Raw genomic sequence first — 57,671 nt, forward strand, 5'->3', positions numbered from 1 at the left:
CTCCTACCACAGCAGGGAATTGTTCTCCAGGGGATGCAGGGGGAGGATTGGGAGGTGGGGATGAATCTGAAACTGTTTCTGCGTTACTTTCCCTTGATTCTACCTCCTTTGAGGATTCTTCGGCACTGATAGCCCCAAAAATCACTTCTAAATGATCTTGTTGTGCTAGGGAATGACACCAAAGCGATTTTAAAAGTTTTTTCAGCGCATTTGCATCTTGAGTTCCCCACCCGCCTTGAATAGCTTTTAGCGTGACTAAATATTCACTGACACCCAAAGCAAATCCATCCCGCCGTAAGCGGTAAAAGAGGCGATTCAAGAGAGGATGGGGGTTAAAGTCACTCATGATGAGGCATATTTGGAGTTTGTCCAGTCTTGCCGTAGTTTAAAGATTAAGTCTCGATAGGGAATTGTATTTTCTTCCTTGAGTCGCTCGACAGGATAGGGTGTTAGGGTAAAGTGGTCTAAGGCAGCCAGCCAGTCAAGAAATTCGCTTGTACCAGGGAGCTTAAACAGGCTTTTATCCTGACGGATATTTAAAAATTTGACGATCGCTTCCTGGACTAAATCTGCTTTAGGTATAGTAATTTTCTCTATTTTCTGTTTCTGTGCATAATGAGCATTGACAATTTTTTGCAATTCTTCTGGTTGATTAGGAAATCTTACATAGTGATATAAACAGCGTCGTAAAAATGGAGTGGGTAAGCTGCCTTTTTCTTTATTACTTGTAATAATAATAATTGGTAATTTGTCTGGATTAGCCTTGATTTCTTCTCCAGTTTCTCGAATAAAGAATTTCCAAGGCTTCTCTAAAATTGACAGTAAATCATTAGGAAAATCTACATCAGCTTTATCAATTTCATCAATTAACAAAACGGCTGGGCATTCATGGGATTGAAATGCTTTACCCAGAGAACCTAATTCCCGGTAATCTTTGGGATCTTGAGGCTTTCTCGGTTCTCCAGTTTGGGGATTAATTGATGGGGTTAAATTTTGAGTTTGGACATCATGGAGACGCAAAATTGCATCATATTCATATAATCCCTCTTGAACTTTCGTAGTTGAGCGAATATCCCAGCGATAAAAGGGTAATCCTAATTCATAAGCGATTGCGACTGCTAATCGAGTTTTACCACATCCAGCTTCCCCTTCAATTAAAAGTGGTCTTTGTAGAAAGATTGCCAAATTGACAGCTTCAATTAATCCGCTATCAGCAATATATGGTTCTAATTCTGTGGGAGAATCAGGATGATGATTTTGCGGTCGCGCTTCAGGTTTGCACTCGAAGGTGTATTTAGGAAGATTCATAAATTATACCTTTAGTAAATTATGTAAATGTTTTTCTAAATTTGAACAAACTGTAATGGGAATACCAGGATTAGATAATTTATAAATTTTTTTGGCTATTCCTTGACTTTTACTTTTAGATAATCCATATATTTCTTGTAGCCAATCATCAATATCACCTTCGTCCCAGTTTTTTAAGGGTAATTCTATGATTTTTAACCCATCAAAATTTTGATGATCGCAACAATAATCCAGATGACAATCAGATTCAGGAAGTAGTGAACTTATAGAAATAAACAAAATGAATCTTACCCAAGAATACTCTTTATAAATTTCTGGCTGCTTTTCCTTTAAAAGATGCCAAAAATGCTGAATAAACCAAGATAAAATTTGGTCATCATTTTCTAGAATAAGATCCCAGTTTGTAAAATCAAAAAAAACAATGCTTCTTCCCTGGAGACTAGCACTTATTTTATCAATAATATTCCGAGCGTATTGTTGATCGTTAGGATGGGATTCAACTGGTTGAAAATACTCTGCGATCGCATCTAGCAAACTTCGCTTATCGGAAATATCAGGTCTTAATAAGGGATCGATAGGACAATACTTAAACCTACCATAGCTATTACTACTAAGAAAGTATTGAATATCTGCTACGCATAAATCTCCTCGCATTGAAGAGGTATTTCTCAGTAAAAATGAAGCCGTTCCTCCTTGTTCACCCAAATATTTTTCTAGGATATGATTGACGATTTTTTTGGGTTCACGGAAATTAATTTTAGATAAATTGTGAGAAATAGTATGTTGTTGACTTGGACTAACAGATAAATTCCTATTACTTTCTAATAACTCAATTTCGTTCTCGACTTTTTCTAGGAGTTTAAAATATTCATCAGATTGCCTCTTTAAATCTTGATATTTAGTAAGGCTTGACAGGGAAAAACTCATTTCCTTACCAATTGTTTCAAGATTTGCAGTAATTGTATTTTTTTGTTCTCTTAAAAGTTTTAGTTTAAGTTCAATAGAATTGACCATCTTTAATTTATATATTTATCTAAAAATCAGACAGTTCTCGTTCAATATTTTCAAGTTCTTCAAAATAGAAAGTAATTTGTCTTTCCAAATTCAGATAGTTAGATAAATTTGACTCAAAACTCATTTGTTTGCTTACTGCTTCAATATTTTCTTCAAACTGTTGCTTCCGTTGTTCCAGAAACTTTTTTTTAGCTGGTAATAAAGCTGGCTTACCTGGCTTTTCTATTGGCTTACTTTCGATAACAACTGACTCCAAATATTGCCAAGCCTTAACTAAAATTTGATTGGGAATCATAAATGCGGCTTTTGCAACTTCTCGCCTGCTATCTGCTGCAACTACCATCCCAACGACTCCCTGCAATTGTTCATCCCAAACCGGAGAACCACTAAATCCTTTGGCAATGGCATATCCAGTCACCTTAGTATCTTCCAGTTGTACCCATTGTTTAGCATTTTGCTCTGATAATACCCCAGTTGCCCAAACTCCAAAAGAAACTCCCTGGGGACAACCAAACACTTTAAATGGATGCTTTGAGATATTGTCTGATAAAATCAGACGAGTTGGTTGGGCATGAGAAGGTAAGTGTTCCAGTTTTAAAACAGCAATATCTTCAATTACTACATCCGAGTTTAAGTCAGATGTCGGATACCAATAAACAACCGTCGCCTTGATTTTTTCAGTTGAATTGGCTAAGGGAAAATCAACCTGAATTTTTCCATCGGGAATGTTTGATATTGAGCTATTATTTAATAATAATGCCTCTGTCACGACATGAGCGCAAGTCAAAGCATATTTTTCTGCCACTAGAAAGCCAATACCGACGACATCTTCCTGATAAAATATCCGAATAATTGAATTTTTATGACTGTTAAAATCAATGGCATTCATTAACTATTGTCCTGTCCTTTATTACTCCATTTCAAAGTAATTTCATAGCTGACTTCGCTCCCAACAGACGCAAAAATCGCCCCAGCATCCGCCGTTAACTTCAGTCCAAATTTAACCTCCACCTCATCGGCAGGCTGGTTGAGGTCGCGTAATTTGGAGACAATAGTAGAAGCGACGGGTTTGATTTTATCTAGGGCTTCTTCAAATGTCTGCTGCGCCTTGAGGACTTGTCTTCCTGATGGGAGAGCAACTCGCTCAATTGCACGACCTTCTGGTTCATCAACTTCCACCAGAAATTTAGTTCCATCTGCTAGGGAAAACTCAGCTATTTTTTTTTCTTTCATCATTTATGTACTAATGTGCATAATGGTCAGTCTAAGTAGTGTCTATATAAAGCTACAAATGTACAGAACGCGATTCCAGACTGACTATAGCAGTCTCAGTAGATTTACGATAGAGTTTGCTCAAGCAAATTTAAGCTTTTGTACCAAATACTCGTTTTGTCCCCTATTCAGACTGAATTTGAGCGTTTAAAAACAATTTATCCCTTGAATTTATTTGCTGATTAGTCACAGTCTCATCACAATCGCACCCTCGTTAAGCAAGCCTTGGAGAAAACTATTGATTTGCGATCGCTAGCCCAGGAACCGCCCAAAGAAAACGCCCAGGAATGTCTGCGACTTATGGGCATGGCTTTGAAAAACTTAGCCAGTGCCATGAACAATACTCAGGCGCTCGAAGCTGCGGCGATAATTCTGGGCAGTGAGCCGACACCAACTGTGATCGCATATCGAGCCGAGCAATTGGAAATGTTGCCCCAAGCAGTCAGTGATATTCGGCAGGTGCTAGCTAAACCAGGGTGTAAGTGGCAGGACTACTGCGATGTTGCCCAAGAGTATGAGGTGATCAAACAGGACTACTGGGCGGAATTGACCAGTGAGGAGACAAATTTAATTACTGCTCTCCAAAAAGCATCTTCTCAACCAGACACCATAGGCATCGGTTCTATAGTTGCTCACGCTGACCCATACCGTACTTTGTATGTGGAAAGGGGTGAGGTGGTAGAAGAATTAGGAGACGAGGTGATAGTTGCCTGGGATCACTGGAAGGAGCAATCGAAAAAAACTGATAGGTATTTTCGAGACGAGTTGCGATTCTGGCAACCGGAAAAAGAGTAGGTGAAGTTGTTGATTAGAGCGATTGCTTAGTTAAAAACTGTGCAATCACCCTATGAAAAGTGTCTCCGCCGCAAACGGTAGACAACAACACGATTATAACAATGTAGCTAGTTGTACTGCCAAATGTACTGATAACTTTTAAGACCGATAAATAGCAAACCAAACCCTGCATCACAGTGGGGGAAATTTCCGTGCGTCAATATAAATAGGAGATTATACGATGACTGCAACTATCACAAGACCCAAGTCCAAAAAGGCTGTTGCCAATAAACAGCAATCCCCATACAAGCGGCTCCATGTGATTATTCCCATAGAGGATATGTTATGGGCTTCGCAGCAAAAGCCATCAGTTACGCAGTTGTGGCAAGAGTGCTGGACGGCTGACCCATACGGTTCTCGATGGATGCCTTTGACTTCTGCTTTGGGGTACAGTACTTTTATCTCTGCGAAGAAAATTCTATCTGAAAGCGGGTTGTTTATTTTCAAACCGGACAAGTCTATTCAAGACGGCCGAGAAACGGCTAGCTGGATGGTGAAAAATTTACACGGCAGCAGAATGAAGGAGTTTTGGGAGAAAGCTAATGCTGAAAATCAGCAACCAAATTCTGAAAAACGAGAATTAAATGCTGGGGATTCAGAGATAGATGCTGGCTCTGAAGAAATGGGTGCTTTAAATCAAGCATCTATTTTAGGTCAAAGTCAGTCAGAGCAAGGATTCCAGGAAACCTCACGAACTACTCAGGAACAGTTCACGAACTCTTCAAAAGAGTTCGTGAACTGTGTCTCTGACATGCTTACAGGAAATTCGCGTGAGGAGGAGACGGCTTACGCGCCCTTGGGGGGCGCTTCGCCTCAGGCTGTTGAAAGCGTGTCAGAGAAGGAGGAAGAGTTACCTGCGGTAACGGACTGTACGACGCTGGCGCTCGTGGATGCAGCACAGAGTAATCCCGCTTCGTTGTTTGAAAACCAGGATTGTGGCATTGAGGCGGCAGTCTCTCATGAAGGTGCTTGTTCCGCCGCGCCCGTCGCCCAAAATGAAAAATCTCTAAATTCTGCGATCGCAGATCAACCACAGGGGCAAGCAGAACAAAGTAATCCCACTTTGTTGTTAGTTGAAAATTCAATTTCGGGTGTAGAAGTCAAAGCAGTTGATGAGGGTGAAGGTTCCGCCGTGTCCGTACCAAATCCTGAAAAATGGTCGCGTGAGGCGATTGTAGCAAGGGCAAATATGCGACCGGAGCGGATGCAGAAATTCAAGGTTGCGGCGAATTCGGGGCAGAATCCGGGGTTTGAATTTTTGCAAGAGTGTTGGGAGGATGACCCTGCCTTGCAGATTGTCATTAAGAAACTATTGGTGAAGTTTCCGCAATGGGGGGTTGGTTGCGTGGATGGTATGCTAATTGAGTGGAATGAGTAGCGATCGCACTTTTTGAGTTCATCTAACAAAATCGCATTGCTCCCATTTAAAGTGTGATCATAGTTGATATTTCAATCTTCTTTTACTCCTGCTGACAGCAGAAGTTGAACAATATCTGTATGTCCTGCTAGTTTTCCAAGGCTTAAAGCTGTATCTCCCCTATTATCCTTGGCATCAATATTTGCGCCATATTCAATTAATGATTGAACGGCGTTTATACTACCAGCATTAGCAGCTGCCATGAGTGCATTTCTGCCTTCATTTGTTTTTGCATTAACATCTGCACCCACTTCAAGTAAAAGTTTAATTACAGTAATCTGATTTTCATCTGTTGTAACTGAGGTAAATTTTGCATATCGTGCAAGGCTCGTTCCTTCCGCTGCTGCAATTAATGGGGTTTTTTGCTCATCTTCTGTTTTGCAGTTTATATTCGCTCCATACTTCAGCAATAACTTAACTACAGGTATATGACCCCAGAAAGCCGATGAAACAAGGGCTGGAGTTCCATCACTACCAATAGCGTTGACATTTACTCCTTCCTTGATCGCAGCCTGAACTGCATTGCTATCTCCTATTGCAGCAGCTGCTATAAAATCTTCTGTAAAATTATCATCTGCTCTTTGACGATACACCAAACCTTTAGGCAGTATCTCTTGAGCTTCCTGTCTTAAGTCTAGGGAAGTTAGAGGTGCAAGATAATCAAAAATTTCCTGTAGTCCCCAGTAAGCAGCTTTCCATAAAGCCGAAAATCCACTGTTATCTTGAGCGTTAACATCTGCTCCAGCTTCAACAAGGATATGAACAACATTAATATCTCCTGCCCGTACTGCTTCCATGAGAGAAGTTTGCTCGTCATCAAGTCGGATATTAATGTTAATTCCATTTTGAATTAATTGTGTTAAAGCACTTGTATCACCTTTTTTAAGTGCAGTTTCAAGTGCCTCTTCAAGCAAAATTTTTTGCTTAATATTTGATGTATTCTGCATATGTTTATATCTTTCAGAAGATATAGTTAATCAACAAGATTGGCAATCAGTAGTATAACACCTTGGCTGAAAGCACTCTTTGAAGCTTTTGCGATTGCTACGGCTAATTCACTATCAGAAAGCTTCTGATCATTACCAAAGCGTTTAAAGGTTATGTAGAGAGCTATACGTGTTGCTTCATATTTACTTGCATAAGCTCGAATTGCTGTCCATTGCTCAGAAGGGTTATTTTTCTTAGTTCCTACTCCAGTTATGTCTCCTAAAGCTTTGTTTAAAGTAAGTTTTACATCACCAATTAAGAAAGCATTTGTATCATTAGATTTGTAATTAGTGGGGCTGCCTTCTTTAAATATAAAATCTGGTCTTTTTGAAGCTTTAGGAACTTGTGTAAATTTAAATTCATTACGTTCTGTATCATTGAATAATCCTTTACAGTTTAAACCTGGAGCTGTTGGTTGACCATTAATAGCGACACCAGGCTCTAGCCAAAGACGATCAAAAAAAGGCCCTCCTACAGCATTAAAAATTCCACAAATTTGACCTTTAAGAAAGTTTTCAAGTTTGGTTCCATCTTTAAATTTAGTAGGAAGGTTGTCAAAGTCAACATCACCAAAAGGTAAAAGTTTTTTAACCAATCCAGTGAAAGCATTACCTAGAGCTTCACTAACTTTTCCTTTAAAGTAATCTTTAATTTCATTGGAAGCATAGGTTCTCATTGCATTAAGGGCATTCTCAATGCTAAAAGATGCATTGAGTTCAATCATCGTAAACATCCCAGTGGGATCACTGTAAATGTATGGATTATTGTACACAAACTGATACGGATTGAAACTCTCCGGTGCAGTTGCAATAATATCCACTGGGTCACGGCTCAAGAATAATCCCGTTGTAGGGTCATAATCCCTTGCTCTAAAATGATACAACCCGCTCTCAGACTCTAACCACTGCCCTTGGAACCTAAAATCACCACCCGCTTCAGCATCTGCACCACCTACCTGGGACAAAATATTGCCGAACGCATCATAGAGAAACTTGCCTGAACTTGTACCACTACCATCAGCCAATCCAATCACAGTACCCATAGCATCGGTCAGGTAGTATACAGCATTCCCGTCAGCATCCAATCGCATGAAGGGACTGCTACCACCACCATAAATATAGTTACTAATCAAATTACCACTACCATCAGTAATCAAGTCGGTTGATTCCAATCCACCACCCATCGCAGGTGCTACTAAGATGCGCCGTTCTTGATTTCCTTGAATTTCCTTAACTCTGTTACCAGCACCATCGTAAATATACTGTGTTGTTTCACCAGTCGTCTCATTCTCGACTTGAGTTAAACGGTCATAAGCATCATGATCCAAATCAAGCGTCTCACCATCACGCTGAATTAGCGTCAACCGACCGTTTTGGTCATAATCGTAGTTTTCGGTTTCACCCGCTTCAGTAACAGTATCTAATTGATAACCAGTAGTGTAATTGAAAGTGCGCGACCCACCACTAGTTGACTGCACCTGACGCTTACCAGAAGCATCATAAGTATAACTGCTTTCATTCAACAGTTGCCCAGCAGTATTGTAATACGATTCTTTCTCTACTCGCAATGCCGAATCATACTTTAATAGTACATACGAACCATCCTCACGGGTTATCTTGCTAGGTTCGCCAACTCCTTGACGTTCATAAGTTACAGATGCTAACACTTGACCTTGAGCATTAGTATGAACAATCGACTTCACTCTATCTAAATCGTCATAATCATAAGTCGTTTTCACACCATTAGGCAATATTCGTTCTTGCAAACGGTTCACCACATCGTACTTCATTCTGGTAATCCCACCAGCAGGGTCTTTCACCCAACTAAGATTGCCAAACGCATCATAATCATACTCAGTCGTATATGCTACAGCGTTAGCAGAACCTTTCTCCGTTAATGTCTTAATCCGCCCTACAATATCGTAGGTGTAGCTAATACTGCTACCATTGGCATAATCCATGCCTTCAAGACGGTTGCTGCTGTCGTAGCGGTAAGTTGTTGTACCCGTAGAGTCAGTCATTGTCTTGACTGCACCTTCTTCAGTATAGGTAAAGCTAACAGCACCAGTGGTGGAAGAAGTTTGCGAGGTCACTTGTCCCGCATCATTATATTGATAGGTAATTGTTTCTCCAGATGGCAGCGTCACCGTTTCCAAACGATTATCGGTGGTACTGTAAGTCATTTGCTTGAAAGTACTATCACCATAAGTGACTTTGGCTAAATTACCCAAATCATCGTAGCCATACTGAAGTGTTTCACCTGTAGGACTGGTAATTTTCCCAAGCCCATCATCACCGTAATCGTAAGTATACTTGCCATTCCCCAAATCGCTTGCTGTTTTAAGACGACCCAAATCATCGTATTCAAATACGCGATCATTACCACCAATATCAAGAATTTTGGTTGGATAATCCTTCGCTTCTTGCAGGTTATTAGCGTACAGATAGCTGATTTTCTCTTTTTGGCCAGTGGTATAAATTGTCTCGCTTGGCAGATAGTAATCATTCATTACCGAGGTGGTTCTACGATTTAGCGGGTCAATTACTGTTGTTTGCAACCCATTATATTCATAGCGATATACCTGCTTTTGTACTGTTGGGTCTTCCACTAACTGCCCGGAAGCATCTTTAATGTACTTCCCACGTTCCGTACTCGTCAACTTCCCAGATTTGGGATCATAGAAGTAGCGAGTGAAAACATTTAGTACATCGATTTCTTCAGTGGTACGTCCGCCTGCATCATATTTCTTCGTGGTTGTCGCACCCGTCCGCAAGTCTTTTACTGTAGTTAAACGTCCGGCTGCATCATAACCGTATTCAGTGACGTCATTACCGTTGGTATCAGTCTCTCTCCACAAACGCCCAACTAGGTCGTACTTGAATGTCGGTGTACCACCATCAGCAGTTACCCAACCTGCCAACTTGCCATCAGCAGTCAACTTCCGCTCAATTTTACCAATAGTGGGTGCTTCTAACTTAGTCCAGTCACCACCTGCACCTTCATAATCGTATTTAACCCAGATACCATCCCCGTAATCAGCAAACTTCTCCCGTCCCAGTTTGTCATATTCAAAGGTGGAAACCTCATCGTCACTGGTGTCATTAGGTGTACCGTTATCCTCCACCATCCGCTTGAGCTTACCGTCAGTGTAATACTCCATTATTGTTACGCCGCCATCTGCATCAATGGTTTTAATGACATTACCAAAGTCGTCGTAAAAATAAGTTGTTGTCCCTGTGGAATCAGTCTCAGTTTTTACTTGTCCAAAAGCATCATAAGTGAAGGACTGGATGACATTGCCTAAGCCATCTTTCATCGCTAACATATTGCCAAAGCGGTCATAGTCCATCGTCATTGATGCACCAGTTGGCGTTACCAGTGATGTCATATTGCCGTACTTGTCGTATGTGTAGTATGAAGTTCCCGGCACAACGGTGGGACAACCGCAGTACTCCTCTGTGCGTGACTTCAGGTTGCCTTTGTCGTCATACTCATACTTAGTGACGAGATTATTTGCATCTGTTACTTGCAACAGATTATTCTCATCATCATATTTCATCTGAGTTTGATGACCAAGGGCATCAACTACACGTATTACATTGCCTCTGGTGTCATATTCATAGGTAGTAGGATTACCTAATGCATCCTTGACGGTTTGCAGCGAGTTTGCAGGGTCGTAATCAATTTCTACAGAATTACCTGTGGCATTGAGTGTTTTCTTTAATCTGCCGTCATCGCCATATTCAACTTTTGCACCTGCTCTGTTTAATGGATCAATAATTTCTTTTAGATAATGCGATCGCTCTTGGTCATAAACAAACTGAGTTTTGAATTTTTCTTGGTCGGTTACACTAACTAAGTCCCCTTTCGCATTATATTCATACCGCACCAGTTCACCCATCGGGTCTTTGACACTGGCAATCCGACCTTGTGCATCGCGCTCAAAGGTAATCTGCTTGCCAGTCGAACTGTAAATCCCCTCTTCTGTGTAAGTTAGCTTGTTACCATTGTTATCCGTAACAGTCAACAAGTCACCCGTCGCAGCATCAATCTGGTAAACAATCCCCTCTTTCGTAGTCAGCGTATAAACACCACCATAATAGGTATCAGCCGGGTTATAAGCACTGCCAGCTAGACCGTAGTACTGATTAGTACCAGCGCCATGAATAATGCGGGTGTTTTGCACCGTGAGGGTATCGGTTACGCCAGCATCACCCACAAACGAGGGACGATATATATTCGGGTCAGAATCAACACCACCAGCGCCCCTTAAATACTGAGAAAGTGGGTCTAACTGGGGCTTAAAAGTAAACCCTTCCCGTTTTCCGCCAGGCAAAGTAATGTATACTTTTGTACCATCTTTGAACGGATTTTGCCCCCCAAGTTCCGCAACTTCTCCAGTGGGTTTGCCAACAGAAGTCCGCAAATCCGTGTCCCTAAACTCCATGCGCCAGCCGTAGCCAAAGTCATCTGTGCTACCCGATGTCAAAGAATCATAGGTGCGAGTTAACGTGATGGGTATCCCTGTTACAGGAATCGACAAATCAGTGAATGACAACCGGAAATTACCGAGTTTCAATTCGCCAGACACATTAACCGTGTCTTCAACAAAGCTGACATTCCCGCCCTTATCATGAGCTTCCAGTCGCAGCGTGTAGCTGTCATTTTCCAGCAGTGATGGATCGAATTTACCTAGTACATCATTATTAACAGTGCTTGTGCCTCGGAAAATCTCTTTGAAATCGGTACTACCAATGGGCGCAACCAGCAGGCGGTAGTAGTCCAGGTTATCATCGCTGACCGTGCCTTTAATATCATTGTAAGCACCGTAGATATCTGTTGCTTGAACGCTAACTGTGGTATCGCCGATTTGATTAGCCGTTGGTTGCCAAACAATTGTCCCAGTTTGTGAGTCAATCACCATAGCTTCCCACTTGGTGGATTTATCAATGTTGGGTTAATGTTGGGTTTTGCTTTGCTCCACCCAACCTACGAGGAATTGCGATTCCACTTCTTCGAGCGAAAAGTTTACCCCAATGGCTACCAAGGCTCGTTCATATTGCTTGAATATCTCGTACTTAACTGAGTCTTGTTCCCAAAACCACACAGTTAACGCACCTCCCAAATAATCAGCAATTACAGATGGTCAAATTCTAGTAAGCCACTTGGTAAGCCCAACAGTTCCTTATGAATGAACGTTTTCCGCCGCGCCCGTGCAAGATCCAGAAAAATGGTCGAATGAGGCTATTGCCGAGCGGTCAAAAGCGCGACCCTGGAGGATGGAGAAGCTGAATATGGCTGAGATTATACGAAAAAATAAACAGATTTTTAGAAAAAATTAAACAAGACTACGCTGTGATATAAGCAAGGATATAGTTTTCTATCCTCGCAGCTTTTTGGAAAAAATCCACTATTTTTGAGTAGTAACTTGTAATTGAGATGACAACCTTACTCTGATCTTCTATCAACCAAGTATCTGGGGGTACTTGATGTTCAATCAGTGATGCTACATTATATTGGGCAATTAACATTTCTGGCGAGATTTTAACAATAAGCTCTGAGATTTCTCGAACTTCATCTGGCTCCAGATAGCGTATTGGTCCAAAGTCGAACCAAATATCATCGGCATCTAAAGGGGTTCCACCAAAGACTAATTTTTTGAGTGGATTGCTTTTATTAGCTCCTGGCCCAACAAGTAAAAAGTCAATTGCTCCCCACCATATACCAATACATAGGCAATCCCCATACGGTGATTCTGTTGAATCACTGTAGATTAAATTCTCCTGAATTATACGGCTTTCTTTAATTTTCTTGAATTCAGTAAAATTCATCTGTCTATAGTAAGCTAACATCATTACGTTTGTACCTCCTTAAGATTTCAATAAAAAATACCAGACGTTGAATTGTTAAAATATAAATCCTCTCTGAAGTGCTGCTTGCCCTTGAACCTCGCCAGCAAGCGTACCTATCTGCAAATTATTTATTTGAGAAATTGTGTAAATAGATGCAACGAACACGGTTATAGCTGTACCTATTTCATTAATTGAGGGAGTATATAAAATTTCCCCCGGTGCTGCAAGCCCATAGGTTACTCTTACACCAACAACTGGCTCATTTTCAATTTTGCCGGAAAAATTGTACGTTCCACGTGTAGCAGTTATTCCCAGTTGTGTAAGACCTTGTATATATCTTGTTAGCTGAGGTCCCGCAGGATCACCACCTGCGGGCTTAATCTCATATACCTCATAAGTTCCAGATGGCAGCACTTTGATAACATCAGCTCTTCCGTTTTCTCCATCATTTTTTCCTGCCCCTTGAATCGTAAATTCTCCACGAATTTGCACATCAGGATGTTGTGTCTTGATATCTCGTCTAATAGCTGCACCCACTTTACTGCCAAAATACGACCATCGCTGAAATAACTCGTAGCCTGAGTAAAAATTCTTAAGTACAGTATTGCCATACTTATAGAAGAACTCACTAAGCGGACTTAAGCCTGAAGGATCTGTTAAATTAGGAGGATTATTATAAGCATATACATATTTGTGCAACGTCACTGGTTCACTGAGTTTACCCTCCCAACTATCATTTTTAGTGAATCTACCAGTTTCAGTCTCGTAGTAACGCTGTCTAAGATAGTAATCTTCCAATGTTTGATCGTACTGTTCCCCAGTAAACATATATTTATTACTTGTACTGCCAGTTGAGTTCAACAATACTCCAAAAGCATCATAGTTATAAGTGTTTACAACATTGCTAGCTATATCAGAAAGCAATCGTGTACTCCCCAAACCATCATAGTTATAGAAAGTTCTAGTATTACTTTGTTTCTCTGAAATTAAGCGATTCCCATAAATATAAGACACCTGTATTATGCCATTGCTAGAATACTCCTCTAACACCTCGGCATAGAGTCGATTTGCATCAATCAAGTACCGTGTTTCTTGTCCATCCAAAATTTTAGCAACCCGTATGCCATCTGAATCATACTGATACTCAGTATGATGGGTGCTGTTAGCAGTATTAATATCAGCCGCAATTAGACGATTTTCATAGTTCCAAATATAGACTGTTTTATCTGTGACTGTTTGTCCCGTGGTTTGGGAGCGCGTCTTTGTATTGCCATTATTGTCGTAAGTGTAGGCAGTAATAGAATTAACATCTGTCTCATTTAACAAACGGTTATTGTCATCGTATGTATAAATAGTTACTCTATTGAGCAAATCAGCCTTGGTTTTGCGATTGCCGACCTTATCGTAGGTGTAGTCAGTCGTTTGATTTCCATTTATAGAATCAGTAATCTTCTCTTCAGTCAAGCGATACAGATTGTCATAAGTGTAATCTACTTGTCGTCCGGTATCTTCCACCACCTTTTTACGATTACCTACCGCATCTAAAGTGTAGGTATAACTGGAGATAATGTCACCATTTGCCTTTTTGTTTTCCAGATACTTCAAGCGATCAAGATCATCATACTGGCGGTTTTCTATAGTCCCATTTTGCAATACGGTTTGGACAAGATTATTGACTGTATTATATGTATACTGCGTAATGCCAGAATCAGGGTCAGTTACCGTAGCCAGACGATTTCGTTCATCAAAGGTGTAGTAAGTTGTACCAGAAGCTGTAGTCACAGAAGTGCGATTGCTAGTGGCATCATAAGTGTAACTGATACTACTGTTATCGGGGTCAATGCGCTGAATGAGGCGATCGCGCTCGTCATAATCATAAATTGTCGTTCCCCGTGCATCAGTGACGGTTTTTCGCTGTCCGGTGGGAGTGTAAGTAAAAGTTGTAGCAGTTTGGTCAGGAAAATCTTTTTCTGTTAAACGATTTTGTGCGTCATACTGATAAGTAATAGTGTTGCGGTTGAAGTCTGTATAAGTCTTGAGATTACCCACAGCATCATAGGTCATATCCGATCGCTGGGCCAGTGGTAAAATCGTCGCAGTCCGACTACCTATGCCATCATATTCAAAACTGGTTGTATGCTGGTTAGCATCTGTTTGTGAGATGAGATTTCCAACTTGGTTGTAACTGTAAGTTGTCCAATCACCCACAGCATTCTTCACCCCGGTTAGGCGACCTAGTGAATCGTAGCCATACTCTGTTCTCTGGCGGTTTTGATCCGTTGTGGCAATGCGCCGACCTAAATTATCGTATTCATTGGTAGTGTAAGTCCCGTTAGCAAAATCTGTTTCTTTAATGCGTCCCAAATCATCATATTTATACGAAGTGGTGTGGCTAAGAGCATCGGTTTGAGAAATTTGTTCCCCAACTTGGTTATATTTATAAGTCGTTCGGGGATTATCATCCAGCGTGTTAGGTGTTTTATCTGCATAAATTTCTTCAATTTGCTGACCATCAGCATCGTAACGAAACTCTGTGCGATTTCCTCGTTCGTCAATCTCAGCTTTTACCAACCCATCGGTGTAGTACTCAGTTTTGCTACGTGGATTGTCGTCATCTGTATTAGGCGTATTATCTGCGTAAATAGTCTCAATTAGCCGATCTACTTGGTCGTACTTGTATTGTGTAACTCGTCCCGCTTGGTCAGTCTCTTGAGTTCTGTTACCAGCAGCATCGTATTCAACTTTGGTTCTGGAATTGTCGTCTGGGTTGTCGGGTGTATCATCTGCATAGATTGTTTCTACCAACTGACCTTTATCATCGTATTTATACTCAGTTTTGTGCTGAAGTGCATCAATAACCGCAGTTTGATGACCTAATTTATCATATTCATAAGTCGTTGTATGATTTTCGGCATCGGTCATCGTTTTCATTCGACCGTTGTCATCATACGTCCACGTTGTCAACAATTCTCGTACCTGACCATTGGCAAGAGTCATTTGACGGGTTTCGCTCAGTTTGTCCCCGTTGGTGTTATAAGTATAAGCCGTAACATTGCCCAACGCATCTGTAACACTGGTGACATTGCCATTGTCATCATAATCGAATCCTGTAACATTCCCGTCAGCATCTTTGACAGACCGAAGTTGACCTCTGAGATCGTAGTCATAACTAGTGGTGTGACCAAGAGCATCAGTAGTTGAACGAAGATTACCACTTCTACTGTAGACATTAGTTGTCGTGCGACCCAAGGCATCAGTCTCAGTCATTAGGCGGCTCTTATCGCCATAAGTGTAAATTGTGACATTATGTAGTGGATCTTCTTCCGTTAGCTTATTGCCTTGACTGTCGTAGGTGTACTTAGTGGTAAAACCATTTGGTCCAGAACGGTCTGAAATTACTGTTTCTTCCAAAACATAGTTGTTATCATCGTACTTACGTTTCGTTATTTGCCCTTCTGCGTCAATCTCAGTGAGAATATTACCCCTAGCATCATATTCGTAAACTGTGGCATGACCAAGTTGGTCTAGTACATTGACATTCCCCATGCTTTAGAGATGAGGGTTCCTGCTTCACAGGGATTCCAATGAATTTACCCTCAGCAAGCTTCTTGACCGTATGCCCTACGGCTGCAAGCCCTCTTTGAAGAACTACTTGTGCGGCAGCGATATCTCTATCTGCTGTATAGCTACAATTCGAGCAAAAATGAGTACGTTCTGAAAGCTCTTTCTTGCCTGTCTCGAATCCGCAACTAGGGCAAATCTGGCTGGTTTTGTGACTGTTTACTTTCTGAAAATAGACACCACGCTTAAAACAGACTTGCTCCAAGATGTTGAAGAATTGACCGAATCCAGCATCTAAACAATGTTTGCCTAAGATTCCACGGGACAAACCAACTAAATTTAAATCTTCAACAAACACCATCCCAACATCATTGCAAATTTGATGAGACAGTTTAAAATGCCAATCTCTACGGCAATTAGCAATATACTCATGAAATTTTGCTACTTTCTTTTGGGCTTTATGCCAATTGTTTGAGCCAATACGTTTTTTGGTGACGCGCTTTTGCAGCAATTTCAGCTTACGTTGGGCATCTACAAAAAACCTTGGACGCTTGAGCATTAACCCATTAGAGGTAGCAATAAAACTTATTAATCCTACATCTATTCCTAGTGCTTCACCGTGAGGTATTGGTTGTGGTACATCTACATTCCACTGCACAATTAGCAGCACATACCATCCAGAAGCACGTTTAACAATATGAGCTTGTTTTACTGTACCACTATCAGGTATTTCTCGTGATTGCCGAAATTTCACCCAGCCAATTTTAGGAAGTTTAATTCGTTCTCGCCCAATTAGATTAACCCCCAGTTGTGAAAACACAAAAGAGCGCATTCTTCCGGGTTTTTTGAATCTCGGAAATCCAAGTTTCCGTTCCCACATTGCAACAAAAGCTTGTTCAAGCCGTTTCAATGTTCGCTGTAAAACGTGTACTTCAACTGCTCTAAGTTCTGGATATTTTGCCCTAGCTTTAGTTAAACTTTTGCATTGATTAACGTAAGTTGGACGTGGTGTATCAGCAGGAATGATGTATTCAGAATGTAACGAACAAGCATTGATCCGACAGCTACGAGATTTAATCCAGTCTTTACGCTCTGCCAAAGCATAGTTATAGACACGGCGACATTGTTCTAACCAGTCTTCAAATATTGCAATTTGGGCGCGAGTAGGTTTCAGTTTAAATTCGTAGGTCAGATGAAACACTTGAACTATCTCCTAATCCTTTTTTGATTACCCTACCAAATACCTAATAATTTGCGGATCTATAGCTGCAATCCGCTTTTTAATAGATTGTGGGGGATTCTTGAAAAACCGTTTTAAATCCCGACTTTTAACTAAGAAATTTCTAGTAGAACGTCGCATGGCTTTAAGCCAACCTAGTTTTACCCATCTCGCAACGGTAGAAGAGTTCAACGAAAGGGCTTGAGCAATTTGGTTGCAACTATAATTGTCCAAAGTAGGACGTGCCGAATAACCCAAGGAGTACAGTTTTTTATGAACAGCTAGCGTTGTGCGGTGATAGCCTCGGATTCTGAGCCTATAAGCTATCTGTTTAGGTATATATGCTTCAGACATTTCTTCGAGTATTTCTAATTCTTCAGGAGTCCATTTTCTTTTCATTTCTTATTCCTCTTATGACTAAATAAGCTGAAGAGATATTATTTATTGGTGTTTTTCTAGCCGCTTGTATTCGTCCCAATTTCTGGGGTTGTGAGGTGATGACGTTGATTCTTCAAACTCCCAGTTTTGAGAAGTAATATCAAATAACTCAATTGCTGCATCAAAACCGCATTGCAAAAATCTGGTGTATGATTCTTCAGACCAAAGAATAGACTCGACAATTGCAGTTAAAAGTTTGAGATTGGTTTGGGTTGCTGCTCCCTCGGATTGGAGCCATTCAATTGTTTCAAGGAGTTCTTTTTTGCTCCAGGCCGCAGTAGATGGTGGTAGTGCTGCGATCGGCATAGAACCTGTTAGTTGTTTCATAAATCCTCTAATTCCCCAACACCCTCATCAGTTACCACCTTCTTTTGGGATTTGGCTTTACTGATTTGAAATTCGTTAGCTTTAATCACGGGCATTGCTGCACTTTTTACGGCTGCTTTGGCTTGGTGATAAAGGAATTGAACTACGCCGTCCGCATCTTCTTCATCTTCCACTTGCGCCCAGAGAGAGCAGCCTACTTCGATTGATTCGTAGTTCCCTAAATTGAACTTTCTGGAATAATTAATAGAGACAGTACCGATTTTCATTGACTAATTTTGCTGCTAATTTATGTAGTGGCGACTCAAAGGTGAATCGCCTTTCTAATGCCTAATTACCGCTTCAAACCCTGTGGTAAAACTGCTTGATTCTGAGCTTGCAATGATGCCCTGGCTTCTGTTTCTGAAACTGGAGGTAATGCAGGTGCAGTCACAGCATTACTAGCCCAACGTTCATAAGTATCGTTACCCGGATTTCTCACGAGGGAGAAAAAAACACCTGGATTAGCCAGATTTAGGATAAATTAATTGACACATTGTTGAATTCACCGCCGATTAAAAATATTTAGCAGTAAAAACCGAAGTAAAAAAGATATATAAAATACCTTTGACACAAAATATACTTAAGCACAAAAAATAGTGATAAAAATTGATATGACAAATTGTTAGGTTAAATTAATCAAAATCACCCCGAAAATAGTTATTTAAAACCAGAATTAGCCATTACTTATAAAACCAATTTTCTCATTATCCAGGGCAAGGAAGTCGAGATAAAAGCTCATAAATTGTCGCCAAAATTTCCTTGTAAGGACAAGCACGACTAATTTCGATTAAAACTCGTCTTTTGCTAATCGCAATAACAGCCCCTAGCTTTAATATTTTTGTGCGTATAGTTCCAATCGTTGCATTCTTGAATTCTGTATTGACTAAACATTTCTCTCGCATGAAATTCATTAAAATGTAGGCAATAGCTGTAAACCATAAACGTAATTGATTTCCAGCAAATGTATGTGTACTTGTTCTATCACTTTGTAAATCTAACTTTTGTTCTTTAAGGCAATTTTCCATGTTGCCTCGTGGGCAGTATTTTTGAGTATAAAGTTGTCCTGGAGGAATCTTCTTAACAGGGAGCGAAGTCACAACAAAGCGAGTCTTGACTTCTTCATTGCCATAATCTACCTTGGCTACAACACGACGGCTACGGCTCCAACTATCTAATGTTTGATAGTCCAGAGAACAATACCACACTGAGTTATCAACAAATTCTGCTGCATCTTTTTTTAAATCAGGTGTTCCAGGAAATAAGCTTTCAAAAAACTCGACTATAGGTTGAATTTTTCTCCAATATTCTTGGGATGCACGATACTTTATTGATTGCGATAGTTGGAGTAAACGAGGGTTTTCCGGAACTCCCAACACATAATCTATATCACTCTCAGACTCACACCAAGCCATTATCTCTTCTCTGCAATAAGCACTATCTCCACGAATAATAATTTTGACATTTTTCCATCGTGAACGTATTATTTTTATTACTCTTTGTAATTCTTCTAACCCCCATGCTGCTGGGTCTAAGTTCGATGCACGAAGCTTTGCTGCTAGTATTTGTTTACCGCAGAAAAGATAAAGTGGAGCATAACAATATCCCCTGTAATAGGGATTAAAGAATGTTTCTTCTTGATCGCCATGTACTAAATCATCCGTCACATCTAAATCTATTATTATCTGTCGCGGTGGCTTCTTATAAGATTCTAAAAATAGCTCAACTAAAAGTGTTTCTATCGCCAGAGCGTCATACTCAATACGGTGATACCGACTATTTTCTCTCGAATATACATTTTCTGGACAATGTTCGAGACGATTTAGGGTACTTTTTCCTGCCAAAGTGGTTAATTCTTGTTCTGAGTTAATAACGTTTCCTACCGCGAGTGCGAATATTGGGTCGTGACGTAGGGTTTCATGGTCATTTATATCCTCATACCCCATGATTAAGCCATATATCCTTTGTGCTATTAAGTTATGAACTGGATGTAAAACTTTATTTGAGTCTCTGTAATCTTTGAAACATCCTGCCAATCGTGATGTTATTTTTCTTTTTCTGTCTAGTTCCGCAATTAATGCTAATCCTGCATCCGATGTTACAGGCTCACCCTTGAAATTAACTACTACTGGACATGACTTTGCTTGTCCAAATATGAACTGTTCCGGTATAGAATGATTTTTACTTGGGGTCATGCTTTAAGCTGCTGGAATTCTTTTGCAACATACATTTTGGCAGTTTTTGACCCTCTTCTTTCAATCTTGGTGAGAAATCCGGGAATAGTGGCTAATCAAGGACGGGTTATATTAGCGATTGATGGAATGCAGCCAGAAATTGGACATGAGGTATTATGGGTAATTCGAGATTGCATTGGCTCGAATTACGCTCTCAACTGCAAAAACACCACAAAGCCAGAGTTGAACAGTATCGATTTCGCAGAGACCCCAAGGCTTACTTGGCTAATCTAGAGAGTCGTTTTCTCTAGTGAATTTTACCACACTAGATAATATCTGGCTCTGAGATAATCCAAGCCAGTATTATCTCTCTGCTCACCCGCAAACTGAATAGGGCAAAGGTTGCCAACGCCCTACCCAAAGACACATGAAAAGTCTGCACTTTCCATTTCCTGGAAGTCCCTTGCTCAATCGGTACAAAGCGTCATCATTTCCTCCTGGTGCCCGCCAAGCACAATTCCTCACCTGACCCGTCTTCTAGTTTATTCATACCACTTTGTCAAAATTTAGATGCATTTGCCTTGGCGTTTGCTCTGGTTAATCTTTTGCATCAAGTTCTTCTTGCATAATCTCTTTCACTCTTTTCCAAACATTCTTTCGTGATAAAAATAGTTTTATATGAACATGTTGCTTGCTAACTGGACAATACACTCCTGGAGCCATATGATGCTTTGAAGCCATATCTCCATCAGGAATTATTAGAAGTTCAGACATGCATACGGGGCAGAGAATCTTGACTCCTTGAGAGTGCATATCAACTACCTCTGAGATATTGCTTCCACGTACATATACAAAAGACTTATCCATGACTATAAACCTTAGAATCGATTAAATGGATCTGTTCCTTCATCTAAATCCTTGTACTCAGATTCATTTTTAATATACTTCCATAAAGCTTTTCTCTCTGCTAAAGAAGGTCTCCTTGCAAAGTATGTATCACCACTATTATTAAACAAGGCTTCACGTCTGAATGCTAAATATTCTTCATATTGAGAGCTTTTATAGCCTGCTGAAGTTCTTTCCATATGTGTACCTTCATGAACTAAAGTTGATAAAGCCTCCTGTAATGAAGGGTTGTTTTGGTCAAATATGCTCACTGTTTTACTATTATGATCGATTAATCCATCATACCGACTGGGTGATGCATCAATCTCTATTGTGTAAGAGTTGATACCTATAACTTCAATAGCTCTTCTTGAAATAGGATTCTCTAGTGCAGCTTTCCCAAAAATTTCAAGAGTATATAATGGTTCACTACCACCAGAGAAATTCACCCTTCGTACAGCATATTGTACATCTGAAGGAGAACCTTCAAACAGTTGAATTTTTATATTATTTTTAGCTAAAATATTCGAGATTTGGTTAAATGGGTTTTCGCTGAAATCTTTACCTTCTTTAAAAAGGAAAGGAGATATGGAAGCAGCAATATCAAAAGCACCAGTTAATCCATGCCCAGCATTAATTTCCTCAATACCAGTCTTGATACCATTCACAGCAAACACTACACCCGCAGCAGGAAATGCAGTAAACAAAGGGCCTAAAATAGCACCTTGATAAGTACTTTGTAAAACTTCATCGAATGAGAGTTCATCTCTAGTACCCTCAATAATTTCAAGGTCTTGGTGAACCACACTAAAAGCTGCTCCAAACAAAGCCCCTGTTATTACTGTTTGACTAAGACTACTGAGGAAACTATTAATCGATTCAGCAGCAGAGAGTTCTCCCAAAGATTCATATCCAGAGGGGTCAGTAAAATTAACAGGATTAGCATTGGCATAGACATAAGCATTTTCACTAATCGGACTAGCCAAATGTCCAGCAAAAGCATCCTTTGAGATAAACCTGCCTAAATCCGAGTTATAATATCTAGCTCTGAGATAATCCAACCCAGTACTATCTCTCTGCTCACCCGCAAATTGATAAGCATTACCCGAACCCCCAGCATGAGCGATTAACCGCCCAAAAGCATCGTAGACATATCTATCTGTAACCTGACCAGTTCCATCAGTCAACAACCGAGTGGAACCCAAACCATCAGAATGATAGAATCTCTCATCACTGCCACTCTCAGACTTAATTAAACCCAAACCATAGAAATACTTCGTCAGAATTTGTCCATTGGCATCATACTCTTGCAGAACCTTAGAATAACCTCTAGGATCGACGAGATAATTCTTCCTTACGCCATCCGTAATACTTGCTACTCTATTACCGCTAGCATCATAGAAATATTTACTTTGAGAAGAATCACTAGCATTAGTTGTAGTTACCCCAATTAATCGATTTTCGCCATCATTAATCCATTGGTAAACAACAGAGTTAGTTCCATCATCAGAAGTTAACATGGAACCATTATTGTCATAGGTATATTGAGTGACCTTAGTTCCAGATGTCTCCGAAATCAGTCGATTATTCTTGTCATAAACATAGGTCGTTAATCCACTGCTGGGATCAGAATCATTACGCTTTAAGCGATTTCCCACCAGATCGTAATCATAGCCAATAGTTCGATTCCCCAGAGTTGGATCGGTAATAGACTCCAGCTTTAATTGATTGACTTCATCGTAAGTGTAGTTAACAGTTCTACCAGTATCCTCTATTACTTGAGTGCGATTGCCCACCCCATCAAGGGTATAAGCATAACTAGATAAAACCCTGCCGAAAGCGTCACGAGTTTCAATTGACTTGAGTCTATTACTCGCGTCATACTGCTGGGTTTGGGTTGTACCATCGGCTAAAGAAGTACTAATTAGATTCCCTACCGCATCATAGCCGTACTTCGCCAACTGCCCACCCGATGTAACCGTATCTAATCTATTCAGCCGATCGTAGGAATAATTAACCGTGCTAGCACTAGTTGTTAAAGTCTTGAGATTACCCAAAACATCATAAGTGTAACCAACCGTCTGACCATCGGGATTAGAAATCAAATTCACCCTGTCATAACTATCAAAACTGTATGTAGTAACTCCTCGACCATCAGTTACAGTTTTCACTTGAAAAGTAACGGGGTCATAAGTATAACTAACTGTAGCAACCAGAGGATTAGAGAATGACTTATTTGCTAGTCGTCCATACTGGTCATAAGCATAATTAATGACATCGCCATTAAAATCTTTAGTGTTGGCTACTTGTCCGAAATTGTTGAAAGTAGTGGCAGAGTCCTGTCCTAGAGGCGGATTTGTCGCAACTTGACGATTGAAAGCATCATATTGATATGTAGTTTTATTGTGATTAGCATCTTCAAACTGCGTTAGTCTACCTAAGTTGTCATAGGTGTAATTGGTGGTAGCTTGATTGGCTAATTTAACTGAAGTTAGCGCACCCAGATTATTATAAGAGTACTGGGTGATATGCTGATTGCCATCTTTTATCGCCGCAACTTGCCCGTACTGGTCATAAGTAGTTTCAGTGCGATCGCCATTAGCATTAATAACTGCGGTCTTACGATTGTATTGGTCGTATTCGTACCCAGTTGAATGGTTTAATGCATCAGTAACTTTAACGAGACTACCGCGACTGTTATAAGTAAACTGAGTTTGTTGATTGAGTGGATTAGTTATTGCCGCGACTTTGCCAAAAACGTCATAATCGTAGCTGGTGGTCTGTCCAAGCTGATTAGTTTCCGACTTGGTGCGTCCTAAAGCGTCATAGGTAACTTTGGATGTCGTGCCATCAAAGTAAGTAGTTACGCTCGGTCTGCCTTTATCATCAATACCAATCAGAGTTGTGCGATTTCTGGCATCTGTAACTGAAGTAACTTGTCCGTCGGCATTGTAAGTATAAGTGGTGTCATTTCCAGTACTGTTGCCGAAGAAATCTCTTTCTCGACTGACTCGACCTAAATTATCATAGGTGTATTCTGTACGAGTGCCAAAAATATCAATCTTAGCTTGAACGCGATCGGCTGCGGTGTATTCTATCTTCTCCCTCGGATTATCATCTGGATTATTAGGAGTGAGATCGGGCAAGATAGTATCAGTCAATCTGCCTAATTCGTCATAAACATAGCGAGTTTTCAGTTTTGTGGCTGATGTTTGGGAAATAACTCTTCCGGCAGCATCGTATTCAGTTAAAACTACAGGGTTATCATCTGGGTTATTAGGGGTATTGTCGGGCAGGATAACTTTAATCTGCTGCCCTTTGTCGTCATAAAAATACTGAGTCCGATTGCCTTTAATATCTGTAGTGGCAATCACATTGCCCTTAGCGTCATATTCGGTTGTAGTAACATTTCCTTGAGGATCTGTTATGGAAGTGGTACGTCCTTGGTTGTCGTAAGTGTAGCTGGTATTTAAAGTTTGGTTCTCTTGGGGGAAAACCATTGACAGAGTTTTGACTTTGCCATTGAGGTCATAAGTAGCAATAGCTTGGTTGCCACGACTATCGGTAAAGACTATGGGATTCCCGAAGTCATCATAAGTATATGTTGATACTTCATTGTCGGGTGCTGTTTGTTTGATTAATCTACCAAAACCGTCATAGCTAAAGGTTGTAGTTTGTCCGTCTGTGTTGGTTCTAGACAGCAAATTACCATGTTTGTCATAAGTTGATGAAACTGTTAACCCTCTAGGCGAGATGATATTAAGCGTTTCGCCATACTGGTTATATGTAATGTGGGTAACATTCCCGTCTTGATCCGTTATTGTTAAAGGATTTCCTTTATCGTCATAAGTATAAGTTGTGGAAACGCCATCTGCGTCTACTTTTTTGAGCAAATTATTGTCTTGGTCATAAGAGCGAGTGATGATGCCACCTAGTGCGTCAATCTCAGTGACTACATTCCCCCGCTCGTCATATTCATAAGTGGTAGGATGACCCAGCGCGTCAGTTATCGTTTCAGTGGAGTGACTGGGATCATAAGCTAACTGTACTGATGCACCTGCGGCATCAACCATCTTCTTCAAGCGTCCATCATCACCGTACTCGTTTCTGACACCAGTTTTGCCCAAGGGATCGATGATTTTGTCGAGGTAGTGCTTACGCTCTTGGTCATACTCCATGCGTGTGGTGTTGTTCTCTCGGTCAGTGACGGACACCAAATCGCCCTGAGCGTCATACTCGTACCGAATTTGCTTACCTGCCGGATCGGTAACAGTAGCAATTCTGCCCTGCGCGTCTCTGCCAAAGGTAATTTTCTGCCCAGTCGAGCTAGTTATATCCGCATCTGTATAGGTTAACGTGTTCCCATTAGTATCCGTGACAGTGAGCAGATCCCCCGTAGCCGCATCAATTTGATAAACGATCCCCTCTTTCGTTGTTAAAACATACACACCGCCATAATAAGTGTCAGCAGGATTATAACCACTGCCAGCTAGACCGTAGTACTGATTAGTACCAGCGCCATGAATAATGCGGGTGTTTTGCACCGTGAGGGTATCGGTTACGCCAGCATCACCCACAAACGAGGGACGATATATATTCGGGTCAGAATCAACACTACCAGCGCCCCTTAAATACTGAGAAAGTGGGTCTAACTGGGGCTTAAAAGTAAACCCTTCCCGTTTTCCGCCAGGCAAAGTAATGTATACTTTTGTACCATCTTTGAACGGATTTTGCCCCCCAAGTTCCGCAACTTCTCCACTGGGTTTGCCGACAGAAGTCCGCAAATCCGTGTCCCTAAACTCCATCCGCCAGCCGTAGCCGAAATCATCAGTAGTACTTGATGTTAGCGTGTCATACGTGCGTGTCAGTGTAATGGGGATACCAGTAACAGGAATCGACAAATCAGTAAACGACAGCCTAAAGTTACCGAGCTTCAATTCACCAGACACATTAACCGTATCTTCCACAAAGCTGACATTTCCGCCCTTATCATGAGCTTCCAGCCGCAAGGTATAGCTGTCATTTTCCAGCAGTGATGGATCGAACTTGCCCAGTACATCATTATTAACAGTGCTTGTGCCTCGGAAAATCTCTCTGAAATCGCTACTGCCAATAGGCGCAACCAGCAGGCGGTAGTAGTCCAGGTTATCATCGCTGACCGTGCCTTTAATATCAGCTGCCCCTGTAACTGTACCGTTAGCGATCGCACCCAAGTTCAGGCTGACATCAGGTGCGCTAACATCACTGGTATCAATTACTGCTACATCAAAAGTTGCTTGCCCCACATTACCAGCCACATCTGTAGCTATTGCTTTGGCAATAATGGTTCCGGCTTGGGTAGGCGTGAACCGTGCCATGCCATTGCTATCCAGCACTACCGCAGTACCGTTGATCAGCAATTGTAAGCCTGCCACCTTGATATTGTCAGTCGCTCGTGCCTGGAACGTTATCGACTCGCCAAGGTTAACTGAGTCGTAGTTGGCAATCAGCCTGACTTTTGGTGCCACACTGTCAGCAGCCACCGACAGATTATACTGTTGCTGGCCAGTACTGCCATTGCCGTCGTTGACTGTAATGACAACTGTGTGACTGCCAAGATTGCCAGCAGTCGGTGTCCAGCGCAGTCTGCCGAGAGTATCCAGCGTCATCCCTAAATTACGGGATGCCTGATCTAGGGTATAAGATAAGCGATCGCCATCTACATCGCTGGCGATTACATCATAACTGTAAGTACTGCCAGGGGTTGCTGTTAGCACAGGTGTAGAGCGAATCACCGGAGCATTATTAACTCGTGCAGTCAGTGTAAAGCCCTGTGCCGCGCCCAAACCAGCACCGTCCACCGCTCCCACAACTATCTTGTAGTTACCAACGACAGGGTTAGCCCAAGTAAGTAACCCAGTATTAGGGTCAATGGTCATACCAGTCACACCCGGAGGCACAGACAGGAGTTGATAAGTCAGGCGATCGCCAGCATCCGGGTCAGTAGCAACGACTTGATAACTGTAAGGACTACCAACTGCGGCTAAGTATACGGGAGTAGAGGTGATACTTGGGGCAGTGTTGATAGCGGTTGCACCAACCTCAACGGTGTAAGTTTGAGTGGTTACAGCACCTTGAGCGTCGCGTGCAAAGACTTCAACTTGTTGAGAACCAATTTGCGACGCTTGGGGTGTCCAGCGAATTACCCCATTGTCATCAATCGTCATCCCCGCAGGTTTACGACCTAAGCTGAAGGTAAGGGGGTCGTTTTCTGGATCGGTGGCAACAACAGTGTAGCTGTAAAGCTGATTTTGGGCGGCTCTGGTTATGGGATTGGAGACAATTGCAGAAGGCGTGTTGACTCCAGTAACATGAAGTGTAAATTCTTGAGCGACATCAAGACCATAAGCATCAGTAAGTCGCACTACAACCTTATGTTCACCAATTTGGTCTTTTTGTGGTTGCCAGCGCAATGCTCCAGATTGGGCATCAATGACCATACCTGCTGGTGCATTATCCAAACTCCACAGCAGCAAATCGCCATCGGAGTCAGTACCAGAAAGATTGTATTCGTAAGTGCGCTCTAAATTGGTAATCAGGTTAGGAGTGGAAGTGATACTTGGTGCATTGTTAGTGCGAATAGTGGAACTGACAACATCAATATTGAAAGCTTGAATGACGACTCCACCTCGACCATCACTAACTTTAATACTGACAGAGTTAGAACCAAGTTGCATTGCTGTCGGTTGCCATATAATTCGGCCCTGTGCGTCAATGGTCATACCCTGGGGAGCAGTTTCCAGAGTGATAGTTAGGGGGTCGAAATTGGGGTCGCTTGCAAGGATACGATATAAATAAGGTTGTCCTAAAGCAATGGTAGTGCGAGGTACAGAGGTAATGATTGGAGAATTATTAGATGGTGCATTGGCAAGCACTTGAATATGAAATGACTGAGTTGTTGTTCCTCCATGCCCATCATTAGCAGTAACGATAAACATTGGACTGCTTCCGATCTGATCTGCTTGAGGTGTCCAATTTACTAAACCGGTTATGGAGTCAATTACAGCGTTTGCAGGAGCAGTATTTAAACTATAAGAAATAGAATTATCTTGAGCATCTTGAGCTTGAAGCTGAAACTGGAAGGGTTGATTAACTACAGCTGGGCTTGTTGGAGCATTACTAATAAATATTGGAGGTGTATTAGCAGCTTTGAGACCCACTTTAAAAGATTGCAGATCAGATCCACCGTGGTTATCTTGAACTCGTAAGAGAATGTTGTAAACACCTGAATCCAGGTAAAGACTGTTATTAGCTTGAAGTTGAGCAAGAGTTGGATTCCATACAATTAAACCAGTATGGGTATCTACCGTCATACCGTCTGGTGCAATTAATAGGTCATAGGTTAAAGTATCTAAATCAGGATCGTCTGCTTTAGCCTTATAGCGCCAGACTTCTCCTACAGTGGCACTAGTTAATGAATTGATAGTTGTGAAGATTGGAGAATTGTTGACTGGATTAGTCTGTAATGGCTTATTTCCAAAATTTTTGTCGTCAGCAATCTCTCCTGTAGCAAGAGAAACAACATAGCTATAATCTTTAGTATCAATAATTTGACGCACTACCACATTATCAAGTACTGCTCCAAAAGAGTCGCCACCATAAGAGTAAAAACCAATTTCTGTGACTGTGGAGTTAGCAGTAAATTGCCACTGTTGAGGTTTATATTGCATATCTCTAGTAGAGCCACCTGCAATACCCACGAATGTGGCCGATTGTCCTCCTGCTAATACTGTCATATTTCTAGTTGTACCAGCTGAAAGAAATCCATGAGCAGACAGATCAAAAGTTACTAAATAATTTTGTCCTGGGATTGTGCTGATGAATTGTGTAATTCCTCCTGGACCTGGCGAACCATCAAGGTCAATACTTACCCGACCATCAGAAGCTTGCCAAAGTCCTATTGTACAGTAGTCAACACTGTATAATTTGACGTTCCAATAAGGAATTACTGTTGAACCTGCATAAACAGGCATCCATCCACTTATTTCAGGTCCCTGTTCAAAACTGCCATTTTGGAGTAAATTTGAACTAAAAACAGGAGTTGGTTCTGGGAAAGTGTATGTAAATCCATTTGGCAAAACTTCTCTAACAACATAAGTACCAGTACTCAAATTTGTAAATTTATACTCACCTTGCTCATTAGTACTTGTAGTAATCTCGTTATTATCAAATAATCCATTTTTATTTAGATCGAGATAAACTTGAACTCCAGACAATACTCTTTCGCCAGAATCTATAACACGGTCACTGTTTAAATCTTCCCAGATAGTACCTCTAATTTCGCTAGGACTGGTTCCTGTGCTGGTCTGTAAAACAAATTTTTGAATATCTACTCCACCACGACTATCCTGCACTTGTACTGTTAAATCTTGCTGACCAGCTACAGGTGTATTCCAGGTAATTTTTCCTGTGTTAGCATCAATTGTCATGCCACTGACAGGTTTTACTAAGGTATAAGTTAGTGAGTCATTATCGGGATCAATTGCTTTGACTTCATAGGTATAAATTTGAGAAGTATAGGCAGTAGTAATTGGATCGCTGATAATAATCGGAGCATGATTTCCAGCTTGTGCTTGTGTTTGCACTTTAAAGGTTTGCTGCGCCGTTCCACCTTTTGTATCTGCCACAGCTAGGGTCACATTATAAGTCCCTAACTGCAAACCAGTTGGAGTCCAACTCAGTACTCCAGTGTTCGCGTCTACTGTCATCCCCTGTGGCGCACTCAGTAGTGAAAAGCTCAATGAGTCATTATCGGCATCTTTGGCAAGTGCCTGATAAGTATAATTGGTATTAATCGCTGCATCGACCAGCGGGGTGGAAGTAAAAAGAGGTGGACGATTTGGTGGAGCATCAATTACCGACAAACTGTACTGTTGTTGTGCTACACCGCCGTGACCATCGCCGACTTCCACAAGAACTGAAGAATTGCCAATGTTACTAGTTACAGTATTCCAACTGATTAAACCAGTAGCTTGGTCAATGGTCATACCATCAGGCGCAACCAGTAGTTTATATGTGAGAGAATCACCATTCGGGTCTGTGGCATCAACATCATAGGTGTAATTATGACCGCCAATAACTTCTTTATTTGCTTGAGTTTGAATCACAGGTGCAGTATTTAACTGAGCCAGCACCGTTAGGTCATAAGTAAATTGCACCCCTTGAGGGTTGTAGAATACAAAAGTTCGCGTAGGAGTTAACTCATTTGGGTCAAACTTGGTATCGCCAACCAACTTACTGAAATCATAGTAAGGTATACCATCAGGTGTAAAACCATCAGGATTGCGAACTAACACCGTGGGGTCACTGAGATGATTGACAGCAACAATTAGGGGAGAATCTACGCTGTAAGAGCCGATGTTACGGAAAGCGATGTCTGCATACAGAAGGTGAGTATCTGCATTGAAGCTGGTGCGGTGATATTCAGTACTTATACTGCTCCCGACATCCGTCAACAAATTAAAATTAGGTGCTGTAGTCTGGCTTATTGGCTTGTCAAAATCTGTTTGTACAGGAGCCTGTGTGCCATCAGGTGCCTTCGTTAAAGCAAAATCCGTAATCCGCACACTAGTAGTAACATCGCCATCATCATTTACCAAGCGGAACACCAACTGGGCATTAGTACCTGGAGTAATACCAGTCAGATTCAAGGAAACAGTACCAGTTGCAGCATCATAACTCGTACCCACACCCAAAGCAGTAGACTCACCCTCAGTCCAGTTAAAGAAAGCATCGCGCCCACTTGCAACAGTGTGAACTAAAGAATTGCCATTAGCATCGACTAACGCCACATCAATTGCATCATTAATTGAATTGAGGGCAGTGGTGTCAAACTGAGGATTAATCTTGAAACTGAGATAAGAAGGTGTAGCTGGAATTGTTAGAGATAGAGAACGGGAGACTGCAAAATTGTTGTTTTCAGTAAAAGAAGTAGTAGGTGCAATAGTAAAATCTTGAATCGCCGTTAGCCCACTAGCATCTGTGACTTTCAAATGGATCTTACTGTTGATATTATCTAGGAAATTTTTTGGTGTACCACGTAAAGTTGCTGTCCCATCAAGGTTATCAACTAAAGTTAGCCAACTTGGAAGATTATCTGTAGTGAATCTTAAACTATCTCCGGCATCGGGGTCAGCAGCAATAATATTGTAAGTATAAAGACTGCCTGAGTCAGCAATGGAAATAGGTGTGCTGGTAAAGCTGGGAGCTTCATTAACATTCTTTACAGCGATCGCAAAAACTTGGGTTAAGCTTAAGCCACTAGCATCAGTACTGGTAACTGTAACAGAGTGCTGAGTACCACTTTCAAAATTGAGTAATTTACCATCAGCGACTTGCAATTGATTGCCAACAATGCGGAAACGCCCATTAGCATTATCTTCTAAAATATAAGTGTGGGTATCACCAGCGTCAGGGTCAGTACTAGTTAATTGACCAATGACTATTCCAGTAGAACTGTTTTCTGCAACTGTGTTGCCTGTTAAGTTGATTGCTGTAGGCGGACTGAAACGGTAGATGCTGGTGGAGAAAGTATTTTGATTACCAGCAATATCAGTTGAACGTGCAATCAAGGAATTATCCCCGATTGCTAACAAGACGTGGGCAAAGGTAAATTGTCCATTGTTGTCTGAAGTTGTTACCGCACCAGTTTGTTCTAAGACTACAGTAGAATTGGCTTCAGCAAGACCTGTTAAGGTTACGGTATCAAATTTCGTGTGTAAATCACCAACTACACCAGAGTCAGATACAGCATTGAGGTTAAAAATAGGTTCTGATGTAGTGCTGTCAAAAGTGAACGAAAAGTCAAAAATATTAGATGTGTTGTGAAATTCGTCCACTGCTTGCAAATGCATTGTGTGGAAACCATCAGGTAACGTACCACCGTAAATAGTTTCTAAGGCAGTCTTTTCAAAAGTAAAGCTGCCATCAGCGTTGCGAAAAGCAGTGACATTGGTGAAATTACCTGCAAGTGTATTATCAAAACCAGCTTTGAACTCAACTACACGGCTAGCATCGATGACAGTTCCAGTAATTGTGGGGTTAAAGGTAATGCGATCGCTATTAGTTTGTCCATTAGGAGCAGTATCATGTAGTAAAGAAGCACTAATCACAGGTGCAGTTTGATCGATAACGACTGTGACATGATATGGAGTAGTTTTAATATTACCTGCCGTATCAGTAGCGGTAATAGTTAGTGTATGCGCTCCATTAGCAAGTCCAGTCAAGTCTAAAGATTGGTCAAATGCTCCTGTAGCATTAAATGGTACTGTAACTGACGCTAAGTTATCAAAGTGATAACTGAGTGCAGTTACAGCCGAGCCAGTACCATCAACACTACCAGTTAATTTAGCTCCTGGTGTCAAAGGTGCGGTATCAACAGGGGTATTGAGCTTGATTTGAGGTAATGCGCTGTCGATAGTGATATTGAGTGCAGCACTGAGATTGCTGACATTACCAGCAATGTCATTGGCTTTTGCAGTTAAATTATAAACTCCGTCTGTTAAAGGACTAGTAACAATTTGCCATACACCTGCATTATTGGCTGTTGCTTGACCAATAGTTTGCCCATTATTGAAAAGTTGAACAACTGCCCCGATTTCAGCATTACCTGTAATATGCGGTGTAGTTTTATTAGTGATGTTGTCAGTATTACTAGTGCCACTATCGTCAGTAGCCAAGAGGTCTAAATTACTTGGAGAAGGGGTAATAGTATCAAGAGTGAATTGAATATCAAAGGTGTTGGAAAGATTTCCGTATAAATCTTTAGCTTGTAAATGCAAAGTGTAAGTGCCATCACTCAGCGTACCACCCTTGATAGTTTCCAGTTGAGAACGGGTAAAGCTAAAGCTGCCATCACTATTGCGCCCTTGCATCACATTTGTGAAGTTGGCAGATGGCGTACTATTAAAGCCAGCACGAAACTCAACTATGGGATTGTTGTCAGTAACTGTTCCAGTAATTGTGGGATCAAAAGTAATAAAATCTTGATTACTTTGTCCAAAAGGTGCAGTATCACGAACTAAGGTGGCAGCGATTACAGGTGGTGTAATATCTGGCATCAAATCAGCAACGGCAATTACAGTGGCTTTGCCATTGAAGATGATATTTCCTTTGGCACTAATCGAACCATACAAGGTGGAAATGCCATTAAAAGTAAAGTTTTTAACACTCAAAAACAATCCCCGAGTGTCAGATGCGCCGTTATAAATAATATCACCTTGGGAAAAGACCTTGAGGCTATCGGTGGTATTTGTACTAGCTGTAGCACCATTGAAGATGATATTACCACTACTACTAGCGTTGGCAAACATTGAGTTACCAGCAAATCTCGCCCCACCGTTCATGTTTATTGAGCCACTAGCAAATACAGACAAATCACGGGAGAGTATATTTGCGAGATTAATATTGCCATTATTAGTAACTAAAGCAACATTACTAAAATTACAATTGCTGCCGTTCAAGTTGATATCTCCCTGCTCAACAGTAATTACATAATTACTTAAGTTGACATTAGCGGGAATATTTAACCCTCCTCCAATAACTCTAACAACAGTAGGATTATTTACTGTACCAGGAGGGGGAAACTTTTTCGACCAATCGCTACTAGTATTGAGTGGGTTTTGAGAAATATTAAAAGTAACAGTTGGTGTGCCAGTGGGAATTCGGCGATTAAGTTCGAGTTGTTTAATATCTGTATAAGCGGGTACAAATACTGTTTGCTGTGCGACTACAGGGGGTGGAACTAAGCCAGAATATTTATTACCAGAACCATTAGCAATACTTGTAGTGTAACCGGCGGCAACTGCTACAGCTTTATCTACCAATACAAGTTTGCCATAGCTGTCTTTTATCGGATTACCTGCGGTATCTCTTTGAACGGGCAATTGAAGATTGCCATTCATGACAAATCCCTTGGTAGCATAAATTCGGGCATCATCACTCAAATCCAATGGATTGCCATCAAAATCGCCATCACCATTAATGCTAATAGTGCCTTCTGTGCGAATCGCAAAATTGGGGATAGAAGGCTGATTGTTTGCAGCACCTGGAATGGAGTTTGTTTGCGCTGAATTAGAAGATGATGTTATCAGTAAATTTTGTTGGGAATTATTTATATTTAACGATGCTCCAACAGCAGTGAGTGATTGTTGGTCACTAGTACCGATTAATAAGCTATTTGTAGTGTTACCTGTGAGTGAGTCCTTTGCTGTGCTATTGTTAGAGCTTTTACTATTATTAGTGCTGAGTAAGAGATTATTTGTGAAATTCTGTGTTTGGTTAGATGATTGTTGAAGAACAATATTAGTATCTAAGGTAGAGTTAGTAGTACTTTGTTGTAACTGTTGGTTTTTATTATTGTCTGTAGAAGCTTGAGCTTTTTCTAAGCGTTCTAACTCGGAAGCTATGGGGTCAGAAGTATTGGAATTATTTAGTGCTTTTTGGAGATTGATTAATGCAGAATTGTCATCTAATGTGGCTCCCAAAGTTGCACTCTCAAGTAAGGATAGAGGTAAAATCCCACCATTACTGCTAGAGCCATTATTGACCAAGTTATCAGTACTGCCCATAACTAACCTCTGACCAATAGTAAATTATTTCTAATTCTGAATAAAATTATGTTGAGATACTTAAGAACTGAAGTTTAACTAGAAATTAAACCTCAGTGTTAGAACTTTAGCAAATTAGCGATTTATCGAACAGAATTCAGGGTCATTTCCAATTCGCTTTTTTCCATTCGCACTCTTGCTATGACCTGTTCCGAAAGGGAGTGCGTCTCGTAGAGAAGAGAGCAATTACGTAAAAGTAACTGCGATTTAACCCCGACATAAAACCTGCTGCCTGTCTTGCTAAGGACTTAAACTGAACATACTTTGTTAAATAAAAAATTCCTCTAGCTTTAAAAATTAAGCTACGGCACTAGCATTATTTGTAAATATATCTGGAATATAAGTATTAGAAGGACTTTGATTCAGAAATTTTGTCTTAATTATTTCTTGATAACTTGACAAATCGGCTTGCCAATTATCAATAATTTGATGCAAAGTCCTGAGACGTTTTGGTGCAGTTTCACTCTTAACTTCATAGCTAAAACTGCCATTAAACAACACAATAGGAGTGCTAGTTTCGTCTGGATTCCGTAACGCTGCTTCATTGATGGTAAGATAGAATGGGCAGCGCTCCATTGTATAAACTAAGTTTAGTGTCGCTCGTACAGGTGCAGTCCCAACTTCTTGCCAAGTGCCAGGAGATAGTAGCATTTCAGCCATATACTGACGGGCTGCATCTTGCTGTTGGTCAAAACTTATGTAGCTTCTGGGATTAAGACCTACAGCTTCGTACTCTACGTTGGGTAGTGCTTGGACATATTTTTTAGCAATGTCTGCAACTATGATTTCTGCTACTGCTTTACCTTCAATAGCTTCTATAAATATGACTCGCGTCGGTTCAGCTACTATAAGAATACCGTTAGTGAAGGCAATTTGAGAAACCTGAGGGGTAGATATTGGTTGACGAGCTAATTCCCATTCTGCCGGAACTATACCACTATATTTAAGAAAATCTGGAATTATGAGCGTGGGGTTATGATTTTTTGCAGCAATAATAATTCCCAACTCTTGGGTGATTAAGCTTTGGCTCATGATGCTTTCCTAATAACTGTTAATTTAAATCCGAAGGTTTTTGCGCCAATTGATTGTGACGTAGATGTTAAAACTATTAACGCATAATCTCTTATTGGATACTGAACACATTTATTTACGGTCACTTGTAACTTTATACTCTTGTTATTCAGATTTACACCAGCGAATTTATGCTTAAAATTGTTTCAATGCTTGTTTAAGTACTAACTATATTAAATGTATGCTTTTCATAAAGCATCTGATATATCTGGACAATTCATTCCCAATTTATTTTTTATCTAAAAGTAGAGAAATCCTTGCAAAATAGCTACTTTATGAGATTGGGGCTTAACAATCAAATATAAATTTATCTTCTATATTTTAAATTTAGTGACTACAGCAGAGTTCGACCATTATCCACTATTCGAGCCAGATCTAGTTACAGAACAGAACTTTTGTCTTATTAAAGGTTTTTGTAAGTATCTCTAAGTATTTTACAGCCATCCTTTGGTTCGATATACGTATACTTATCATTGTCATATTTAGAACGTATAATACATGATGCGAGAGAGAAATTATTTAAGGAAGTTGTTCAGTTTAATTCCCTGGACTTTTGTTGGCCAGTACAAATTGAATGCCTAGCTTTGCGTTAGCGGAGCGGGGCGTTAGCAAGAGTGCGAATTGCGAATTGTTTTAATTCTCCTATCTTGGCTATGACTTGCATCCTATGGCTCACCTAAGAATTGGCAACCAGATAATTACCCAATCAGAAATTGTGCATCTACTGGCTGGTTTCCAAATGCTGCCGCAATTGTGTCGTTTATTGGTGATTGAAAGAGCGATCTCCCTAACAGAACTCACTCCATCAGAAAGAGAGTGTGTTATTGAGCAATTCTACCAAAACAATCAACTGACAACACCACAAGCTATGGCAAAAGCCTTAGAACATTACAGCATGAGCCTTGAGCAACTAGAAGCTGTTGCCATGCGAGAACTGAAGATTGAGAAATTAAAGCAAGCAACTTGGGGTACAAAGCTAGAATCTTATTTTTTGCAATGTAAGCCTCAGCTAGACAAAGTAATTTATTCCCTAATTCGCACATCTGATGCCGAAGTTGCCCAAGAACTGTATTTCCGCATCAAAGCCGGGGAACAAACATTTGCCGACTGTGCCTCGATATATTCACAAGGGGCAGAAGCTCAAACAGGAGGAATGTTAGGCCCTGTTCCCATAAGTCAACCGCATCCAGCAATAGCACAAAAACTGACCATTTCACAACCAGGACAGTTATGGCCGCCGATGAAATTGGATGAGTGGTTTGTGATTGTGCGATTAGAAAAACTAATTCCGGCTCAATTAGATGATGCCATGCGCTCCACACTTCTGAATCATTTATTTGAGACTTGGTTAGCCGAAGAAATCAGTAAAGCGCAATTGACCATACTTGAAGAAGAGGAAGGGAGGGAGGGGGGGAGGGAGGGAGTGACGGAGGGAAGGAGAGAGGGAGGGAGGGAAAAATTGGGCGTTGTATAAATGCGGGATGAATTAGCGGTTGAAACCATTGAAAACTTCTGACAAATTGAGCGAAATTATCCCATGATTCAGCAACGCCAAAAATTGAAAAATTGCACATTTCCACACTCCCCCACTCCCTCACTCCTCCCTTGGTAACAAGATGATAGAAAGCACTACCACGATTCAAGAATTTCTTGCCAGCATCTACCCATTTAATCAGCTTTCTATAACCAGTGTTGAGATCCTTGCAGCAAAACTTGAACCTTTGCGTTACCGTATGGGGCAAGCAATTTTGGTTAGAGAAACCCTCCCAGCTAGAGTAGCCATTCTTTATCAAGGGCAAGCCCGTTTATTGGGATATGCCCCTGGTGCTTCTGCCCCTGATACCCTGCAACTACTAAAACCAGGAGAAATCATCGGTTGGACAAGCTTGCTGCGTGGTGTACCGTGTGAAACAGCGATCGCGTCAGTTGAAACTCTTTGCCTAACCCTCAAAGCCTCGGATTTCTTAAGTCTACTAGAACTCGAACCTATTATTGCCAACGCCTTTGGTAACTATTGCAGCTTAGTTGAAGTTTTTGACCTGTTGGGTGCAGAATTAGAACGCCGGGGCAAAATTCCCGATAATCTTAAAGAACTTGTGATTGCGACTGTAAAACAAGCCACAATCCTGAACTTGCCCCCAGGCAAAACATCGCTTCAGCAATTAGACCCTAACCTACTGTGGTTAGTTAGCAGTAAAGGGTCGAACTATGATATTGGCGATCGCCTAAATCCTGGCTCAGATCGAGCTAACATTACTGGAGAAGTTCGTTTAGTTGGTTTTACCGATCCGACATTCCCGATGCCTGAATCTGACATTAACATCGCCTCATTGTCAGATACTGGAATTTGGGCAAACGCTCCATTCGCTCCAGAGCGCCCAGAAGAACCAGAAGAAGTGGAGTCAGGGCAAGGAATTAAATACCCGCATATATCGGGTCGTGGCCCTGTAGATGGTACTCTTGCCTGTTTCCAAATGCTAGCGCAACACAACAGAATGCCCTTTCGTCGTGATGTTTTGCGCCGTGCCCTAGTCAGCAATTTTCAACGCACAGGCAGTACTTCTATTCAATTATGTGGTGCTTTGGCAGAATTAATGGGGTTGACATCTCAACTGGTGAATGTTCCTGCTGTCGCAATCTCTAAACTACCCACACCAGTTTTGATTCCCTGGCAAGATAGCTATGCAATTCTTTACAAAGCCACGGACAAGGAATTAGTTCTTGCCATCCCAGAACAAGGAATTGTCCGTAAAAAGCCAGCCGATTTTGTGGAAACTTGGGGGGAGGAGGGACAAGTACTTCTGTTGCAACCCACCAAAGAAACTCCTCAAAAGCGATTTGGTTTAAGTTGGTTTTTACCTGCTATTAAAAAACATCGTACTGTTTTAATTGAAGTATTTATCGCTTCTTTATTCGTTCAACTATTGGGGCTAGCAAATCCCTTAATTACTCAAGTAATTATTGATAAAGTTATTATTCAAAACGGGATTAATACTCTCAACATTCTGGGCTTTCTGCTCATAGCGATGGCTATAGTAGAGGGCATTATTACTTGGCTACGTACCAACTTGTTTGTAGATACCACCAACCGGATCGATTTAAGTTTGGGATCGGAAGTAATCGACCACCTATTACGGTTACCACTACGTTATTTTGAGAAGCGCCCTGTTGGGGAAATATCCAGCCGGATCAACGAATTAGAAAATATTCGCTCTTTCCTCACTGGTACTGCCCTGACTGTTGTTCTAGATGCTATTTTCTCTGTTATTTATATTGTAGTAATGATTTTTTATAGCTGGCTGCTAACCATCGTAGCACTGGCAACAGTACCGCTATTTGCTTTATTAACCTTTATATTTGCACCTATTATTCGTAGCCAAACTAGAACTAAAGCCGAACGCAATGCCGAAACTCAATCGTATTTAGTTGAAGTGGTTTCTGGGATTCAAACTGTCAAAGCCCAAAATATTGAACTGAATTCTCGCTGGCAATGGCAATCTCGCTATGGAAAATATATCAGCGCTAGTTTTGAAAATGTTCTGACAAGCAATACTGCTAGTTCCCTTTCCAACTTCCTCAATAAACTATCAAGCTTACTCTTATTATGGGTAGGTGCATATTTAGTCTTGCAGCAAAAACTAACTTTGGGACAGTTAATTGCTTTCCGTATTATCGCAGGTTATGTGACAAGTCCTTTGTTAAGGTTAATTCAACTGTGGCAGAACTTCCAAGAAACTGCTTTATCTCTAGAACGCCTTGCCGATATTCTCGATACTCCCCAAGAAACAGAAATTGCTGGACGTAATAACATCCCCATGCCTGCTATTGTTGGTGCTGTTCAATATGAAAGTGTTACTTTCAGCTTCGCCAAAAGTCCTAACCCCCAACTTAACAACGTTCATCTTGATATCGAAGCTGGTATGTTTGTTGGAGTTGTGGGTCAAAGTGGTGCTGGTAAAAGTACATTAACCAAACTTTTGCCCCGCCTCTACGAACTAGACTCCGGTCGCATCAAAATTGATGGCTATGACATTAATAAGGTAGAACTCTACTCCCTGCGTCAACAAATCGGCATGGTGTTACAAGACACTCTGTTATTCGATACCACGGTACAAGAAAACATTGCTCTAACAATGCCTGATGCCACACCAGAAGAGATTGTGGAGGCTGCTAAGATTGCTTGCGCTCATGACTTTATCATGAATTTGCCATCAGGTTATGAAACTCGTGTTGGAGAGAGGGGTTCAGCTTTATCAGGGGGACAAAGACAACGAATTGCGATTGCTCGGACTGTACTACAAAACCCACCACTGTTGATTCTGGATGAAGCTACCAGCGCACTTGACTATGCCACTGAACGCCAAGTTTGCTTGAATTTAGCCCAAGTATTTAAGGGAAGGACAGTATTTTTCATTACCCACAGGCTAGGAACCATTCAAAATGCCGATGTGATTTTGATGATGAATCAAGGACGAATTGCAGAACAGGGAACTCATGCAGAACTCATGGATTTAACAGGGCTTTATTACTGTCTGTACCAACAACAGGAGGCTCAAGTTTAAACGGATAAGTAGAAAGATATATTTTACGAACTAACAATAGCTAAAACTGATCGCTAACTACTATTTATAAAAAGCTAATCGCTAACAGCTAAATAATTATGAGTATTAATAATGGCAATAGTAATAATGGGAATGGAAATAGCAAACACTCAAACAATGGCAATGGCAGTTCTCAAAATCCAGCAATAACTTCTGTTGACCAATTGGAACAGTTACCAACTGAGACATCTGATATTCAGGCAAAACCAGCTAATACTGCCCCACGTTATATTCCTAAATTCGACCAACCTGTAATTCTCCGGCAATCTCGGAAATGGTCACGCGCTATCCTTTGGGGTTTGATAGCTGCTACAACTGGTACAATTATTTGGGCAAACTTCGCCAAAATTGAAGAAGCAGTTTCTGCTAGTGGTAAGTTAGAACCAACAGGTACGGTTAAAGAAATACAGGCTCCTGTTGGTGGCGTAGTTAAAGAAATTTACGTTGAAGATGGACAGCAGGTTAAACTTGGTGAACATCTTCTCAGCCTTGACCCCACTACTGCTAATGCCCAACTTGACTCTTTAAAGAAAATTCGCTCATCTCTAGTTCAAGAAAATCAATTTTATCAATCTCAAATGACAGGTGGGGCTACAGTTACTGCCACCGATGTTAAAGTTTCAAATCAAATGCTTGACCTGACCAAAAGTCGCGCTACTCTAGTTGCAGAAAACCGATTATATCGTGCCCAACTAGATGGTACAGGTGACAGTAGCGGACTAAACATCGAACAAAGAGAACGCCTCCTCTCCACTTCTTCAGAATTGGATGCGCGGTTCACTGCTGCAAAACTGGAAGTTGACCAATTAGGCCGTCAACTCAACCAAACCCAAATAAAATTGGTTAGCACAAAAGATACTCTCAAAATGAATCAGGGAATTCTCGATAATATTACCCCGTTAATGAATGATGGGGCAATTTCCAAAATTCAATACTTCAAGCAGCAAGAAGAAGTTAGAAATGCTCAATCTGAAATTGACCAGCTTACCCAAGAAGGATTTCGTTTACAATCTGCTATTAACCAAGCACAAGCTAAGTTGCAATCAACTGTAGCTATTTCTCGCAAAGATTGGCTCACCCAAATTGCAGATAATAACAAAAAAATTTCCGAGATTGATTCTCAGCTTACTAAAGCCATTGTCGAAAATAATAAGAAAATTGCCGAAAATGATTCTCAGTTGAGCCAAACTCAAATGAATCTTCAATATCAGTCAATCAATTCCCCTGTTTCAGGTACAGTTTTTGAACTTAAGGCACATACACCAGGATTTGTAGTCACATCCAGCGAACCAATTCTCAAAATTGTTCCTGATGATGCTCTGATTGCTAAAGTTTACATCACTAACAAAGATATTGGTTTTGTTAAAGAGGGGATGACAGTAGATGTCAGAATTGATTCATTTCCTTTTAGTGAGTTTGGCGATGTCAAAGGTAAGCTAGTATGGATTGGCTCTGATGCCTTGCCACCCGATCAGATTTATCCTTTTTACCGATTCCCTGCTAAGGTACGACTAGATCAACAATCAATTTCGATTAATGGGCGTAAAGTACTTCTTCAATCTGGTATGTCTGTCAGTGGTAATATTAAACTACGAGAACGGACTGTAATGAGTATCTTTACTGATATGTTTAGCTCTAGTGTCGAAAGCCTTAAGTTTGTTCGCTAATATAATAACGTGCAAGTTATGTTGCTTTTCTCATGAAATTGGCAATTCTGGCAGTCGTTGCTGATAATAGTTTCAGAGGTAATTATTCAAGAGGTCTCAATTGTGGTCTTTGCTCAAACCAGTCCCCCAAATGTAATAACAACTCGCCTTACTTTAGACGAGTATCGGGCTATGGAAGAAACAAACCCAGAACGCCATGAATACCGCAACGGAGAGATTATTACTATGTCGGGAGGATCGGTTGCTCATAGCGCAATTGCCAGCGACTTCTTAATAACTCTAGGGTTTTTGCTTAGAGACACCAATTTTCGTTTGTATAACAGCGACTTGCGAGTTTGGATTCCTGAATATCAATGCGGTACTTATACTGATTTGATGGTTGTTAATGGTGAACCAGAGTTTAATAGCAATCGCAATGATGAAATTCTCAATCCAATACTGATTGTCGAAGTTTTATCGCCCTCTACCGAAGCTTATGACCGAGGGGACAAGTTCAGAAAATATCGCTCTATTGCCAGCTTTTGTGAATATCTGCTTGTGAGTCAAACTGAACCCTACATTGAACAGTATCATAATTTGGATCGGAACAGTAACGATCGCTGGCTATGGCAAGTTCACTCTAACCTCGATCGGACGATTATGCTGCACAGTTTAAACGTGGAAATTCCCTTGACTGAAATCTATCGTCGCATTAATTTTTAAGGCTGCTTAACTCTCTTGGATCTGATTAGTGAGACTCGTTACCAAAAGAAGCACTGCCAAGAAAGCTAGAAAAAGTAACTAGCATCCAACCGAAACAAATATGTTTTTGGGTTTGCCAATCGTATCTGTCTTCTATCGTCGGGATTGTGTTAGCTTCAACAATTTCTAATCCCCAGTAGCCCAATGCACTGATGCCAAACAACATAGCGCTGACGATAGAAAATTTAGCGATGACTTTAAAAATGTAATTGCTTAAAGTAGGCGTTGTTTGAAAGGATTGTCTGTGACGATGATGGATAGTGAGTTCACTTGGAGCTACAACCAAAACACGTCTTGGTTTTTGTTGAGTGAGTTGGCAGACAATTTGTTTATTATCAGTCATGGGTCAAACCAAGTCCTGTTGGTTGTAGCTAGATTATTACCAGTAACTATATTGTAAACTTTCGTCAGATGGATGTGGTTAAATTTACATAAAACTTCCACATTCAGAAAAGATATTCTAATGGTTAAGCGATGTCATACGAAAAAACCCAGAGAACAAACAAACAATTGAAGAAGAATTCAGCTATTCTGAATTCAGGAGTCAGAATTAATGAGTGGGGGATTCAGACCCACCACTTGATTATTGCACCACTAAATCGGAGATTTAGTGTGGTGTTTCACCGTTTATTCAGGAGCCACTCGCACAGAATTCCCAACTGAATTCTGGCTCCTGACTCCTGAATTCTGTTCGTTAAGCTGAAAGTAAGTTAGAAATATCCCCCAGAGCGGTATAGGCTGGGGGATACACTTAATCAATCCGCATTGCTGTAGTAAATCGGCTGCAATACTTTCCGACAAGCTAATTTACAAATGTCGCCAGAAGTTCTTACTGATAGTCTTGAGACTGACTACCTTGGGTTCTGCTGTCGCTTCAGAGGCATGACCAACAGCCACCGCAGCAACAATTGGTGCGGGTGTGGTTAACAAAGAATTAAGCAATCCCATTTGATAATCAACATCTTCTACTGAGCGATATACTCTGTATGGTTCAATTTGCATACCCAAAGGTGTTGGGACAATCTTTAGATATTGATTTAGGGCATTGATATAAGCAACTGAAAAATTTCTCTGCTCTACATAAAGACGGATAATCTCTAGTAATTCAATCGCTCTGTTGATTTCAGAAATTTCACAATTACTGTCGATTTGTGACTGACTTCTTCTGTAGCCTTTCATCATCTTTTCGGCTACCAGATTGTTAAATTTACTAACCGCCCTCTGATGATTGCCTAATGTGTGAACTTTGGTTTGCGCTTGATAACCAACTCTGCCCCACTGCACTGTTAAGTTACCATCTTCGACAATGGCCGCCCAGAATTTATTGCTGTTCTGAATTGCGTCAACAAAGACTAAATAGATTTCCATCTTTCTTACCCTGTCAATTTCCTAACTTCAGGGCATTGCCCCAACAAATCAATTCGCAATTCGCAGTTCGCAATTCGCAATTGTTAATTAGTGGTAATTTAATTCTCTACCGCTTAATTTTCATTGATTTCTCAGCAATAAGAAGTAAGAAACCATTTAATTTGTTGAATTACTCAATTAGAGTAACCTGTATTTCAACTGCGAATTGCGAATTGCAAAGCCCCCATAGAATCAGGAGACAATCACTTTTTCATCAGTTCATATTCCGAAACTTAGCAGCACGCCCAAAACAATTGTCAATTCGCAATTCGCAGTTCGCAATTAAATTAAATTAAATTAAATTAAATACAGGAAATTTCTTAATTGTTTAATTGTGAATCCTTCAAGTCAAAGTTCCCATTGATTCAATTGCGAATTGCGAATTGCGAATTGCGAATTGAAGTTCACAGAACTGCTAGCCCGTCGTGCGGTGGATGCCCATGCCTGCATTCGTCCAACTGCCGCAGCATCCTGAATCGCAAGCGGGGTAATGGTTTGACGACAGGTTTCCAGATCAGCAAGTGTTACCTGCTGCGGTCTACCCTCATCGAATGCCAGCAGAGCAGCTTCTGAAGCAAGGGTTTCCAGTTCTGCTCCTGAAAACTTAGCGGTCGAAGCTGCGATCGCTTCGAGATATTCGGATTCCAGGTGAATGCCAAAGCGTTGTAGATGAATCGCCAGAATTTGGACTCGCTCTGGTTCTGTGGGAAGATCAACAAAGAAAGATTCGTCAAATCTTCCCTTCCTCTTGAATTCACTTGGTAGTGCTGATGGGTCATTGCAGGTCGCAACTATAAATACGCCGCTTGTACATTCAGCCATGAACGTAAGCAAAGTACCGAGAATGCGTTGAGAAACACCGCTTGTATCGCCCTGACCTGAAAGCGCCTTTTCCACCTCATCAATAAATAAAACGCAGGGTGCAATCGCCTTGGCAGTTTTCAAAGCACGTTTAACATTACCTTCGGATTCGCCAACTAGTGAACCTAGAAGGGACGCAATGTCGAGTTGTAGAAGTGGTAGATTAAGTATGCTAGCGATGTTTTTGGCGCAGTGAGATTTCCCAGTACCTGGAGGCCCTGCCAGTAGCACACCTTTTGGTTGGGGTAAGCTAAGACTTCGCGCCTCTTGTGTGAATAGTCGCCGCCGCCTCATCAGCCACTCACGCAGTAGATCCAAACCGCCAAAAGGAATGGTAGCTGGCTTGCCCAACTCGATACCCATTTGAGAGAGTAGCCGAGTTTTGTACTCGACGGCTTTGGGGATAAAATCAGCGTCAACGACGACACCATCATTAGTTAAGTTTTCTTTGACTGTTAACCGAAGGAAATCACTAATTTCTTCTAGAGTTAAACCCAGTGCTGCACGAGAAAGAGTTTCTAATTCAGCATTTTCGAGCGTAACAGTAAAAGTCAATTCCTGTTCAATAGCTGACTGTTGTAGGTCATGCAAATAAGAATTGAGATGAAGTAGTATTTGGTCAATACTAGGTAAAGGAACTTCACAATAAGGAATCAATCTGACTAGTGATTCGTGTAATTGTATATTCTGACCCAACAAGACAATGCGTTTATCTGTGGGTTTTAACCTGTGGTAAAGGTTTTTTACCTTGCTTAAAATCTCCCACGATAATTGGGGTGAATTCTTAGCAATAAAGGGGTGAATATCTCCGAGGATAAATACACCATTCCCACTAAAGTTAGCAATGTAGTCGAATACAAATAGTAGTGGATCAGCCTGTTGTGGTCTTTTGTACTCTGCAACTGGCTTAAACACCAATCCTCCATCTGCTGCGATTAAACATTGCTCCAAGGTTGATACTCCCAGATTCCAGAAGAACACAGGACTTGAAAGCTTATTGTTAGCTTCAGCAGTCAGCCACTGAATAATCGTTGCTTCATCAGGAGACAGAACATCAAGTGCTGCGATGGGAATTTGTGAATCTAGTGTGGAGAGCAGATTTGAGAGTTTCATGTCAATTATTCAAATATTTCACTTATGAAATGGCGAAGCCTTTATGATCAGCAGTTACCAGCCGAGTTAAGACTGGTAACTGATGACCATTTAATGAAATTCAAAATTCAAAATTCAAAATGAAGAATAGAATAATTTTGAATTAATTATCCTTCTCCTAACGGAGACGCTGCGCGAACGAGTCAAAGCCCCTACTGATAGCGCCGGCGGCAAGCGAGTCCACAAGCGTCTTGTCTTTAATTTTGAATTGATAATTTTGAATTTTGAATTCCCCGAAGGGGTTGACTGATTACTGACGCAAACGTGTTTGATTACTATTCGTAGTCCGAAGTTGTTGGGTTTGAGCTTCATCTTTAAACGTGCGATCGCCCTCCACAACTCCAAGTGCTTCTTCAAATGGTTGCGTAGCCGACAAACAACTCAACCCCTCGAATCCCTCAGCCTCCACACGAACTTCACCTGTAGCGCTGTCAAAATGAATCAGTATTGACCGTTCCATATTTATCTCCGTGCAAATTGTTGAACTTCCTGATGTCCGGCAAAAGTTAGGCGTAGGGTTTGCACACTTCCGTTAGTTGATTCAGCGATCGCACATTCACCAAATTTTTCTTGTAACTCGGCAGCTTTAGCGCGAACCATCCGTTGTCCGTAAGCCAACATCAACTTGTTACTAAAGAAGTCTTGTCCCAACTTTGGAACTGTTTCATAACTGTCGTGTATTACCTGGTACACGCCGCTTGACTGATTCCATTTGAACCCGATGTCTGCACGGGCTTTTATGGTGCAACCAGATACGATGATTTCAGCGCTTTGTCCTTGAGAGCCACCGTAGTATCCTTTTAGTGATTGTGCTGTTTCATGTACTTGCGGTAATAGGTTCAAATCTTGTAAAGCTTGTATTAGACATTCACGGTTAGCAAGCTTGGTTTTAACTGTTGAGAAATGCGACATTTTTGGCTCCAAGGCTTTCAAATTGGTTTGAGAAATAGTACGGGTGCGATATCCTTTTTGGGTTATTCTGGAAACTACATACGAATACGTTGGTCGAGTCTTGAGCGAATGCACCCGCCCAAGACTGTTTTTTACCTGAATTTAAACGACATCACCGTAGCTTTCGATAAGCCCACGTCGTCAGTCGCAAGTGATTGTAGATTGCGTTGTTCATCTAACAACTTGGTGCGAATCTCTTCCATCTTTTGCTGCAATTGACTGCGCGTATCAGAACCCAGATTCTTCGACTCAATCGCCGGATCACTAACGATAGAATCTAGATGCGTCATCATCGCCTCCAAGCTACTGCCTACCTCTGGTGAAGCGTTTGCCAGTAGCACTTGAACCTTCATCAGATGACGCTCCATCTTCTTTTTAAACTGTATGGGTTTCCTCCCTGGTTCCCAATCAGCCAACTCTTCAAGCAATTGGGCGGCGAGTTGTTCACCACCTGCCAGGGCTGATTCCCGTAGCCTTTGCTCTAGATTTTGGTCATACTGTTGAATGAACTTGGTAATCTGGTCTAAACACTCGGCTTGCTGCTGGTTGAGTTGTTCAGAGAGGGCAGGGATAATCACCGGGCGACCAATAACAACTTGTAAATAGTCTTCAAGGTCGGTCAGAGTCGGGAATGCTCTTAACAAGTTTGCTTTGACTGATTCTTGCTTATCCTGTGCTAATTCCCAGGTGTTAAGTGAAAGGAACTGATCAATCCGCTCTTGATAATCAAGAAGTCCCGCTTCGTAATCAGCTTTTAATTGATTACGCAATCCAGGGGCGATATTATCCCTAATATTGATTAACTGATTCCATACCAAGGGAGCTAAATCAATCGGACAAACCCAATCACCAGTATCAGCAGACATCCATTCTTGAACTGAAGCAATCTCTTGCCTTAATTGAGCAGCAGCTTCATCTAGCTTTTTGAAGACCTTAATACCTCGCAGACCGACTTCGGAATTTGTGACTTTAACGAGGTCTGATTCTATTTCAGAAACTTCAGCTTTAAGTACATCTGCCCATTTAGGTGCAGCAGACTTTGTACTTCTCTTCAACTGAATACGAAAGCGAATACGAGTTTTATTTAATTGTGAGAAATTGTGGCGCTCGACTACTGCATCAGTTAGGAAATTCACAGCGATAGGGTTGTCGATTGCTTGTACCATGATTATTGACCTCAATCATTATTTTTCACTTTCGATTAAGCGAAGCTTTCTTTGTGGTGATTTCTCAAGAGAGCGAATGTCTATCAAGAAAGGGAAAGGGGTAAAGGGTAAAGGGTAAAGGGTACCACTAACTTAAAAGCAGGGGTTTCAAAGATGGACACTAATTTTTATCGCACTACGTGTCTTAAAAATCTTCTTTTTTATTCCTCGTATTTAAAAACAGAGGCTTTATACATTGTGGGGAAAAGTTCTTTATCCTTTCCTTTGCCCCTTACCCCTTACCCTTTTTTGGTGTAGCTCTATAGATTACTTTTGTAGAGCTATTCTGTAGGCGAATATGTCTTTTAATGACTGGTGGTTTATGTATGGACATGGCTTAAAATAGCTGAAGTTGCTGCGAATTATCCTGTACCACAGGCTTGTTATAAGTCATGCCTTCGACTTCATAACAGCGAGTCATAAGTTTGTTTCGATTTAGCCGAAAGCTGACTTTTTTTCTTTGATTTGGCAGAGGTACAAATAAATACTGTGGATGTTGGATAGTACCTTCATCACCCAAGTATCGAGAAAGCGTACCGTCGATTTGGTAAACTTTCGATGAACTTAACAGTGTCGCGTCATACACTTTAATCAAATTTGTTTCCATCTGATTAGTATTGAAGTAGAGTGTGTGATAATCTTTTGTGGAATCGATTTTTCTCTACAGTTAGACTGATTGAATCTGACTGTAGAGTTTTTCACGGATAAGCTGATTCTTCTTTCGTTAAGCAGCAACTTTTTCTTTTTTCGGTTTAGACAATCTAGAACCGCTCCCAGAAGTACGTTTAGTTGTTGAAATCGGTGGATTAATTTGACCGAATGGAGTCTGAATCTTGAGGTCAGCTTTTAACTCTGATTGCAGCAATACAAGCTGAGTCAAATAGTAATCAACCTCTTCTAGAATCTCAGCTTCTACTTCTGACGGTGAGAGCGGCGTAATCTGATCTGATTCCAGATATTTAACTTCTTCGGTATGGCGAGAAGTCATGACAATATAGCGATAGCCATGACCGCAATTCTCAGCTAATACGCTATCGTGTGGTAATACTTCGATACCAATGACTTTGCCTTGTTGAGTACGTTGTCCAACATTAAACTTTGGGATTCCATAGCCGCGTGGAAGTGTGATTGTTGGTTGCATTTTCGTTCCCTTTACATTAATTATTGATTAAAAGTGACAAATACTACAGATAGAAATGCTCAAAAATCTGATTTAATTTTTCCTTTGATTCATCTGACAGAGCATTAAAATCAAACTCTTTGGAGTCCCAAACTTCATTAATACTTGTAGACTCATCAACAATATTTGCAATCAAACAAGATTGATCGTCGTACTTCCAGCCATTTGCTAAAAGCCACGGTAGAATCCCGTCAGATTGCAAAAGTTTTTCCAGGTCAAACAAGTCAGAAAATGATTGAAGATTTTCGACGTTGGGGTGAACAATTGTAATACTCATCTGTGATTAGTTGTGAATAGTTGAACAGCAAAAAGAGGGGGAAAGGTTAAAGGGAAAAGGGAAAGGGATTCATGAATTGAATCATCCTTAGAAAAGCAAGGTTTTTACCTTTACCCCTTTACCTTTTCCCCTTGCCCTTCTTTATTAGCTGTAGACAAAGCTTGAGTCACTTATAGCTACAGTCTCCCAAGCCCTGTTTACAACTTTTGCAGTCACAGTTTAGACATAAGTTGGTAATGTCTTTGTCAATCAGATGTGCAATGTTAGATTCATGAATGAAGCTGATTTTAGTGACGCACAAGGCAGGATTTACCTGCCTTACTTCATCTTTAGGACTAAAACGCCATCTCAAGAGCAGCTTTCGTTACAGCTAAAGCCTGTTTACTGACCTCTCGCCACTCTGTTTGCTCGTTGTAGGATGCCATGACTAATTCCGACTCTACCCACACCCGACAGAACAACACATTTTCATCTGTTGTTCCCGCCTGTGGCTGTAGTGTGATGGGAGAATATAATTGTTGTGGGGTTAAAGTTGCGATCGCGGCTAATACAGATTTAGCAAAGTGAGTATCATGCCCACTTTCTAATATATAGGGTCTGTCTGCAAGAATAGTAATCAGCAACTTATAAACTTCTTTACCTCTGCGCTCACACTTCTCAAATTTGAGTTCTTTTAAATATCCAGTTAAGGCAGTTTGAGTAATAGCACTCGCTTCACTGTTGTTTAGGGTGTACCACAGTGAACCATTGTGACGATTGCAGTAGATTTTGCAACTGCCAGCTTCCGAGTGCAATCCCAGTTTTGGCTTATTGATTGAAGCAATTAACTGCTTGAGTAGTTCCTCTTGGCGCATTAAGGCAGCAAGTAAATCGGCATTTTCTTGAGGGTTCATTTGTTTGTACCAAAAGCATTTTCACTTTCGCATTGGCGAAGCCGTTGACTACAAATGTATGAAATGTAGAGCCAATAAAACAGCGCTCTTGATTTCACAAAAGCGCTTTTTATTACTAATTATTTGTAGTTACGGATTACTAATGTGAATTAAATCTTGCTAACAACTCTTCACGTGATAAACTAGACAATTCCAGTAAAAATCTTGCAAAGTCATCTGGTGCTAACTGCAACAAATTATCGACCACTCTCGCTAATTCTTCATCCACAGAACCAAACCTAAATCTCAACAAGTTTTCTACAACTTGGCGGCGTTCAAGTTGTACTCCCTCTTGTACTCCTTGCTGTTTAGTGGTTTCTTCCCACTGCTGGTAAGCTTGCGACAAATTCATGATTAATTCCTGCTCATCTTCTGTTAAAGTTTCTTGCTGTTGAACTATAATGACCCGCAAATTAGTAATCAGTTTGAGAGTATTTTGTCTTAATTGGTTGCTTTCGGGTAATGCCAGCAATTCATCAATGGCAGTACGTTGCGTTTCGCCTCTACCCAAAATCCTCAGCCATAATGTTTCTTCTGTTACTGGTAGCTCGTTAACCGCTACTATTGCTGCTCTAAAACATTTCTGGAAAAAGTAAACTCCCCTGCTCCACTTTTCTAAATCTAGTTTAACCTCTAAATCCTCCAACAGAGAGGCTGAAGCGCTAGGCGATATAATCCACAAACGAGCTAAACTATCTTCTGGTAAGCTGGTTTTCTCTCGCTTGGCTTTACGTTGTGAGTCTGCAATCACGGTGAACAGTTTCAGAAAACAGTTGCGTACCTCTGACCTACTTGGTTGATTGCGGAATGGTTCCAATAGTGCCGTATTTAGTACAGCGATTCTACCCAACAATCCAAGATTTTGAGCTTGGGCAGTTGGTGTGCTTGTAAACAAAACGTCAACAAATCTGGCTTCATCAGTTACTTGTTTGTTAACTTCTACTCTACCTAAAGGAGACAACAACTCCTCTAATAATTCCTTAGAAAACTGATCGTAAGGCTTGCTACTCATGTTTTAAAGGCGAACTGTATTTTATTTTAAAAGGATTGGTTATGGTTGCATGGTGGGTATAAAAACCCACCTTTTACTTACGCGGCTACCAATTCCCGACTAACTTGCGGCAGTTCAATCGGAGCAGTTACCCTGGATAGCACCTCTACAGCCTCTTTTACGCTCCAATATCGTACTCCATCCCCACACCGCCAATAGTAAGTCTTGGGGTCGTTTTCCCATAACTCATCAGCATTTCTGACCTTGAAGACAATTCCCAAGAATTCACCATCTAGATATACGTTGTGAGCCGTCTGAAGGTCAGTGCGTCCTACATAAGTCAGTCGGTAGTTGTCCACTGGTTCGCACAAGTCTTCTGCACGAGTCCCGCGATACCCACAGTTACCGCACCCATGACCTTCGCAGTCTGGACAGATGGCAGCAGGCATATTCCACTTCGGCAGTGTAAAATCCCATTCAGCCGGTGGCATTAATATTCGAGCCTTGTGAGAGATATAACAACCAGCGTGACCGATTACCTTATCAGAATGGTATTGGACGCTCAACGATAACCAGTCACAATCACCTAACAAGCCAATTTTCTCAGAAGCTTGTTTTAATTCCTTTTCTTCCTTGTGATTGCGCTCTACTGGAGCAGAAAGACTCGCTTTTACCTCTGCTACTGCACGTTTGAAACACTCTTTGTGGTATCGAGCATAGCCGTGGGTCATCTTTACCCACACGATATCATCACTGTTGATCCAGATAGTCACTACATCTTCGAGCTTGCACTCTTTTGAGTAGTCCGACTGATTGACGATGGTTGCAATGATTTGGCGATGGCTACGCCCGCCGCAGGCATCGCGTGTGGTTAACGGATCTTTTGTTGGCGCAGGGGCTGAAGTTTGTGTAATCATTAGAAATTGCCTCTTGTTTGGGGTAAAAAGGCGATCGCGAGTTTTCCAGGCCAGCGATCGCCTTTTGTTTTGCGTAAACAACGTTGTGGTTTACCGCAACGCTCTCAAAAAGATTTGGCGTAGCCTCATATTTCTGAATTTCAGTTATTTTCTAGCAAGAATTCACAGCACAAGGCTCTAGAGAAGGTATTGAGCAGCTGCCCTAATTGCAGTATGGGTGGATTTATTGAGTGATCTTGAGTATCTCCCCCAGCCGACTTTACCTGGCGTACCTTGTGCTATACGACGGGAGGTTCTTGTTTCTCAAATCTATGTTTTATGTTGATCAAATCTGTGACTGGTTAGACTTGCGAACCCTTTTTGCGTTTGGGTGCAGGCAGTTCGCTTTCCTTTGCCCTATGTTTATTACAATATCGTCAATATGTCAGTATGTCAACATACTGACATATTGACTTGTTGGTATATTGAAGGTAAGATTGTGAATATAGAAAAATACAGCAATATGTTGGTACATCAATATGCTGCCGATCGGAATATGCTTGAGAAGTCTAGGCGTATTCCGATACAAAGAATGGTTAAATACATTGATTTGTCAAAGTTTTGGACTGAGGAGAGTGATTTGTCCATTGAGACTGCACATGAGAAAACGGGACTTAACAGAAGAACCTTATCATCTGCAAAAAAAGGTTTACTCGATAGGTGTCAAATCGACACACTATTTAAACTCAAAGATTTAGCATCGGATTTAGCTGGCAGAGAAGTCAGCTTCGATGAAATCTTCAAGGACGATCAAGCCTAACTCATCCATAAAACTTAAAAGCGATCACCCCCCGCCAAGAGTGCGATCGCTTGACTAAGCCACAGCCATAGCAGAGGAATAGCCATGTCTAACCTATCAGTTTTTTCGTTTGAAGAGAAAGAAGTTCGTTTTGTTGGCATAGCAGAGAAACCAGAATGGGTCGCTGCTGATGTATGCACTTGTTTGCAATTGAGCGATACAAGTAAAGCATTAGAGACTCTGGAGCCAGATGAAAAGGGTACGAAGAATGTTCGTACCCCTGGTGGAGAGCAAGAAATGCTTACTGTTACCGAACCTGGACTATACCGCCTCATCTTTAAGTCCCGTAAACCAGTTGCAAAACGTTTCCAGCGCTGGGTATTTCACGAAGTCCTTCCAGCTATTCGTAAAACAGGTAGTTATTCACTTCACCCATCCCAACCTCCCACACTTGCCCTTCCCCCAGCCGAACAGCGCTTAAAAACTTTGGTAGAAGCAATGAAGACCCTGGCTGAGATAACAGGTGGCAGACTCAACCCCTACATGGAGCAACAGATAAATGATTACGCCGCCAACCTCTTAGCTGACCACAACAGACAGTCTCTAATCGGCACAGAAGAGAAGTGGTTAGGTGTGGTCAATTTTGCAGAAAGCGAATTGGGCAAGAAAGTTCCCCTTAAAGGCTCCCACTATCGCGGACACTTGGGGACATGGGTGAGAACATTCTACCCACACTTAGGCGATCGCCAAGAAACACGATTGGTTAATGGCGTTCAACAGCCCATCTATGTCTACGCTTGTCACGATCCGGCTGTTGCGGCTGGGTTGACCAAAGCTATAGAAGAGTTCTTTGCTCATCCGAGTCCTGGTGCAGCGCTAAGGCAGGCGGGGGCTTTCGCTAGTAAGAAAGCTGTAGTTACTGTTTGATGGTCATTGGTCATTGGTCAAGCAGAGCGATCGCCAAGTAATCAAGAATTAAGACTTTTACAACAAAGGTAAATTTTACCTTGAGGGGAAAAGATATGGAACTCGGCTACTTCCAGAAAGATGTACTCATTGAAAAACTAGCTAAGAAATTCTACGCGATCCAAGGCTATGTAGTCCCCGAATCATATCGGATGCAATCAGCTACACATCCAGCAGAAAGAGCGTGTGTGGCTATGGCTATTTTTGCAGTTGAAGAATTTGAATCCATCAAAGATGAAGGTTCAGATGAGGATGATGACGAATATGAAACTGATTGTTTATTCCCTGAATAACGTTCGTTGCCAGGGGTTTAATTGAAGCGCGAGTAATACACCTTCCTAAATATTTTCTTACAAATTACAAGATGGTTAAACGGATATGAAAGCCATAGTGACAGTAGTTGAAAAAATCTCATCTGAAGCTCACATTGATATTCCTGAAGGTTTAGCAGAATTAGGCATTAGACAGCACGTTGTAGATCATTACAACAGTGGCGAAATGCTTGCCTTACTGAACATTTTCCACGTTGATTTTGAATCTATCAGCGTTCACATTGGTAAAAAACCTCAAATCACTTGGCAACCTGGAAAGCCTTGGAGTTTAAAGCGTCCTTATTACTTTTGCAAACTTGGAAGATTTACTTTGACTCTGTTAACTGACACAGAGCAAAACTTGACTCGTACAGAAGTTTACTTTGGGCATCACAAGCAACTTATTTATACGTCAGAAAAAGAGATATCCAAAGAATTGGCAACAGTCGAACTCCAAAATTTCTTAAGCGGATTAGCTGTTGAACTTCAGATTTTAAGCCACATTGAATTTCCAGAACAAGTTTGAAAATAACAGGAATTAAACATGAGACTAACGACATTAGAAGGTCAATACCAGTGCATCGTGATTGACCCTCCCTGGTTCTATCGGCTGAGAAATCAGGATAAAACTCACCGAAACCGCATTAGCTACAAGCCAATGCACATAGAAGAAATACTGTCATTGCCTGTTCCAGACTTAAGCAATCGCACGGGGTCAGTTCTTTGGCTTTGGTTTACCAACAATCACATGATTGAAGCCGCACACTGCTTAGAAATATGGGGATTTGAACTCAAAACCATCCTGACTTGGGAAAAAGTTACCAAGGATAACACTAAAACACATCTAGGTGTCGGTCATTGGTTGCGGAATTCGACTGAACATTGCGCTTTGGCTGTTCGTGGGAATGTGAAAGCTTTTGCTGGACGGACACTCACAAACCAGTCAAGCATTTTACACTCACCCCGTCGTGAGCATTCACGTAAGCCCGAACAGTTTTTTGAACTTGTAGAAAAGCTGTGTCCTGATATGACCAAGCTGGAGATGTTCGCACGTTCGTCTAGAGTTGGCTGGGATTGTTGGGGTGATGAGGCTCTGAAGTTTGATCAGCCTGTTGAGCAGAGTCAGCAAGATATTTCCTTAACTGCCTAACTAAGGAATAATTTAGGCACTAAAAGTCTACGCTCATCTGGAAAATCCAATACCAAGCTCTTAAACACTAATTTTCTGTGGGAGTGTCGGTTGCTGGCTGATACAAGGAGCGCAATTGTTCTAAGTTACTGGCCGTCTCTAGTCCCGTAAGAACTGCTCTTAATTGCTCGACATCTTCAATTCTGGAAATTTCTGGTAATAGGCTTAAACCCTCAGTACCAAATTTTAGTTTTAAACCAACTGCAATCCCTTCTAATAAAGATTCCATTCTGGCAATTCGCTCAAATGATGTCATGTACTGCATAGATTGTTGTGCCTCCAGTTGTTCTACTTCCCTTTTAAATTCTCGTTCTAAATCTAATGGTAATGTCAACATCCAATCAATAAAACCTAACAAATTCAGAATAGCTTCGCGCTCAAACCCCTGCTCGTACAACCTACGCGCTAAAGCTAATTTCTGCTGCTTACGTTGTAACCTGTCACCACGGGTTTGCATTGCTGCCAAATGAGCCATGACCACCGTAGCAAACGGATTATGGCTCTCTTCAAGCTCCGGCAACCTTTGTTGATAGTCTAGCAGCTTGATCACAGGAAACTGAAAATCAACTGTACAGCCAAACAATTCATAACCAAATTGATTTGGTCGCCAGTCGATGTTGTCATCTCCCAGTACCGCACATGATGCAACAGAGCGATTATAACGGTCAAAAATCCGATAGTTGTATACAAACATACGTTTCGGGAAATCGCTTTCTTCCTGGCTTTGGACTTCGACATGGATCAATAGCCAAGATTCTTCACCCCCAATACGGTAAATTTTCACCAATTTATCAATCAGTCGCTTTCCTAATTCCGCATCACGGACTACTTGCTGTAGCTCCTGATCAAGAAACTCAAAACCTCTACTCCAATCAATTTCACTGTGCGCTTGGGGAAAAAAGAACAACATGAAGTCTTGAAAATACAACTGTAGTATTTGCTTCCAAGGAGAATCGTATTCAGTAAGAGGTGTTTTATTAGCCATTTTCAAATATATTGTCTAGTTTCAAATTTCAGAGGTGTTTATGCCAACAAACATAGAGTGGACAGACTTAACAGATAATATCATCCGTGCTAAAGTCGGCGGTTGGTGGTGTCAAAAAATCTCAGAGGGGTGTAAGAATTGCTATAGCGAAAAGCTGAATCAAAATTCTTTCTTTGGTGGGAATAAGAAACCCTACACTGGGCAACCACCCGAACTAGTGTTAGATACAGAAGCTATTCGGAAATGGGGATTCCAAAGAAAACCTAAGAAGCATTTCGTTTCTTCAATGACTGATGTTTTTGGTGAGTGGGTTCCGCGTTTTTGGCAACATGAAATGCTGGACGGAATGTTCGTTGCTCCCAATCAAGTATTTCAGATTCTCACCAAACGCCCAGAAATCATGCTGTCATCTATGGATGAATGGCTCTCCTGTCATGGACTAGACAAGCTACCTTTAAATATTTGGCCAGGAACTTCGATTGAGAATCGCCGTACTTTAGAAGAACGTAGTCAATTTCT

At 41.1% G+C, this 57,671-nt stretch carries 44 protein-coding genes and 1 pseudogene (2 of these 45 only partly in view); 13 read left to right on the forward strand and 32 right to left on the reverse strand.

The features are described 5' to 3' along the window. The 5 genes in view from ACFG4S_RS00600 to ACFG4S_RS00620 are tightly spaced (at most 19 nt apart) and all read right to left on the reverse strand, a layout consistent with a single transcriptional unit that may run on beyond the window. Positions 1-346, reverse strand: the start of a protein-coding gene (locus tag ACFG4S_RS00600; protein WP_392530120.1) for a VWA containing CoxE family protein. 710 nt of this gene lie to the left of the window's left edge; only the first 346 of its 1,056 coding nucleotides appear in the window; its start codon is at positions 344-346; its stop codon lies beyond the left edge, outside the window. Next, a complete protein-coding gene (locus ACFG4S_RS00605; protein ID WP_392530121.1) occupies positions 343-1,308 on the reverse strand; it encodes an AAA family ATPase in 966 nt (321 codons plus the stop codon). The genes ACFG4S_RS00600 and ACFG4S_RS00605 overlap by 4 nt, the downstream gene beginning before the upstream one ends. 3 nt (positions 1,309-1,311) lie before the next feature. Further along, positions 1,312-2,322, reverse strand: coding sequence for a hypothetical protein (locus ACFG4S_RS00610; protein WP_392530122.1), 1,011 nt, complete (start codon positions 2,320-2,322; stop codon positions 1,312-1,314). A gap of 19 nt (positions 2,323-2,341) precedes the next feature. Then, a complete protein-coding gene (locus tag ACFG4S_RS00615) occupies positions 2,342-3,211 on the reverse strand; it encodes a trypsin-like peptidase domain-containing protein (RefSeq protein ID WP_392530123.1) in 870 nt (289 codons plus the stop codon). Further along, the gene (locus ACFG4S_RS00620; protein WP_392530124.1) at positions 3,211-3,558 is read right to left on the reverse strand and encodes a CU044_2847 family protein; all 348 of its coding nucleotides are present in this window, start codon (positions 3,556-3,558) and stop codon (positions 3,211-3,213) included. Before ACFG4S_RS00620 ends, ACFG4S_RS00615 begins: the two co-directional genes overlap by 1 nt. A gap of 249 nt (positions 3,559-3,807) precedes the next feature. Here ACFG4S_RS00620 and ACFG4S_RS00625 point away from each other — a divergent pair. After that, a pseudogene (locus ACFG4S_RS00625) lies at positions 3,808-4,389 on the forward strand (hypothetical protein); the annotation flags it as partial. A gap of 220 nt (positions 4,390-4,609) precedes the next feature. Next, entirely contained in the window at positions 4,610-5,806 is a 1,197-nt protein-coding gene (locus ACFG4S_RS00630; RefSeq protein WP_392530125.1) for a hypothetical protein, read from the forward strand. A 71-nt stretch (positions 5,807-5,877) separates the two neighbouring features. On the opposite strand, the gene ACFG4S_RS00635 is transcribed toward ACFG4S_RS00630, so the two are convergent. The 11 genes from ACFG4S_RS00635 to ACFG4S_RS00685 all read right to left on the reverse strand — a co-directional run bounded on the left by ACFG4S_RS00635 (position 5,878) and on the right by ACFG4S_RS00685 (position 20,460). Then, positions 5,878-6,792: an ankyrin repeat domain-containing protein gene (locus ACFG4S_RS00635; RefSeq protein WP_392530126.1), complete on the reverse strand. Its 915-nt coding sequence runs from the start codon at positions 6,790-6,792 to the stop codon at positions 5,878-5,880. A 26-nt stretch (positions 6,793-6,818) separates the two neighbouring features. Next, positions 6,819-11,756 (reverse strand): RHS repeat-associated core domain-containing protein, encoded by a 4,938-nt coding sequence (locus ACFG4S_RS00640; protein ID WP_392530127.1) that lies wholly within the window; start codon positions 11,754-11,756, stop codon positions 6,819-6,821. A 33-nt stretch (positions 11,757-11,789) separates the two neighbouring features. Beyond that, positions 11,790-11,939, reverse strand: coding sequence for a hypothetical protein (locus ACFG4S_RS00645; protein WP_392530128.1), 150 nt, complete (start codon positions 11,937-11,939; stop codon positions 11,790-11,792). 241 nt (positions 11,940-12,180) lie between these two features. Beyond that, complete coding sequence (locus ACFG4S_RS00650) at positions 12,181-12,687, reverse strand: YfbM family protein (RefSeq protein ID WP_392530129.1); 507 nt, start codon at positions 12,685-12,687, stop codon at positions 12,181-12,183. A 51-nt stretch (positions 12,688-12,738) separates the two neighbouring features. Next, positions 12,739-16,230 (reverse strand): RHS repeat-associated core domain-containing protein, encoded by a 3,492-nt coding sequence (locus tag ACFG4S_RS00655; protein WP_392530130.1) that lies wholly within the window; start codon positions 16,228-16,230, stop codon positions 12,739-12,741. Further along, a complete protein-coding gene (locus tag ACFG4S_RS00660; protein WP_392530131.1) occupies positions 16,175-17,446 on the reverse strand; it encodes an RNA-guided endonuclease InsQ/TnpB family protein in 1,272 nt (423 codons plus the stop codon). The genes ACFG4S_RS00655 and ACFG4S_RS00660 overlap by 56 nt, the downstream gene beginning before the upstream one ends. Positions 17,447-17,473: 27 nt before the next feature. Beyond that, the gene (locus ACFG4S_RS00665; protein ID WP_392530132.1) at positions 17,474-17,863 is read right to left on the reverse strand and encodes a hypothetical protein; all 390 of its coding nucleotides are present in this window, start codon (positions 17,861-17,863) and stop codon (positions 17,474-17,476) included. 42 nt (positions 17,864-17,905) lie between these two features. Next, a complete protein-coding gene (locus tag ACFG4S_RS00670) occupies positions 17,906-18,229 on the reverse strand; it encodes a hypothetical protein (protein WP_392530133.1) in 324 nt (107 codons plus the stop codon). Then, a complete protein-coding gene (locus ACFG4S_RS00675; protein WP_392530134.1) occupies positions 18,226-18,495 on the reverse strand; it encodes a hypothetical protein in 270 nt (89 codons plus the stop codon). Before ACFG4S_RS00675 ends, ACFG4S_RS00670 begins: the two co-directional genes overlap by 4 nt. Positions 18,496-18,560: 65 nt before the next feature. Then, positions 18,561-18,707 carry a hypothetical protein gene (locus ACFG4S_RS00680; RefSeq protein WP_392530135.1) on the reverse strand — a complete coding sequence of 49 codons (147 nt, stop codon included), beginning with the start codon at positions 18,705-18,707 and terminating at the stop codon, positions 18,561-18,563. A 265-nt stretch (positions 18,708-18,972) separates the two neighbouring features. Continuing rightward, positions 18,973-20,460, reverse strand: coding sequence for an IS1380 family transposase (locus ACFG4S_RS00685; RefSeq protein ID WP_392530136.1), 1,488 nt, complete (start codon positions 20,458-20,460; stop codon positions 18,973-18,975). On the opposite strand from ACFG4S_RS00685, the gene ACFG4S_RS00690 reads away from it, so the two are divergent. Beyond that, the gene (locus ACFG4S_RS00690) at positions 20,440-20,733 is read left to right on the forward strand and encodes a hypothetical protein (RefSeq protein ID WP_392530137.1); all 294 of its coding nucleotides are present in this window, start codon (positions 20,440-20,442) and stop codon (positions 20,731-20,733) included. The two genes, ACFG4S_RS00685 and ACFG4S_RS00690, sit on opposite strands and share 21 nt — an antisense overlap. Positions 20,734-21,036: 303 nt before the next feature. Here ACFG4S_RS00690 and ACFG4S_RS00695 read toward each other — a convergent pair whose 3' ends face one another. From ACFG4S_RS00695 to ACFG4S_RS00705, 3 genes are all read right to left on the reverse strand, one after another. Further along, complete coding sequence (locus ACFG4S_RS00695; RefSeq protein WP_392530138.1) at positions 21,037-21,306, reverse strand: hypothetical protein; 270 nt, start codon at positions 21,304-21,306, stop codon at positions 21,037-21,039. 11 nt (positions 21,307-21,317) lie between these two features. Next, positions 21,318-34,931 carry a choice-of-anchor C family protein gene (locus tag ACFG4S_RS00700; RefSeq protein WP_392530139.1) on the reverse strand — a complete coding sequence of 4,538 codons (13,614 nt, stop codon included), beginning with the start codon at positions 34,929-34,931 and terminating at the stop codon, positions 21,318-21,320. Positions 34,932-35,267: 336 nt separating this feature from the next. Beyond that, complete coding sequence (locus ACFG4S_RS00705; protein ID WP_392529931.1) at positions 35,268-36,002, reverse strand: hypothetical protein; 735 nt, start codon at positions 36,000-36,002, stop codon at positions 35,268-35,270. A 706-nt stretch (positions 36,003-36,708) separates the two neighbouring features. On the opposite strand from ACFG4S_RS00705, the gene ACFG4S_RS00710 reads away from it, so the two are divergent. The 4 genes from ACFG4S_RS00710 (at position 36,709) to ACFG4S_RS00725 (ending at position 43,011) form a co-directional block, all read left to right on the forward strand. After that, positions 36,709-37,515, forward strand: a complete 807-nt coding sequence (locus ACFG4S_RS00710; RefSeq protein ID WP_392529932.1) for a peptidylprolyl isomerase — start codon at positions 36,709-36,711, stop codon at positions 37,513-37,515. Between the two features lie 142 nt (positions 37,516-37,657). Continuing rightward, positions 37,658-40,603 (forward strand): peptidase domain-containing ABC transporter, encoded by a 2,946-nt coding sequence (locus tag ACFG4S_RS00715; protein WP_392529933.1) that lies wholly within the window; start codon positions 37,658-37,660, stop codon positions 40,601-40,603. 98 nt (positions 40,604-40,701) lie between these two features. Beyond that, the gene (locus ACFG4S_RS00720) at positions 40,702-42,309 is read left to right on the forward strand and encodes an HlyD family efflux transporter periplasmic adaptor subunit (RefSeq protein WP_392529934.1); all 1,608 of its coding nucleotides are present in this window, start codon (positions 40,702-40,704) and stop codon (positions 42,307-42,309) included. A 102-nt stretch (positions 42,310-42,411) separates the two neighbouring features. Continuing rightward, positions 42,412-43,011: a Uma2 family endonuclease gene (locus tag ACFG4S_RS00725; RefSeq protein ID WP_392529935.1), complete on the forward strand. Its 600-nt coding sequence runs from the start codon at positions 42,412-42,414 to the stop codon at positions 43,009-43,011. 25 nt (positions 43,012-43,036) lie between these two features. On the opposite strand, the gene ACFG4S_RS00730 is transcribed toward ACFG4S_RS00725, so the two are convergent. From ACFG4S_RS00730 to ACFG4S_RS00785, 12 genes are all read right to left on the reverse strand, one after another. After that, a complete protein-coding gene (locus ACFG4S_RS00730) occupies positions 43,037-43,393 on the reverse strand; it encodes a hypothetical protein (RefSeq protein ID WP_392529936.1) in 357 nt (118 codons plus the stop codon). A gap of 464 nt (positions 43,394-43,857) precedes the next feature. After that, the gene (locus ACFG4S_RS00735) at positions 43,858-44,418 is read right to left on the reverse strand and encodes a WGR domain-containing protein (RefSeq protein WP_392529937.1); all 561 of its coding nucleotides are present in this window, start codon (positions 44,416-44,418) and stop codon (positions 43,858-43,860) included. A gap of 387 nt (positions 44,419-44,805) precedes the next feature. Further along, positions 44,806-46,431 (reverse strand): AAA family ATPase, encoded by a 1,626-nt coding sequence (locus tag ACFG4S_RS00740; RefSeq protein WP_392529938.1) that lies wholly within the window; start codon positions 46,429-46,431, stop codon positions 44,806-44,808. Positions 46,432-46,720: 289 nt separating this feature from the next. After that, positions 46,721-46,930, reverse strand: coding sequence for a DUF2997 domain-containing protein (locus ACFG4S_RS00745; RefSeq protein ID WP_392529939.1), 210 nt, complete (start codon positions 46,928-46,930; stop codon positions 46,721-46,723). 2 nt (positions 46,931-46,932) lie between these two features. Further along, entirely contained in the window at positions 46,933-47,382 is a 450-nt protein-coding gene (locus ACFG4S_RS00750; protein ID WP_392529940.1) for a DUF1257 domain-containing protein, read from the reverse strand. A 131-nt stretch (positions 47,383-47,513) separates the two neighbouring features. Then, positions 47,514-48,587, reverse strand: a complete 1,074-nt coding sequence (locus ACFG4S_RS00755; RefSeq protein WP_392529941.1) for a hypothetical protein — start codon at positions 48,585-48,587, stop codon at positions 47,514-47,516. Positions 48,588-48,963: 376 nt separating this feature from the next. Continuing rightward, entirely contained in the window at positions 48,964-49,233 is a 270-nt protein-coding gene (locus tag ACFG4S_RS00760) for a hypothetical protein (RefSeq protein WP_392529942.1), read from the reverse strand. A gap of 117 nt (positions 49,234-49,350) precedes the next feature. Beyond that, complete coding sequence (locus ACFG4S_RS00765; protein ID WP_392529943.1) at positions 49,351-49,767, reverse strand: hypothetical protein; 417 nt, start codon at positions 49,765-49,767, stop codon at positions 49,351-49,353. A 43-nt stretch (positions 49,768-49,810) separates the two neighbouring features. Then, on the reverse strand, positions 49,811-50,083 hold the full coding sequence (locus ACFG4S_RS00770; protein WP_392529944.1) for a hypothetical protein: 273 nt from the start codon (positions 50,081-50,083) through the stop codon (positions 49,811-49,813). A 335-nt stretch (positions 50,084-50,418) separates the two neighbouring features. Further along, entirely contained in the window at positions 50,419-50,976 is a 558-nt protein-coding gene (locus ACFG4S_RS00775) for a hypothetical protein (RefSeq protein WP_392529945.1), read from the reverse strand. 139 nt (positions 50,977-51,115) lie between these two features. Then, complete coding sequence (locus tag ACFG4S_RS00780) at positions 51,116-52,027, reverse strand: hypothetical protein (RefSeq protein ID WP_392529946.1); 912 nt, start codon at positions 52,025-52,027, stop codon at positions 51,116-51,118. A 77-nt stretch (positions 52,028-52,104) separates the two neighbouring features. After that, entirely contained in the window at positions 52,105-52,923 is an 819-nt protein-coding gene (locus tag ACFG4S_RS00785) for a hypothetical protein (RefSeq protein WP_392529947.1), read from the reverse strand. 421 nt (positions 52,924-53,344) lie between these two features. On the opposite strand from ACFG4S_RS00785, the gene ACFG4S_RS00790 reads away from it, so the two are divergent. From ACFG4S_RS00790 to ACFG4S_RS00810, 5 genes are all read left to right on the forward strand, one after another. Beyond that, positions 53,345-53,722: a hypothetical protein gene (locus ACFG4S_RS00790; RefSeq protein ID WP_392529948.1), complete on the forward strand. Its 378-nt coding sequence runs from the start codon at positions 53,345-53,347 to the stop codon at positions 53,720-53,722. Positions 53,723-53,806: 84 nt separating this feature from the next. Then, the gene (locus ACFG4S_RS00795; protein ID WP_392529949.1) at positions 53,807-54,628 is read left to right on the forward strand and encodes a Bro-N domain-containing protein; all 822 of its coding nucleotides are present in this window, start codon (positions 53,807-53,809) and stop codon (positions 54,626-54,628) included. A 95-nt stretch (positions 54,629-54,723) separates the two neighbouring features. Beyond that, positions 54,724-54,960 (forward strand): hypothetical protein, encoded by a 237-nt coding sequence (locus ACFG4S_RS00800; protein WP_179070086.1) that lies wholly within the window; start codon positions 54,724-54,726, stop codon positions 54,958-54,960. Positions 54,961-55,045: 85 nt separating this feature from the next. After that, complete coding sequence (locus tag ACFG4S_RS00805) at positions 55,046-55,504, forward strand: hypothetical protein (RefSeq protein ID WP_179070063.1); 459 nt, start codon at positions 55,046-55,048, stop codon at positions 55,502-55,504. Between the two features lie 18 nt (positions 55,505-55,522). Next, positions 55,523-56,128: an MT-A70 family methyltransferase gene (locus tag ACFG4S_RS00810; protein ID WP_392529950.1), complete on the forward strand. Its 606-nt coding sequence runs from the start codon at positions 55,523-55,525 to the stop codon at positions 56,126-56,128. 67 nt (positions 56,129-56,195) lie between these two features. Here ACFG4S_RS00810 and ACFG4S_RS00815 read toward each other — a convergent pair whose 3' ends face one another. After that, on the reverse strand, positions 56,196-57,152 hold the full coding sequence (locus ACFG4S_RS00815; RefSeq protein ID WP_392529951.1) for a cytosolic protein: 957 nt from the start codon (positions 57,150-57,152) through the stop codon (positions 56,196-56,198). Between the two features lie 40 nt (positions 57,153-57,192). Between ACFG4S_RS00815 and ACFG4S_RS00820 the strand changes: the two genes are divergently transcribed. Beyond that, positions 57,193-57,671, forward strand: partial view of a DUF5131 family protein gene (locus tag ACFG4S_RS00820; protein ID WP_392529952.1) — the 5' portion only. Its footprint extends 322 nt past the window's final position; 479 of the gene's 801 nt are visible here — the first part of the coding sequence; its start codon is at positions 57,193-57,195; its stop codon lies beyond the right edge, outside the window.

It is taken from the genome of Nostoc sp. C117 (genome assembly GCF_043099735.1).
Taxonomy (GTDB): Bacteria; Cyanobacteriota; Cyanobacteriia; order Cyanobacteriales; family Nostocaceae; genus Nostoc.

Excerpts from the sequence above, each read along its gene's own strand:
- ACFG4S_RS00605 (WP_392530121.1), bottom strand. The coding sequence starts at position 1,308 with ATGAATCTTCCTAAATACACCTTCGAGTGCAAACCTGAAGCGCGACCG.
- ACFG4S_RS00610 (WP_392530122.1), bottom strand. The coding sequence starts at position 2,322 with ATGGTCAATTCTATTGAACTTAAACTAAAACTTTTAAGAGAACAAAAA.
- ACFG4S_RS00615 (WP_392530123.1), bottom strand. The coding sequence starts at position 3,211 with ATGAATGCCATTGATTTTAACAGTCATAAAAATTCAATTATTCGGATA.
- ACFG4S_RS00620 (WP_392530124.1), bottom strand. The coding sequence starts at position 3,558 with ATGATGAAAGAAAAAAAAATAGCTGAGTTTTCCCTAGCAGATGGAACT.
- ACFG4S_RS00630 (WP_392530125.1), top strand. The coding sequence starts at position 4,610 with ATGACTGCAACTATCACAAGACCCAAGTCCAAAAAGGCTGTTGCCAAT.
- ACFG4S_RS00635 (WP_392530126.1), bottom strand. The coding sequence starts at position 6,792 with ATGCAGAATACATCAAATATTAAGCAAAAAATTTTGCTTGAAGAGGCA.
- ACFG4S_RS00640 (WP_392530127.1), bottom strand. The coding sequence starts at position 11,756 with ATGGTGATTGACTCACAAACTGGGACAATTGTTTGGCAACCAACGGCT.
- ACFG4S_RS00650 (WP_392530129.1), bottom strand. The coding sequence starts at position 12,687 with ATGATGTTAGCTTACTATAGACAGATGAATTTTACTGAATTCAAGAAA.
- ACFG4S_RS00655 (WP_392530130.1), bottom strand. The coding sequence starts at position 16,230 with ATGGGGAATGTCAATGTACTAGACCAACTTGGTCATGCCACAGTTTAC.
- ACFG4S_RS00665 (WP_392530132.1), bottom strand. The coding sequence starts at position 17,863 with ATGAAAAGAAAATGGACTCCTGAAGAATTAGAAATACTCGAAGAAATG.
- ACFG4S_RS00670 (WP_392530133.1), bottom strand. The coding sequence starts at position 18,229 with ATGAAACAACTAACAGGTTCTATGCCGATCGCAGCACTACCACCATCT.
- ACFG4S_RS00675 (WP_392530134.1), bottom strand. The coding sequence starts at position 18,495 with ATGAAAATCGGTACTGTCTCTATTAATTATTCCAGAAAGTTCAATTTA.
- ACFG4S_RS00690 (WP_392530137.1), top strand. The coding sequence starts at position 20,440 with ATGATTTTTACTTGGGGTCATGCTTTAAGCTGCTGGAATTCTTTTGCA.
- ACFG4S_RS00685 (WP_392530136.1), bottom strand. The coding sequence starts at position 20,460 with ATGACCCCAAGTAAAAATCATTCTATACCGGAACAGTTCATATTTGGA.
- ACFG4S_RS00695 (WP_392530138.1), bottom strand. The coding sequence starts at position 21,306 with ATGGATAAGTCTTTTGTATATGTACGTGGAAGCAATATCTCAGAGGTA.
- ACFG4S_RS00700 (WP_392530139.1), bottom strand. The coding sequence starts at position 34,931 with ATGGGCAGTACTGATAACTTGGTCAATAATGGCTCTAGCAGTAATGGT.
- ACFG4S_RS00705 (WP_392529931.1), bottom strand. The coding sequence starts at position 36,002 with ATGAGCCAAAGCTTAATCACCCAAGAGTTGGGAATTATTATTGCTGCA.
- ACFG4S_RS00710 (WP_392529932.1), top strand. The coding sequence starts at position 36,709 with ATGGCTCACCTAAGAATTGGCAACCAGATAATTACCCAATCAGAAATT.
- ACFG4S_RS00715 (WP_392529933.1), top strand. The coding sequence starts at position 37,658 with ATGATAGAAAGCACTACCACGATTCAAGAATTTCTTGCCAGCATCTAC.
- ACFG4S_RS00720 (WP_392529934.1), top strand. The coding sequence starts at position 40,702 with ATGAGTATTAATAATGGCAATAGTAATAATGGGAATGGAAATAGCAAA.
- ACFG4S_RS00730 (WP_392529936.1), bottom strand. The coding sequence starts at position 43,393 with ATGACTGATAATAAACAAATTGTCTGCCAACTCACTCAACAAAAACCA.
- ACFG4S_RS00735 (WP_392529937.1), bottom strand. The coding sequence starts at position 44,418 with ATGGAAATCTATTTAGTCTTTGTTGACGCAATTCAGAACAGCAATAAA.
- ACFG4S_RS00740 (WP_392529938.1), bottom strand. The coding sequence starts at position 46,431 with ATGAAACTCTCAAATCTGCTCTCCACACTAGATTCACAAATTCCCATC.
- ACFG4S_RS00745 (WP_392529939.1), bottom strand. The coding sequence starts at position 46,930 with ATGGAACGGTCAATACTGATTCATTTTGACAGCGCTACAGGTGAAGTT.
- ACFG4S_RS00750 (WP_392529940.1), bottom strand. The coding sequence starts at position 47,382 with ATGTCGCATTTCTCAACAGTTAAAACCAAGCTTGCTAACCGTGAATGT.
- ACFG4S_RS00755 (WP_392529941.1), bottom strand. The coding sequence starts at position 48,587 with ATGGTACAAGCAATCGACAACCCTATCGCTGTGAATTTCCTAACTGAT.
- ACFG4S_RS00760 (WP_392529942.1), bottom strand. The coding sequence starts at position 49,233 with ATGGAAACAAATTTGATTAAAGTGTATGACGCGACACTGTTAAGTTCA.
- ACFG4S_RS00765 (WP_392529943.1), bottom strand. The coding sequence starts at position 49,767 with ATGCAACCAACAATCACACTTCCACGCGGCTATGGAATCCCAAAGTTT.
- ACFG4S_RS00770 (WP_392529944.1), bottom strand. The coding sequence starts at position 50,083 with ATGAGTATTACAATTGTTCACCCCAACGTCGAAAATCTTCAATCATTT.
- ACFG4S_RS00775 (WP_392529945.1), bottom strand. The coding sequence starts at position 50,976 with ATGAACCCTCAAGAAAATGCCGATTTACTTGCTGCCTTAATGCGCCAA.
- ACFG4S_RS00780 (WP_392529946.1), bottom strand. The coding sequence starts at position 52,027 with ATGAGTAGCAAGCCTTACGATCAGTTTTCTAAGGAATTATTAGAGGAG.
- ACFG4S_RS00785 (WP_392529947.1), bottom strand. The coding sequence starts at position 52,923 with ATGATTACACAAACTTCAGCCCCTGCGCCAACAAAAGATCCGTTAACC.
- ACFG4S_RS00790 (WP_392529948.1), top strand. The coding sequence starts at position 53,345 with ATGTCAGTATGTCAACATACTGACATATTGACTTGTTGGTATATTGAA.
- ACFG4S_RS00795 (WP_392529949.1), top strand. The coding sequence starts at position 53,807 with ATGTCTAACCTATCAGTTTTTTCGTTTGAAGAGAAAGAAGTTCGTTTT.
- ACFG4S_RS00800 (WP_179070086.1), top strand. The coding sequence starts at position 54,724 with ATGGAACTCGGCTACTTCCAGAAAGATGTACTCATTGAAAAACTAGCT.
- ACFG4S_RS00805 (WP_179070063.1), top strand. The coding sequence starts at position 55,046 with ATGAAAGCCATAGTGACAGTAGTTGAAAAAATCTCATCTGAAGCTCAC.
- ACFG4S_RS00810 (WP_392529950.1), top strand. The coding sequence starts at position 55,523 with ATGAGACTAACGACATTAGAAGGTCAATACCAGTGCATCGTGATTGAC.
- ACFG4S_RS00815 (WP_392529951.1), bottom strand. The coding sequence starts at position 57,152 with ATGGCTAATAAAACACCTCTTACTGAATACGATTCTCCTTGGAAGCAA.